Annotated in this window: 54 protein-coding genes; 26 read left to right on the forward strand and 28 right to left on the reverse strand. The window is 42.3% G+C overall.

Annotation, left to right across the window (positions count from 1 at the left end):
* From V7K62_RS18310 to V7K62_RS18325, 4 genes are all read left to right on the forward strand, one after another.
* Positions 1-482, forward strand: a 482-nt coding sequence (locus V7K62_RS18310; RefSeq protein ID WP_334866412.1) for a TPR end-of-group domain-containing protein, incomplete at its 5' end; no start/stop codon positions are given.
* 140 nt (positions 483-622) lie between these two features.
* On the forward strand, positions 623-961 hold the full coding sequence (locus V7K62_RS18315; protein ID WP_334866414.1) for a DUF2281 domain-containing protein: 339 nt from the start codon (positions 623-625) through the stop codon (positions 959-961).
* 191 nt (positions 962-1,152) lie between these two features.
* Positions 1,153-1,374, forward strand: a complete 222-nt coding sequence (locus V7K62_RS18320; protein WP_334866416.1) for a hypothetical protein — start codon at positions 1,153-1,155, stop codon at positions 1,372-1,374.
* Positions 1,352-1,681 (forward strand): type II toxin-antitoxin system PemK/MazF family toxin, encoded by a 330-nt coding sequence (locus V7K62_RS18325; protein WP_334866418.1) that lies wholly within the window; start codon positions 1,352-1,354, stop codon positions 1,679-1,681. Before V7K62_RS18320 ends, V7K62_RS18325 begins: the two co-directional genes overlap by 23 nt.
* Before the next feature lie 41 nt (positions 1,682-1,722).
* On the opposite strand, the gene V7K62_RS18330 is transcribed toward V7K62_RS18325, so the two are convergent.
* Positions 1,723-2,352, reverse strand: coding sequence for a Uma2 family endonuclease (locus V7K62_RS18330; RefSeq protein WP_334866420.1), 630 nt, complete (start codon positions 2,350-2,352; stop codon positions 1,723-1,725).
* A gap of 162 nt (positions 2,353-2,514) precedes the next feature.
* Here V7K62_RS18330 and hflX point away from each other — a divergent pair, with 162 nt between their 5' ends.
* From hflX to gshB, 3 genes are all read left to right on the forward strand, one after another.
* Positions 2,515-4,284, forward strand: a complete 1,770-nt coding sequence (hflX, locus tag V7K62_RS18335; RefSeq protein ID WP_334866619.1) for a GTPase HflX — start codon at positions 2,515-2,517, stop codon at positions 4,282-4,284.
* Positions 4,285-4,979: 695 nt separating this feature from the next.
* A complete protein-coding gene (grxC, locus tag V7K62_RS18340; RefSeq protein ID WP_334866422.1) occupies positions 4,980-5,252 on the forward strand; it encodes a glutaredoxin 3 in 273 nt (90 codons plus the stop codon).
* A gap of 239 nt (positions 5,253-5,491) precedes the next feature.
* Positions 5,492-6,466 carry a glutathione synthase gene (gshB, locus tag V7K62_RS18345; RefSeq protein ID WP_334866423.1) on the forward strand — a complete coding sequence of 325 codons (975 nt, stop codon included), beginning with the start codon at positions 5,492-5,494 and terminating at the stop codon, positions 6,464-6,466.
* Positions 6,467-6,968: 502 nt separating this feature from the next.
* Here the strand turns inward: gshB and ftsZ are convergent.
* The 3 genes from ftsZ to V7K62_RS18360 all read right to left on the reverse strand — a co-directional run bounded on the left by ftsZ (position 6,969) and on the right by V7K62_RS18360 (position 10,193).
* Entirely contained in the window at positions 6,969-8,285 is a 1,317-nt protein-coding gene (gene ftsZ, locus V7K62_RS18350; protein ID WP_334866425.1) for a cell division protein FtsZ, read from the reverse strand.
* A gap of 60 nt (positions 8,286-8,345) precedes the next feature.
* Complete coding sequence (locus V7K62_RS18355) at positions 8,346-8,633, reverse strand: hypothetical protein (protein ID WP_334866427.1); 288 nt, start codon at positions 8,631-8,633, stop codon at positions 8,346-8,348.
* 726 nt (positions 8,634-9,359) lie between these two features.
* A complete protein-coding gene (locus V7K62_RS18360; protein ID WP_334866429.1) occupies positions 9,360-10,193 on the reverse strand; it encodes a cell division protein FtsQ/DivIB in 834 nt (277 codons plus the stop codon).
* A 677-nt stretch (positions 10,194-10,870) separates the two neighbouring features.
* On the opposite strand from V7K62_RS18360, the gene V7K62_RS18365 reads away from it, so the two are divergent.
* On the forward strand, positions 10,871-12,202 hold the full coding sequence (locus V7K62_RS18365; RefSeq protein WP_334866431.1) for a P-loop NTPase fold protein: 1,332 nt from the start codon (positions 10,871-10,873) through the stop codon (positions 12,200-12,202).
* Positions 12,203-12,320: 118 nt separating this feature from the next.
* The gene (locus V7K62_RS18370) at positions 12,321-17,369 is read left to right on the forward strand and encodes an nSTAND1 domain-containing NTPase (RefSeq protein WP_334866433.1); all 5,049 of its coding nucleotides are present in this window, start codon (positions 12,321-12,323) and stop codon (positions 17,367-17,369) included.
* A gap of 166 nt (positions 17,370-17,535) precedes the next feature.
* On the opposite strand, the gene V7K62_RS18375 is transcribed toward V7K62_RS18370, so the two are convergent.
* Entirely contained in the window at positions 17,536-17,883 is a 348-nt protein-coding gene (locus V7K62_RS18375) for a hypothetical protein (protein ID WP_334866435.1), read from the reverse strand.
* A gap of 865 nt (positions 17,884-18,748) precedes the next feature.
* On the opposite strand from V7K62_RS18375, the gene V7K62_RS18380 reads away from it, so the two are divergent.
* From V7K62_RS18380 to V7K62_RS18395, 4 genes are all read left to right on the forward strand, one after another.
* Complete coding sequence (locus V7K62_RS18380) at positions 18,749-19,585, forward strand: photosystem II manganese-stabilizing polypeptide (RefSeq protein WP_334866437.1); 837 nt, start codon at positions 18,749-18,751, stop codon at positions 19,583-19,585.
* A gap of 761 nt (positions 19,586-20,346) precedes the next feature.
* Entirely contained in the window at positions 20,347-21,123 is a 777-nt protein-coding gene (locus V7K62_RS18385; RefSeq protein ID WP_334866439.1) for an RNA polymerase sigma factor SigF, read from the forward strand.
* Between the two features lie 159 nt (positions 21,124-21,282).
* Positions 21,283-22,146: a hypothetical protein gene (locus V7K62_RS18390; protein WP_334866441.1), complete on the forward strand. Its 864-nt coding sequence runs from the start codon at positions 21,283-21,285 to the stop codon at positions 22,144-22,146.
* 2 nt (positions 22,147-22,148) lie between these two features.
* Entirely contained in the window at positions 22,149-22,400 is a 252-nt protein-coding gene (locus V7K62_RS18395) for a hypothetical protein (RefSeq protein WP_334866443.1), read from the forward strand.
* Positions 22,401-22,443: 43 nt separating this feature from the next.
* On the opposite strand, the gene V7K62_RS18400 is transcribed toward V7K62_RS18395, so the two are convergent.
* Positions 22,444-22,605, reverse strand: coding sequence for a hypothetical protein (locus V7K62_RS18400; RefSeq protein WP_334866444.1), 162 nt, complete (start codon positions 22,603-22,605; stop codon positions 22,444-22,446).
* A 267-nt stretch (positions 22,606-22,872) separates the two neighbouring features.
* On the opposite strand from V7K62_RS18400, the gene glyA reads away from it, so the two are divergent.
* Entirely contained in the window at positions 22,873-24,156 is a 1,284-nt protein-coding gene (glyA, locus tag V7K62_RS18405) for a serine hydroxymethyltransferase (RefSeq protein WP_334866446.1), read from the forward strand.
* Positions 24,157-24,283: 127 nt separating this feature from the next.
* Complete coding sequence (locus tag V7K62_RS18410; protein ID WP_334866448.1) at positions 24,284-25,534, forward strand: competence/damage-inducible protein A; 1,251 nt, start codon at positions 24,284-24,286, stop codon at positions 25,532-25,534.
* Between the two features lie 64 nt (positions 25,535-25,598).
* On the opposite strand, the gene V7K62_RS18415 is transcribed toward V7K62_RS18410, so the two are convergent.
* The gene (locus V7K62_RS18415; protein WP_334866450.1) at positions 25,599-25,898 is read right to left on the reverse strand and encodes a hypothetical protein; all 300 of its coding nucleotides are present in this window, start codon (positions 25,896-25,898) and stop codon (positions 25,599-25,601) included.
* A 136-nt stretch (positions 25,899-26,034) separates the two neighbouring features.
* Between V7K62_RS18415 and V7K62_RS18420 the strand changes: the two genes are divergently transcribed.
* The 5 genes from V7K62_RS18420 to V7K62_RS18440 all read left to right on the forward strand — a co-directional run bounded on the left by V7K62_RS18420 (position 26,035) and on the right by V7K62_RS18440 (position 28,441).
* Positions 26,035-26,649: a hypothetical protein gene (locus V7K62_RS18420; RefSeq protein ID WP_334866452.1), complete on the forward strand. Its 615-nt coding sequence runs from the start codon at positions 26,035-26,037 to the stop codon at positions 26,647-26,649.
* Between the two features lie 43 nt (positions 26,650-26,692).
* Complete coding sequence (locus V7K62_RS18425; protein WP_334866454.1) at positions 26,693-26,950, forward strand: type II toxin-antitoxin system HicA family toxin; 258 nt, start codon at positions 26,693-26,695, stop codon at positions 26,948-26,950.
* Complete coding sequence (locus V7K62_RS18430; RefSeq protein ID WP_334866456.1) at positions 26,947-27,168, forward strand: type II toxin-antitoxin system HicB family antitoxin; 222 nt, start codon at positions 26,947-26,949, stop codon at positions 27,166-27,168. Before V7K62_RS18425 ends, V7K62_RS18430 begins: the two co-directional genes overlap by 4 nt.
* Before the next feature lie 325 nt (positions 27,169-27,493).
* The gene (locus V7K62_RS18435; RefSeq protein ID WP_334866458.1) at positions 27,494-27,820 is read left to right on the forward strand and encodes a hypothetical protein; all 327 of its coding nucleotides are present in this window, start codon (positions 27,494-27,496) and stop codon (positions 27,818-27,820) included.
* Between the two features lie 12 nt (positions 27,821-27,832).
* Positions 27,833-28,441, forward strand: coding sequence for a hypothetical protein (locus V7K62_RS18440; protein ID WP_334866460.1), 609 nt, complete (start codon positions 27,833-27,835; stop codon positions 28,439-28,441).
* 291 nt (positions 28,442-28,732) lie between these two features.
* On the opposite strand, the gene V7K62_RS18445 is transcribed toward V7K62_RS18440, so the two are convergent.
* Together V7K62_RS18445 and V7K62_RS18450 are read right to left on the reverse strand one after the other, a co-directional pair.
* Positions 28,733-29,107: a hypothetical protein gene (locus V7K62_RS18445; protein ID WP_334866463.1), complete on the reverse strand. Its 375-nt coding sequence runs from the start codon at positions 29,105-29,107 to the stop codon at positions 28,733-28,735.
* Entirely contained in the window at positions 29,091-29,381 is a 291-nt protein-coding gene (locus V7K62_RS18450) for a type II toxin-antitoxin system prevent-host-death family antitoxin (RefSeq protein WP_334866465.1), read from the reverse strand. Before V7K62_RS18450 ends, V7K62_RS18445 begins: the two co-directional genes overlap by 17 nt.
* A 204-nt stretch (positions 29,382-29,585) precedes the next feature.
* Between V7K62_RS18450 and V7K62_RS18455 the strand changes: the two genes are divergently transcribed.
* Positions 29,586-30,380, forward strand: a complete 795-nt coding sequence (locus V7K62_RS18455) for an LmeA family phospholipid-binding protein (RefSeq protein ID WP_334866467.1) — start codon at positions 29,586-29,588, stop codon at positions 30,378-30,380.
* Between the two features lie 190 nt (positions 30,381-30,570).
* On the opposite strand, the gene V7K62_RS18460 is transcribed toward V7K62_RS18455, so the two are convergent.
* The 8 genes from V7K62_RS18460 to V7K62_RS18495 all read right to left on the reverse strand — a co-directional run bounded on the left by V7K62_RS18460 (position 30,571) and on the right by V7K62_RS18495 (position 40,293).
* Entirely contained in the window at positions 30,571-31,962 is a 1,392-nt protein-coding gene (locus V7K62_RS18460) for a UDP-glucose dehydrogenase family protein (protein ID WP_334866469.1), read from the reverse strand.
* 149 nt (positions 31,963-32,111) lie between these two features.
* The gene (locus V7K62_RS18465) at positions 32,112-33,062 is read right to left on the reverse strand and encodes a UDP-glucuronic acid decarboxylase family protein (protein ID WP_334866471.1); all 951 of its coding nucleotides are present in this window, start codon (positions 33,060-33,062) and stop codon (positions 32,112-32,114) included.
* Between the two features lie 478 nt (positions 33,063-33,540).
* Entirely contained in the window at positions 33,541-35,676 is a 2,136-nt protein-coding gene (locus V7K62_RS18470) for a cation:proton antiporter domain-containing protein (protein WP_334866472.1), read from the reverse strand.
* Between the two features lie 146 nt (positions 35,677-35,822).
* Complete coding sequence (locus V7K62_RS18475; protein WP_334866474.1) at positions 35,823-36,479, reverse strand: HAS-barrel domain-containing protein; 657 nt, start codon at positions 36,477-36,479, stop codon at positions 35,823-35,825.
* Positions 36,480-36,559: 80 nt separating this feature from the next.
* Positions 36,560-36,757, reverse strand: coding sequence for an NAD(P)H dehydrogenase subunit NdhS (locus V7K62_RS18480; RefSeq protein ID WP_099099801.1), 198 nt, complete (start codon positions 36,755-36,757; stop codon positions 36,560-36,562).
* Positions 36,758-36,976: 219 nt separating this feature from the next.
* On the reverse strand, positions 36,977-38,290 hold the full coding sequence (gene rodA / locus V7K62_RS18485; protein WP_334866476.1) for a rod shape-determining protein RodA: 1,314 nt from the start codon (positions 38,288-38,290) through the stop codon (positions 36,977-36,979).
* Positions 38,291-38,472: 182 nt separating this feature from the next.
* A complete protein-coding gene (locus V7K62_RS18490; protein WP_334866478.1) occupies positions 38,473-39,543 on the reverse strand; it encodes an Mrp/NBP35 family ATP-binding protein in 1,071 nt (356 codons plus the stop codon).
* Positions 39,544-39,768: 225 nt separating this feature from the next.
* Positions 39,769-40,293, reverse strand: coding sequence for an SRPBCC family protein (locus tag V7K62_RS18495; RefSeq protein ID WP_334866480.1), 525 nt, complete (start codon positions 40,291-40,293; stop codon positions 39,769-39,771).
* Between the two features lie 449 nt (positions 40,294-40,742).
* Between V7K62_RS18495 and hemF the strand changes: the two genes are divergently transcribed.
* Together hemF and V7K62_RS18505 are read left to right on the forward strand one after the other, a co-directional pair.
* Entirely contained in the window at positions 40,743-41,783 is a 1,041-nt protein-coding gene (gene hemF / locus V7K62_RS18500; RefSeq protein ID WP_334866482.1) for an oxygen-dependent coproporphyrinogen oxidase, read from the forward strand.
* 255 nt (positions 41,784-42,038) lie between these two features.
* On the forward strand, positions 42,039-42,407 hold the full coding sequence (locus tag V7K62_RS18505) for an STAS domain-containing protein (protein ID WP_094328250.1): 369 nt from the start codon (positions 42,039-42,041) through the stop codon (positions 42,405-42,407).
* Positions 42,408-42,499: 92 nt separating this feature from the next.
* Here V7K62_RS18505 and V7K62_RS18510 read toward each other — a convergent pair whose 3' ends face one another.
* Complete coding sequence (locus V7K62_RS18510) at positions 42,500-43,096, reverse strand: chromophore lyase CpcT/CpeT (RefSeq protein ID WP_334866484.1); 597 nt, start codon at positions 43,094-43,096, stop codon at positions 42,500-42,502.
* Between the two features lie 208 nt (positions 43,097-43,304).
* On the opposite strand from V7K62_RS18510, the gene psb29 reads away from it, so the two are divergent.
* Entirely contained in the window at positions 43,305-44,012 is a 708-nt protein-coding gene (gene psb29, locus V7K62_RS18515; RefSeq protein ID WP_334866486.1) for a photosystem II biogenesis protein Psp29, read from the forward strand.
* Positions 44,013-44,144: 132 nt separating this feature from the next.
* On the opposite strand, the gene V7K62_RS18520 is transcribed toward psb29, so the two are convergent.
* The 3 genes from V7K62_RS18520 to V7K62_RS18530 all read right to left on the reverse strand — a co-directional run bounded on the left by V7K62_RS18520 (position 44,145) and on the right by V7K62_RS18530 (position 46,494).
* Positions 44,145-44,507, reverse strand: a complete 363-nt coding sequence (locus V7K62_RS18520) for a phage holin family protein (protein ID WP_334866488.1) — start codon at positions 44,505-44,507, stop codon at positions 44,145-44,147.
* Positions 44,508-45,030: 523 nt separating this feature from the next.
* Complete coding sequence (locus V7K62_RS18525) at positions 45,031-45,723, reverse strand: ExbD/TolR family protein (protein ID WP_334866490.1); 693 nt, start codon at positions 45,721-45,723, stop codon at positions 45,031-45,033.
* 42 nt (positions 45,724-45,765) lie between these two features.
* The gene (locus V7K62_RS18530; protein ID WP_334866492.1) at positions 45,766-46,494 is read right to left on the reverse strand and encodes a MotA/TolQ/ExbB proton channel family protein; all 729 of its coding nucleotides are present in this window, start codon (positions 46,492-46,494) and stop codon (positions 45,766-45,768) included.
* A 273-nt stretch (positions 46,495-46,767) separates the two neighbouring features.
* On the opposite strand from V7K62_RS18530, the gene trmB reads away from it, so the two are divergent.
* Positions 46,768-47,415 carry a tRNA (guanosine(46)-N7)-methyltransferase TrmB gene (trmB, locus tag V7K62_RS18535; protein ID WP_334866494.1) on the forward strand — a complete coding sequence of 216 codons (648 nt, stop codon included), beginning with the start codon at positions 46,768-46,770 and terminating at the stop codon, positions 47,413-47,415.
* A gap of 322 nt (positions 47,416-47,737) precedes the next feature.
* Here trmB and V7K62_RS18540 read toward each other — a convergent pair whose 3' ends face one another.
* From V7K62_RS18540 to ppsA, 7 genes are all read right to left on the reverse strand, one after another.
* On the reverse strand, positions 47,738-48,901 hold the full coding sequence (locus V7K62_RS18540; RefSeq protein ID WP_334866496.1) for a hybrid sensor histidine kinase/response regulator: 1,164 nt from the start codon (positions 48,899-48,901) through the stop codon (positions 47,738-47,740).
* 12 nt (positions 48,902-48,913) lie between these two features.
* The gene (locus tag V7K62_RS18545; protein ID WP_334866498.1) at positions 48,914-49,360 is read right to left on the reverse strand and encodes a response regulator; all 447 of its coding nucleotides are present in this window, start codon (positions 49,358-49,360) and stop codon (positions 48,914-48,916) included.
* Positions 49,305-51,611 (reverse strand): ATP-binding protein, encoded by a 2,307-nt coding sequence (locus V7K62_RS18550; protein WP_334866500.1) that lies wholly within the window; start codon positions 51,609-51,611, stop codon positions 49,305-49,307. Before V7K62_RS18550 ends, V7K62_RS18545 begins: the two co-directional genes overlap by 56 nt.
* A 346-nt stretch (positions 51,612-51,957) precedes the next feature.
* Positions 51,958-53,466, reverse strand: coding sequence for a dolichyl-phosphate-mannose--protein mannosyltransferase (locus V7K62_RS18555; protein ID WP_334866502.1), 1,509 nt, complete (start codon positions 53,464-53,466; stop codon positions 51,958-51,960).
* 184 nt (positions 53,467-53,650) lie between these two features.
* A complete protein-coding gene (locus tag V7K62_RS18560) occupies positions 53,651-54,010 on the reverse strand; it encodes a XisI protein (protein WP_334866505.1) in 360 nt (119 codons plus the stop codon).
* Positions 53,980-54,414, reverse strand: coding sequence for an element excision factor XisH family protein (locus tag V7K62_RS18565; RefSeq protein ID WP_334866507.1), 435 nt, complete (start codon positions 54,412-54,414; stop codon positions 53,980-53,982). The genes V7K62_RS18560 and V7K62_RS18565 overlap by 31 nt, the downstream gene beginning before the upstream one ends.
* A gap of 39 nt (positions 54,415-54,453) precedes the next feature.
* Positions 54,454-56,934, reverse strand: coding sequence for a phosphoenolpyruvate synthase (gene ppsA, locus V7K62_RS18570; protein ID WP_334866509.1), 2,481 nt, complete (start codon positions 56,932-56,934; stop codon positions 54,454-54,456).
* A 192-nt stretch (positions 56,935-57,126) separates the two neighbouring features.
* On the opposite strand from ppsA, the gene V7K62_RS18575 reads away from it, so the two are divergent.
* Positions 57,127-57,531 (forward strand): hypothetical protein, encoded by a 405-nt coding sequence (locus V7K62_RS18575; protein WP_334866511.1) that lies wholly within the window; start codon positions 57,127-57,129, stop codon positions 57,529-57,531.
* Positions 57,532-57,671: the final 140 nt, after the last annotated feature.

Raw genomic sequence — 57,671 nt, forward strand, 5'->3', positions numbered from 1 at the left:
AAGCTTGGTACAATCGGGGCTATGCGCTAGGCAATTTAGGACGGAATGAAGAAGCGATCGCATCCTACGACCAAGCACTGAAATTTAAACCAGATGACCACCAAGCTTGGTACGCTCGCGGCTATACGCTAGACAATTTAGTCCGCAATGAAGAAGCGATCGCATCCTACGACCAAGCACTGAAATTTCAACCAGATGACCACCAAGCTTGGTACAATCGGGGCTATGCGCTACGCAAATTAGGACGCAATGAAGAAGCGATCGCATCCTACGACCAAGCACTGAAATTTAAACCTGATAAACACCTAGCTTGGTACAACAAAGCTTGCTGTTATGCACTTCAAGGTAATATTGAGCAGGCACTAGAAAATCTGCAAAAAGCAATTAATTTAAGTCCTGATCAATGCCGTGAATTGGCAAAAACCGACTCAGACTTTGATGGTATTCGGGAAGATGAACGCTTTCAAGCTTTAATTCAATAACCACTAGAAATACTAAACTAATGTAAGGATTAATGTAGCGATCGCCTTCCCGCTTCCACTGAAAATCTTAACTGAAATTAAAAGCGATGCCTATAAATAACAAATTAAAAAGTTAACCTATATTGAAGAACAGAAACAAAATGTCAGAAACAATCAATATTGAGCAAGCGGTATTAGATAATCTGCGAATTCTCTCGAATGACAAGCAACAAGAAGTCCTAGATTTTGTTGAGTTTCTTGTTCAAAAAACAGGAAATCACCAACAGTTAGACACTGAAGATTCAAATTCTAGTATCTCATCAAATCTCCAACAGCAACAACAGCTATCTATCCGAGAAATTGCCCGACTACCTGTAGCAGAACGTCACAAAATACTAGAACCTTTTATCGCCGCTACAGCCGAAGATTTTTTGAATGACCCAGAATTAACAGAGTTTGCCGTTCTGGATGGTGAAGACTGGGAAATTGAAAATGACTAATCCCAAATAGTTTAATTATCTGTATTGATTATGCTGCTGAAACCAACGACTGAAAAAGAGCATCTTTGAGAAAAATACAATTCAGATGCAGCGATCGCCTTCCCACTTTCACTTAAAATATTAACTAAAATTACAAGCGATCGCCCCTAAATATAATTACAATAACATTATGAAAATCTTAACCAACAGTTATGCAAAATGAATTGACTACTCTGACTTATGAAATTGAACTAAAACCAGGAGAGAAATTGAATCTCCCAGAATCAATACTGAAAAATATAACTACAGGACGCTGGGTAATCACCATCCAACAAAAAGCAGAAGAACCCAAAAGCAGCCGCAACCATGATGCTTTTTTGAACGGCTACGCACCAGAAGACGAAGGACTTTATGACGACTATCCAAGCAGGTGAGTTTTGGGTAACAAATATTCAATTTACTAGCGGTGGCGGTTCCAAAAAGCGCCCCGTACTTGTGTTGTGGATAGATGCAAATGATGTTGTAGTAGCAGTAGTCACATCTGCAAAACCACGCACACAAACTGATGTACCTCTCAATGATTGGGCTGAAAGTGGTTTGCGTGTTGCTTCAACCGTCCGTCTGTCTCGATTGCATTCCTTAGAACAGTTTTTGTTGCTGGCTAAAATAGGGCAAATTTCCGAATCAGATGCAAAGCATTTAAAAGAAGTATGGGATTTGCATATCAAGCCTCAATTTTAAGCAACTTCAATTAAATGCGATGCCGATACATTACTAAATACTTAAATTTGTTCCTTCACCCACTCCCGAAAATTCCGCGTCATTTTCATCACGCCGACTCTTTGACTTTCTTCTAAAAATCGAGCAATTTCCATTAAAGGCAATTGTGCAAAACTTGGCGAACTATCACACTCTATATATTGCCCTTCTTGCAGTTGATAAATATACAGCACACCTTCCTCATAACGCCAAAGTTCCACAACACCTAAAGACGCATAAATATCAAATTTATTCAGCGAAGAACTCGTTAAATCTATTTCTACTACTAAATCCGGTGCTGGGTCACGGTTCAAATCAATTTCTGATTTGTTCCTCACCAAGACTTCATTGCGAATATAGTAACTGCTATCAGGTTCGGCACCACGCCGCAAATCTTCCCGTTTCAAAGTCGTTGAACCTGTAGGAAAAATCTCTAAATTCAACTCTTCACCCAAAACGAAAATGAGCATTTTCAACAAGCAATTCCAATGTTCATGCGGCATCAGTGGGGTCATAACTTCCAGCATTCCTTGGTCATAGGTGATTCGAGAGGCTCTATCCTCTCCCATCTCAGCTAGCATGGTTTCAAAAGTCTGCCAACTGATATTTCTCAATACAGCCCTTTGTTCTGAGGCGGCGCGTGTTGTTACCATTGCTCGATTTGTGGGTTATTACCACCAAAATAGCGTTAAATCAATATCCCCAGCGAACTAACTCACAACGCATCCCTCAAAGGAGAGAGATAGGAGCCTAAACCCTGTTGTAAAATAGACATATAAGGATTCGGGGGGCCATTTAACTGGTCAAAAACGCCTATAGAAACTATTTTTGGAAATCTCCAAGGTCTGAAGTCCAGCCAGCTGAAGCAACTACAGCGGCTGTATCACCAGCGCATACCAGGCGATCGCATCACCACGCCTGAGTTTTCCCAGCGTCTGGCAGCAATTAGCACAGAAGTCAATCAGCCTGTGTGTGCCTACATTAACCGTCGCGGACAAGTGATTCGCGTCGGGGTAGGCACACCGCGTCAAACGCAAATACCACCCCTGGAATTGCCCCGTTACGGTGCAGAACGACTCAGCGGTATTCGTTGTATTGCCACCCATCTCAAGCCAGAACCGCCCAATGAAGCGGCGCTCACGGCTATGGCACTACAACGCTTAGATGCCCTAGTTGTTCTAAATATTACCGGAACCGGATTTACACGGCGGGGAGGCGGTGCCACTGGGTATGTCAAAGAAGCTTATCTAGCTCATCTGACACCCCAAGACTCTCGCACCCTGATTCCTAGTCCTGCTGCTGTCAAAGTAGAGGAAAGCCAATTCGGCTTCGCTCACTCTAAACAAATCCAATCCCCAAGTTGGAATATATCGCCACCTCTGGACTTGGACGATCTGGCAGACCAGGATTTAGTAGACTTGGTAGAAAATCTGGAAGCGGAATTCCAGCGCGAATTTATCGCCCAGGAAGTAGATGCTGACCACGATCGCGTGCTGATTGTTGGGGTGATGACCAGTGAGATGACTCCCCTACAATTCCAGGACAATCTAGTGGAATTGGCCCGTTTAGTTGATACCGCTGGGGGAGATGTATTACAGACAATACAACAAAAGCGATCGCGCGTTCATCCCCAGACGGTAGTTGGCGAAGGTAAGGTGCAAGAAATTGCCCTAACTGCCCAAACACTAGGAGTCAATCTCGTTGTTTTTGACCGCGACCTCTCACCCTCCCAAGTCCGCAACTTAGAAATGCAAATTGGTATCCGGGTGGTTGACCGCACCGAAGTGATTTTGGATATCTTTGCCCAACGCGCTCAGTCCCGTGCCGGTAAATTGCAAGTAGAACTAGCACAACTAGAATATATGCAACCGCGACTGGCTGGTAGAGGTCGCACCATGTCCCGATTAGGTGGTGGTATTGGGACTCGTGGCCCTGGTGAAACGAAATTGGAAACTGAACGCCGTGCAATTGGGCAGCGTATTTCCCGACTGCAAAAAGAAGTAGATCAGTTGCAAGCACATCGTTCGCGGTTACGGCAGCGACGGCAGCATCAGGAAGTTCCCTCAGTGGCTTTGGTTGGATATACCAACGCTGGGAAGTCTACTTTGCTGAATGCTCTTACGAATGCAGAAGTTTATACAGCCGACCAGTTATTTGCTACTCTCGATCCCACCACCCGCCGCCTGGTAATTCCTCATGGCGAAACAGATGAACATCAGGAAATTCTCATTACAGATACAGTAGGGTTTATACACGAACTGCCTGCATCCTTAATGGATGCCTTCCGCGCCACCTTGGAGGAAGTCACAGAAGCCGATGCTCTACTACATTTGGTAGATTTGTCTCACCCCGCTTGGTTGCGTCATATTCGCTCAGTCAGAGAAATTTTGGCACAAATGCCAATAACTCCTGGCCCGGCGCTAGTGATTTTTAACAAGATTGATCAAGCCAATAGTGAGACACTGGCTCTAGCTAGGGAAGAATTTCCCCTCGCGGTGTTTATTTCTGCGAGTCAGCGCTTGGGATTAGAAACCCTACGTCAACGCCTTGCCAAGCTAATTGAATATGCAGTTGACTGTGGGTAAATACTGAAATTAAAGTTTTGTATTTCAGTTAAAAATGCCGTAGTTCTATTGACTACGGCATTTGCTATTACAGATAAAGAATATTTCTACTCCACTAAGCTGAAGTTGCCCAGACAAATATATTGAAAAAGCTTTTGCCGTAATAGTTTGAGCGATTGTGATCAAAACTGTATAGCTCTGTAGACTGCTTCTGTGTGCTTGCGATCGCACTCCTGCGCCACCACAGAGTATGAAATAAATTCAATTATATTTTATTAAAGATATTTCTAAATTAGGAAATAGTTCATTTCATCCTCCAGTTTTTTACTGGAATATTCCAAATCTAGTTACTTCGTCTAATTACTGTCTCGTATATATATAGCGACAGTGGTGAAGAAAAAGTCTTTAGTGACAGCTTAAATGATACTCCCATAGAGGCGTAAATAGACTAATATACTCCTACTTTCAGAAAGCTATACAATCGCTAAAAAGCCTATAAAACAAGCTTTTTAGCTATTTTGATTTTTGAACTCCGCGTACTCCTGCAAAGAAACAAGCTATGCGTAGTATGTCTCGAAGGGACTCATCTGTATTAGTAACTTGATGTGGCAAATTTAGTTAGCCACTTCTGAGGATAAAGTCAAAACGAGATAGGACAGCTACAGCCAGTGGCAAAGTTCTAAAATTAAGAAGTATGAAATCAATTTGAGGACATTATGGCTGCAAAAGTAGAAATTTACACTTGGAGAACTTGCCCGTTTTGTATCCGTGCCAAAAGTTTGCTGAAGAACAAGGGTGTTGAATTTATCGAATACAGTATTGATGGAGATGAAGCAGCCAGAGGTAAAATGGCTCAAAGGGCAAATGGACGGCGCTCTTTACCACAGATTTTCATCAACGATGATCATATTGGTGGTTGTGATGATATCCACGCTTTAGATAGTCAAGGCAAGCTGGATGAGCTACTAACTTCTAGCAATAGCGTATAGGTTCAGAAAGTATTGCGCTAGCGACAAGCCGCTGCAAATTACACGGCAGTCGCTACAACTCTAGAAAAACAACGCGCTATCTCTTGTCTACGGGCTTTTTCCCCACAAAACCGATATCTGTCCACAAGACTTTATCCTCCAGGTTCTACTCAGCAGTACAGATGTACGTCAATTGCTAAGATCATCAAGAGATAATAATTGAATAACCATTTAATTTCTTGGTGATTGAGGTATAAAGGGTGAAACTGGCTTTTATCATTGATTCCATCCATCTACTTGACCCGTGTCATGACACCAGTGTTGCCCTGATCGAAGCAGCGCAAATCTTGGGACACGAAGTTTGGGTGACTCAGGCACATCTGCTGAGTGTGGTGGAGGGCAAAGCTTGGGCTGTCCTACAGCGAGTCGAACTTGTACCAGTGCAGTTGGTGAACAAACGGTGGATCGCGGCGAATCCCTGGTATAAGTTGAGCGATTCCTCCTTAACTTCTTTAGAGACAATGGACGCCGTATTTATGCGGACAGATCCACCTGTCAATGATTCCTACCTATATGCCACCTATATTCTCGATTACATTGACCAAAATAAAACCCTGATGATTAATAGTCCCAGTGGTATCCGAGGGGCAAATGAAAAAATGTACGCCCTCCAGTTTACCAAAGCGATTCCAGAAACGATTGTCAGTGCTGATAAGCAGTTTATCCGGCAATTTGTGGAAGCAAAGGGGGCAGGGGTTCTTAAACCACTGGGTAACAAAGCTGGGGAAGGAATTTTGTTTTTGCAATCAAGCGATCGCAATTTTAACTCCATTGTCGAACTCAGTACCCTGCAAGGTAAAGTGCCAGTAATGGTACAAACCTATTTACCAGAGGCAAAAGAGGGAGATAAGCGAATTATCTTACTCAATGGCGAACCAATTGGTGCGCTCAATCGCCTCTCTAGTGGAACTGATTTTCGCAATAATATGGCAACTGGTGGTACAGTCGCTCAAACCGAAATTACCCCAAGAGAATATGAAATCTGTACCCAACTAGCCGAACGCTTACGCCAAGACGGCTTAATTTTTGTGGGTATTGACGTTATCGGTGGCTACCTAACTGAAGTTAACGTCACTAGTCCTACCGGAATTCGTGAGATTGATCGCCTAGATGGTACTAACCTTGGTCATCAGGTTATTCAATGGATTGAACAGGCAATAAAAAGCAAAAAATAATTTAAATTTATTTTTTACTTCATATCCTATTCTCCAGGAAATAGACTTCTTTCGGAGGCTTGCGTGGGTAACTCGCCCACGCAACTTACTTTAAGTAAATATATTTACTTGTACTGAATATGAGTTTACTGGAGCGCGGGAGTAGATGTAGCCATGTCTACGATAGGCTACGCCTAGACATTCGTAGTCGGGCAGGTCTTCGGTTTTTTTTGTTCCAAAAGCACAGCTAGACATGTGAGCCAGCAGACTCCTGCCCAAGTTCATTCTATAAGTAGCGTTAACGAATTTATTTACCAATGGGCAAAATTAGGGATGGCAATGGATTGCTTACCCCTGCCTTTGGTAAAACCCTGAAACTAGCAGATTTTATACAGCACTCAGCCTAACCTGAGACTGCTAATTTAATCTAAAATCATTCGACTGACTTGTACTGAGCCATGTCGTTGGCGCAGCCTCTCGTAGAGAAGTAGCGTTCACAACAAAGTCTCAAATCCAAAATCTTTTAATTTCGTGGTGTACGTCGGTTTTTCAGAAAATCAGGTATATCTAATCCAATTTTTTCTTTTGGTTCTGGAGTTGGAGTTGGAGTTGGAGTTGAACTTGGAGTTGAGGTTGGGGGATTAACTGCGGGTTGCTGTGTTGTTGGACGCTTCGAGGTATTAGGTGCGACTCGAACGTTAGCTACGCTTTGTTGTACCGCAGCTTGCACTTCACCCGTAAATCCTGTGGCAATTACAGTAATTCTTACCTCACCTTGGAGCCGGTCATCAATGACAGCCCCAAAAATAATATTGGCGTTGGGATCAACTACCTCATAGATTGCTTCTGCGGCTGCATTCACTTCATGCAAAGTCAGGTCAGTTCCACCTGTAATATTAAATACAACTCCTCTAGCGCCTTCAATAGAACACTCTAGTAATGGTGAAGAAATAGCTGCGATCGCAGCTTCTCTAGCTCTAGATTTTCCAGAGCTAACGCCGATTCCCATCAATGCCGATCCCGCATCTGCCATTACAGCCCGAACATCAGCAAAGTCAACGTTGACCAAGCCGGGGATCGTGATGATATCAGAAATACCTTGCACCCCTTGACGCAGCACATCATCTGCATAGCGAAAAGCTTCTTGCACAGGCGTTTGTTCGGGGATCACTTCCAGCAGTTTGTTGTTGGGGATAATGATCAGTGTATCTACTCTACTTTTTAGTCCTTGAATACCTTCTTCCGCTTGGCTAGTGCGGCGGCGTCCCTCAAAGACAAATGGACGTGTGACTACACCAACAGTGAGAGCGCCCATTTCTTTGGCCACTTCTGCCACGATTGGTGCTGCACCCGTCCCAGTGCCACCCCCCATACCAGCGGTGATAAATACTAGGTCTGCACCCTCTAAAGCTGTAGCAATTTCGTCTCGTGATTCCTCAGCTGCTTTTTGCCCGATTGCAGGATTACCACCTGCTCCTAAACCTCGCGTTAGCTTCTGTCCAATTTGCAATCGACTTGGAGCGCCAGCTAAGGTAAGAGCTTGAGCATCAGTGTTAATTGACCAAAACTCTACCCCAGAGACATCAGATTCAATCATGCGGTTAACAGCATTGCCACCACCACCACCGACACCAATGACTTTGATGTTGGCGACCCGACCAGGAACAATCTCACCAATTCGGCTATTTTCCGCAGAAATCTTTTTATTTTCGTGATTTTGACCGAAGTTCAGCCCAGAGTTATTAAAGGGGTTGGTCGAGTTAACTGCCAGAGAGAACCCCGGCTGTCCCGTAGATTGGGAATTTTTATAGTTAAGTCCTTGGTTATTATCAAGTGTCATTGGATTTGTGAAAGGGTAGATAAACGACTTTTTCAGGTGTTATTCACCTAAGAGTCAACTTTAGTTTGACAGTGCCACAATACTATGGCATTGTTCTTTATTGTTTTCACTACTGCCAAGCCTAACAGAATTGGCAGTACGAAAATTTGCTATGGGATTAGCTTTTAATGCAGCCGATCGCACAGCCAATTCTAGAGAAGTATACCTATATTTATCTAAAACTGACCTGTATAACTTCAACCAGACATTAATCTCTTGATTATTCTCAGCAGAGGGCATAACTTCTAAAGACACACTAAAGCGTATCTTCTCTGCCTCAATAATAATATTGTTAATAGGTTTCACCATTGGGGATGATTGCAACTTTAGACACAAAATTTACCTTCTACTTACTTATCCTTAAGGTTAAACTAAGCAAGAATTTACTTGTCAGACTATACCTGATTGACTTGTTGTTTGGGGGGTCTTAATGGACACTTTGTTGAAGCAATAGTCTATTTTACGAGAACCCTCACCAGTGCAGTCAACAAATCAAGATTTCCTCAGAGGTTTCGTCACCCAATAAAAATTACGGTACAGAGTAGTCCAAACTTATTGCCCAGAAGAAATGCTTACGCAACTTTAGGCGGCATTTTCTGTTACAGATTGAAACTTCGGTAAACTGTCTTTGGAAGTGTCCTCAACAGACCAAAGCCAGAGCGTTTTTGGCTCTGCACCTCGATGGCGGCATAAACCGTTCTCATCAGTGCCCTCTGCTCACAAGTCTGAGTCTGAATGAAAAGCTCAAGCAATTTTCTCTTTTTTGCGGTTTAGTCAAAGAATCTATGAGTAGAAGGCGTTTTGCACGCCATAGATCATCATTAGATTGTCCGACATCCTGCACCCTACTATTAGATGTTAAGGTAACAATTGAGGGTGTGTTACTCGCAATGGAGATTTTATGATTGATCTTCTCATTTTAATTAGAAGTTAATGCCGATTTTCGTGCGATTTGCTGGAAAACTGAAAATAATAAATATATTTATCAGCATAAAGCTTCTTAATTTACTAGGAGCTATCAATACAATAAACACGCTAGATGTTTTTAGGGATTTTGGGAGTTAATTTTTGATCTTTTTGGTTCATTTGTACTAATGGAGATTCGGGATTTTTCAGATCAATATACTCTATTTGACCGGAATTGAATTTTGTTGCTAAATGGCGCATTTGGGCGAGTACCTTAATTTGTTCAGACAACTGGGGGCCTGGAACACCGAGATGCACATTTCCTAGTTCAGTTTTCAAAATTAAATTTGTTGGATTTTGGCAATCAATTTCCATCACTTTTACGGGACTTTGGCTCACAGCTTCATGGAGTTGAGTCCAGTAGAGGCAGTATTGTTTTGGCGAACCAATTACTCTGAGATTGGGTAATTTCTTAGTGGGATTCAGTGATGTGTATTTTTCTAAGGGTATCCAGGCCCCACTTGCATCTAGTAAGCCGATTGTTACTTTTTTGTTGCCACGTGTTTGAGTCACGGCTACAGGCACTCGTTCTTGGATTTCAATAGTTAATCCAGGAGGAAAGAGGCGGCGTCTGACGATCGCTTGGGCAATAGTTGGTTGTTTCTTCAAAGAGTTAGCGATCGCCGACGGTTCAATCCGCCACAAAGACTGAGGGTAAGACAGCACCAACAATGACTGAGTTGTTTGATCCGACAGTAATTTATTGCCTGATTTCATCACTATTTGTTTGGGAGCTTTTAGCATCCACACCGGTTGGACTGCTACCCACAGCAATCCACCCGCCAAACCAGTAATGGCAAAGGTTCGCCAAATAGCTTGAATAATTCTCATCTGCCGCTGCCGACGCAATTTCTGACGACGCTGGGCTAGATGCGTGCGGGAAACTGATATTATGCCAGCCATTCACACCCCTTTTTGGTTGCAATCTAAATTCCTTGACACGCTCGGATCATTATTAATTTCAGTAAACACTGTTGGCATCTTTTAGCCGCTCTCCTCAAGACTTTTTTTATTTTTAGTAACACTTTACAGTAACTACACAAGGATTATGGCGCTAGTCATCGCTCCTTTAAAATTTCCGGTGTCCATTTTTAACTGACTGTAGTCTTTTTGACAAGTTATTTTTGAAGATTTTTTCCTAAAGATTACAAAATATTAATTGAGATGTTTAGGATTTTGTTTTCTTGACAAATAGAATGTGAAATGATAAACAAGTATTCCTGAATCTCTGTGTACCTTGCTATAATTCATACCAGCCAGACTCATCGGCTATCCAAACTAAGAACCATGAACTTTTGTAGCTTTTTTGACACAGTTACTAAACCATATAATTTTGTGGCAGGTGAAATAAAAGCGAGAGATTGTCAAAACCTCAATAGCATGTGTAAAAAGGACAGATATGCTTAAGCCTATTAGGATCAATTAAATCTCTACCATACTACTGACAGTAATCCTGCAACAAGTGCTGTCCTTTGCAAGACACTACCACCTTGCGAGTCAATTCTGTGCCTAGATCCCAGATCGGGATTAATTGTATAAAAAATCTCAACTAAACTGCATCTACATACACCTCTACATACATGAAAACGACATTAAATTTGTCACGTTTTTATAAAGCATGTAACCCCAGCTACACGCTAAATATAAGTAACGTCCTAGATCGGCAGTATTACATAGATTTTGCTGATGTACGTGGTTGCAAGATTGTCGAAGAATTGCAACGGACTATCATTCGGATTTCTCCTGATGAGCCAACCTGTCAGTTATTTACGGGTCACATTGGCTGCGGTAAGTCAACGGAATTGCAGCGCCTGAAGACAGAACTAGAATTGGCGGGATTTCATGTGGTTTATTTTGAGTCCAGTCAAGACTTAGATATGGCGGATATTGATGTCAGCGATATTCTGCTGAGTGTAGCCCGTCAAGTCAGTGCCAGTTTAGAAGGCATTGCCATCAAACTCAAACCTGGTTATTTTACCAATTTGTTTAAAGAAGTAGGCGATTTTTTGCAAAGCCCCATAGAGCTTTCTGGACAAGCAGAGTTGTCCTTGGGTATTGCCAAAATTACCGCCAAAACCAAAGATAGCACCCAGATGCGGAATCAATTAAGGCAATATCTGGAACCACGAACCAATAGTATTTTGCAAGCGATTAACGAAGAAATTTTAGAAAAGGCTATTGAACAGCTCAAGCTAAGGGGTCAAAAAGGATTGGTAGTGATTGTAGATAATTTGGATCGAGTGGATATGCGTCCCTTAGCATCGGGGCGATCGCAACCAGAATATCTCTTCATCGACCGAGGCGAACAGTTACGCCGACTTAAATGCCACCTAGTTTATACAATTCCCCTAACGTTAATTTTCTCCAATGAGTATGAGACACTAAAAAATCGCCTGGGGGGAGGGATTGCACCAAAAGTACTGCCGATGGTATTAGTGCGACAAAGAGATGGCAGTGACTACGAACCTGGGATGTCACTAGTGCGCCAGTTAGTTCTAGCTAGAGCTTTTCCAGAAGTTCCTTTGAATAGCAGACTTTTATTAATTACAGAATTATTCGATCACTCCCAAACCTTGGATCGTCTATGTCGGGTTAGTGGTGGTCACATTCGTAACTTATTGGGCTTACTTTATAGCTGCCTGCAACGACAAGATCCGCCTTTTTCTAGGGACTGCTTAGAAGCAGTGATTAAGGACTACCGCGACGATCTCCTATTAGCTATTGATGAATCCCAGTGGGAATTATTGTTTGAAGTAGTGCAGCAGCAGAGAGTTAAAGGTGAGTCTGACTATCAGAGCTTATTAAGAAGCATGTATCTGTTTGAATATCGCGATCCTATGGGGCGCTGGTTTGGCATCAGTCCAGCCTTGGCAGAAACAGAGAAAGTTTTGGCTTGGCAACAAAACAAGTAAAACAGTGCTGGGTAAGTTAATCGTCATTACTCACTTGTCCTTTGTCATTTGTCATTGGACTAATAACTAATGACCAATGCCCAATGCCCAATGCCCAATAACCAATGCCCCATGCCCAATGACTAATGACAAACAGCTACGCATCTACACCAAAGAAAATCAGCATACTTTGCAAAGACTGATTAGAGCGATCGCACTTTCCGAAGGTCAATTTGCTCTGATTTTAGTTCGATGTAACTATGGGCGATTGCGTGAGCAAATGTTAGAGAATATTCGCTCGCTCACCAAAGACATCTATATCAGAGAAATCGTTCTCAATCCTTCAACTACTTCCTTACACAGCACAATAATCTCAGAACTATCTTTAGATAATCCTGCCGTACTTACAGACTCTTTGCCATCTGCTGTGATGGTTTTCGGTATTGAGTCAACTACCGACCTGGAAAACTTACTTACAGGCATCAACCAAGCACGAGATATCTATGCTGCGACTTTTCCATTTCCAGTGGTGTTGTGGCTACAAGATGAAGTAGCATCATTGCTTTCCAGATTAGCGCCTGATTTCAAAAGCTGGGCTGCAACCACTATTAAATTTGAAATGGCTAAAGCAGATTTAATTGCTTTGATCTCTCAAGAGGAAGAATCTCTATTTGCCAAAGTTTTAGAAGCAGGTGCTGAAACGTTTTTATCTAATGCCTTCTTAGATTTAGATCCTAAGTCGCAACACCGCCACGAAATAGAATCAGCCCGTAATGATTTGCTGCGCCTGTATGGTGTTCAATTAACACCAGGATTAGAAGCTAGTTTAGAATTTGTGTTGGGGCGAGATAAATACGCCAACGATCAAATTAATGGTGCTTTAGCCAATTATCAAAGAAGCCTAGCATTATGGCAGCAGGAAGCGAGGAGAGTAGCAGAGTGGGAGAGTAATTCTTCTTTGCCCCTCTCATGTCCTCACCCTATGCCCCCCTCATCTTTACTTAAGCAAGCAATAGTACTATTCCACCTGGGGCTTTGTTATCACCGAATGGCAGACTTATACCAGAATACTAGTAGCTATTGCGAACATGCTCTGTCGTGGTTTAAACAATGCTTAGAGCTATTGGAGCAGGTACAAAGAGAAGACTTAGTTGCTAAATTCATTTTGCCTGCTTGTGAAATGCTGCAACGCTTACAAGCCTGGGATGACTTAAAAGAATTAGCTCAAAAGTCATTAAATCTACATAAAACTTATGGAACTGCCGCACAAGTTGCTCAAAATTATGGCTTTTTGGCAAACGTGGCGGCTTCTGAATCGAATTGGGCACTGGCTCATGAATTAGCGAATACAGCACTTTCTATCTCCGAAGAAGTAACACAAGTTTCTCTGCGAGATGCTTTGCGAAGACGACAACAAGAAAGTTGGTATCTTCTCTTGCTAGCACGTACACAACGGCATCTGGGTGAGTCGGAGGAAGCTATCAATAACTTGGAATGGGCGAGGGTAGTTTGTGAGCTACAACATCAGCCATTACTTTACTTAGAGATTTTAGAGGAACTGCGATCGCTTTACTTTTTTGAGCGTCATGATTATACAGAAGCCTTTAAGCTGAAGCAAGAAAAAATTAAAATAGAACATCAGTATGGCTTTCGTGCCTTCATTGGGGCAAGTCAATTACAGCCACAACGCCCCAGAATTAACCCAGTACTAGAGTCTCACAAAATACCATTTATTCCTGAAGAAATTGCTCAAGAAATATCTGCTTCTGGACGGCAACAAGATGTCAATCGCTTAATTGAAAGAATTACCCGCGCTGACTACAAACTCACAGTAATTTATGGGCCATCAGGTGTAGGGAAAAGTTCCATTCTCAAAGCTGGTTTAGTCCCAGCACTCAAGGGAAAAGTTATCGGTGAACGCATTCCTATCCCGATTGTTTTGTCTGTTTACACTGATTGGATGACAATCTTGATCGGCAGTATTAACCAAGCGCTAGCAGCCACAGGAATATCTCTTAATCTTGACTCTACACCCACTATAATACTAGAAAAAATTCGGTTAGCATCTGAGCGCAATTATACTATAGTTATCATATTAGACCAGTTTGAAGAATTTTTCTTTGTAAGTAATCCTCCCACACAAAGAATAGAGTTTTATAAATTTTTTAGTGAATGTTTAAACATTTCTTATGTAAAAACTATTATTTCATTACGAGAGGATTACTTACATCATTTATTAGAGTTTGAACGTTTGAGCCAGAAAACTAGTAGTGGATTATATGACTTAGGCGTAATTAATAAAAATATTCTCGATAAGGACATTCGCTACTATTTAGGAAAATTCTCTAGCCAAGATGCCAAAGCCATAATTCACAGTCTTACTCAACGTTCACATTATGAACTGAGTGAAGAATTAATTAACCGATTAGTGCAGGATTTAACAGGAGAACTAGACGAAGTACATCCAATTGAATTACAAATAGTTGGCGCTCAATTACAAATAGAAAACATTACCACACTCGGACAATACAAGCTTTGCGGTGGCTCGACAAAATTGGTGGAACGCTGGCTTGGGGAAGTTATCAAAGACTGCGGTCAGGAAAACGAAGAGTTAAGTTGGAAATTATTATTTGAGTTAACTGATGAAAAGGGGACACGACCATTAAAAACTAAAGCTGATTTAGCGGCTGCATTAGTTAATAATCATGATATAGATACAATATCAAGCTTTGACAATGTTGGGGAACTGATTTTAGAAATATTGGTGGGTTCAGGGCTGATGTTGCGAGTCAGAGAAGAGTTAGGCGATCGCTACCAGCTAGTTCACGATTATTTAGTTGAACCAATTCGCCAAAAGAATAATTATGGTATGCTCGCCGAATTAGAAAAAATCAAACTTGAAAAAACTAGAGCGGAAGTAGCCCAACAACTGAGTCAAAAACAACTCAATTTGATATTGCAACGGCGACTGCGGGAAGCACGGATAGCAGGCGCAGTCTTAGCAATCATGGGGGGAACAATAGCAGGACTATGGTGGCAAGCCGACTTACAGAAAAGAGCAGCAGTCCGCGAAACTCTACGAGCTGAACGCAGTGAAACCAACTTGAACATTAGTGCGATCACTGCTGCTAGCGAAGCTCTGTTTGCCTCTAATAAAGAGTTTGATGCCCTATTAGAAAGTTTGCGGGCTTGGAGAGGACTTAAACAGGCAGATGAAGTGCAGCCAGATACCCGAATGCGAGTGGTGACAGCCCTGCAACAGGCAGTTTATGGAGTAACGGAGGTTAACCGTCTGGAAGGGCACACTGATATTGTCTGGGGAGTAACTTTCAGCCCAGATGGTAAGTTGCTAGCATCAGGTAGCCGAGATCAGACAGTGAAAGTTTGGCGTCCTGACGGTACTTTACTCCAAACCCTCAAAGGTCACACTGATGCTGTTACTTGTGTAAGTTTTAGCCCAGATGGTCAAACTCTAGCATCTGCCAGCCTCGACAAAACAGTGCAAATCTGGCACAAAAACCCAGTTACAGGTAAATTTGACCCCAAGCCATATAAAACCCTAAAAGGACATGGAGATTGGGTTTATAGCGTTAATTTCAGTCCAGATGGCGAATTGTTAGCTACTGGCAGTAAGGATAAAACTGTAAAACTCTGGCGCAAAGACGGTAGCTTAGTAAAAATACTGAGGGGACATCAGGGGTGGGTTAACTGGGTAAACTTCAGTCCCGATGGTCAATTCATCGCCTCGGCCAGCGACGACAAGACAGTGAAAATCTGGCGACGGGACGGTAGCCTCGTTACAACTTTGCAGGGACATCAGAAGGGTGTGATTGTAGCTGTTTTCAGCCCAGACGGTAAATTGTTGGCGTCAACAGGTAGAGATAAGACAGTGAAACTTTGGCTCAGGAAAAGTAACAGCACTAAAGACGGTTTTGACTTTCGTCTTTACAAAACTTTACGGCAGCATAGCAGTACAGTGTGGAGTTTGAGCTTTAGTTCCGATAGTAAAAAGTTAGCTTCCGCAGGTGAAGACAATACCATAAACCTCTGGAGTACCACTGGTACCTTACTCAAAACCTTCAAAGGACACAGCGATGCTGTTGTCAGCATCGCTTTCAGTCCTAATAACAAATTACTGGCTTCAGGAAGTTTTGACAAAAGCGTGAAACTATGGAGTTTAGATGCCCCAACACCGTCTATTCTTCAAGGGCATCAGGATCGAGTTTTGAGCGTGACTTGGAGTCCCGACGGTCAGATGCTAGCTTCTGGTAGTAGCGATCGCACTGTCAAACTTTGGCAACGATACACCAGTAATGGCGAGGTCAAAACCCGATTTTACAAAACTTTGGTAGGACATACAAATAAAGTTCCTAGTGTCAGTTTTGACCCAAAAGGTGAAATGCTGGCTTCAGGAAGTTATGACAAAACTGTAAAACTTTGGCGACTTGACGGTACTTTAATCATGACTCTCTACGGACATACTGATAGTGTGATGAGCGTGAGTTTCAGCCCTGATGGTCAGTTTTTGGCATCAGCTAGCAAAGATAAAACAGTGAAACTTTGGAACCGTGAGGGCAAGTTGCTCAAAACCTTATTGGGACATCAGGGTTGGGTAAATAGCGTAAATTTCAGCCCTGATAGTCAGGTTCTAGCCTCTGCCAGTGATGATCAAACTGTGAAAATTTGGCTCAGGGATGGTACTTTGCTTAAAACTTTCTCGCCCCATGACAGCTGGGTGTTGGGTGTCAGCTTTAGTCCCACTGACGAGTTACTGGCTTCTGCTAGCTGGGATAACACCGTGAAACTGTGGCGACGGGACGGCACGTTGTTAAAAACGTTATTAAAGGGGTACAGCGATAGCGTCAATGCCGTAACTTTCAGTCCCAATGGTGAATTACTCGCCGCCGCCAGTTGGGACAGTACAGTGAAACTCTGGAGCCGTGATGGCAAATTAATTAAAAGTCTCAATGGGCATCGCGCTCCGGTATTAAGTGTTAGCTTTAGCCCAGATGGTCAAACACTAGCATCAGCTAGTGATGACAACACGATAATTTTATGGAATTTACACCTTGATGATCTGCTTGTTCGTGGTTGCAACTGGGTGGGTGATTACCTCAAGCACAACCGCAATCTTGAGGAGCGCGATCGCCTTCTTTGTGATGGCATAACCAGTACAAACCCTTTTTAATTAAGAATTACGTTAGCGAGTCATCGTTCGCTTTTAGCGTCTCGTAGAGAGCGTCATTACGAATTACGAATCACATTGAAGCCTCGATGAGCAACCGCTCTTGGTTTAGCGGTTGATGAGGCGATCGGAGTTGTTAATTCAGAGCTAGAAATAAATTTCGGGCTAATCAGCCAAAAGAGCGATCGCTATCCAAAACTTCATGGCTATTTTCTTCGGGAGCCTCTGGTGGCAAATTCGCTAAAAAGGCTTGTAGTCTCATCCGCTCAATGTAAGGCCAGCCTCCCTCAGACTCAATATCTTTCAGTAGTGAGTAGAGTTGCCGACGATTAACAGGTAAACTCTCTTGAAAAACCCCATCCCGGATCTCTCGGTGTAACTGCTCCAATTGCCGCAACAAAGCCAAAAGAGCTACAGTATCGTCTTCACAAGCTGTTACGGCATCATACACCACAGTTGCGATCGCTTGGAGTTTATAAGACAACTTCTCCGATTCAATATTTTTGTTATTGTTCATGCCACCCTTTTCGTATAAATGAGGCCAACTCAAATTTACCGGAGATTTTTAATTTTCCCTAGTTTGCCGGACTAGATTCATTAGCTGTGACTCTAGACAAGCAGTAAATGAGATGTACCTTCTATTAAGAGCTTCTAGATGGTTTTTTCTGAACTCCCCTTGTCCCCTGTCCCCTGACTTGCCCTATTCAGGGGTGAATATAACTAGATTTGTATCTTTATCAAAAGCAATTGCGATCGCTCCTAAAAGAGCGTAGTAACGTTTAGCATAGCCTTTACAGCAGCTAGATGCGATCAAGACGAGACTTTATTGATTAAGAGTACTTTGATTTTGAGTTAAAAAAAATCGTATGATCTGGCTGATTTACCCATCAAACAATGGGCTGTATGTAGTGGCGTCACATACATGATACAAAAAGACTTGGGCGACGCCGCTTTTGCTATATGCAAGAGCAAAGTGCGAAGCAGACACCCCTGTTCGCGCTCTTTGAGGCAAGCATTGATGCTGCTTTGTGTGGGGCTTACTCAGCCACCCGCCCAACTCTAACAAATGCCACCAACAGTAAAACTGCTGGTTTTTTGCTCCCCTAGTAACACACATCCAAAATGGATGCAGTGTGCTACTTAGTCTGGGGTTTACACCCCAAGCTCAAGAGAGCGACACGTTTAACTACGTTTAGCAACAGAAAAGTTTGAGCAGCAGCTAACAACCTAGACACCCGAACACTTGCTTCAACTCTCTTAATCAGAGCAAAGCCGTGTCCGATCAAAGGTAGCTTTTCGCAAAGTAGCAGCTTCTCATCAGAGATCAAAGCTTCGATGCAGTTTTACAACTTAGATATTAATTTTTGAGATTGAGGTTGACCATGAGGTATCGCGCTTTAATTGTTGCATTCTTGGCTTTGTGCCTGGGGCTAATAACCGCTTGTAGTGATGCTCCTACTAGTAGTAGTGGTAGAGATGTACTCACTTACGATCAAATTCGCGGCACTGGCTTGGCTAACAAATGCCCCCAACTAGCAGAAACAAGCCGTGGTTCCATTCCCATTGATTCTAGCCAGTCTTATGCCATCAAAGAACTTTGCTTGGAACCGACTAGCTTCTTCATCAAAGAAGAACCTGCTAATAAACGGCAAGAAGCAGAATTTGTGGCTGGCAAATTGTTGACCAGATACACTTCCACCATTGACCAGGTGCAAGGTAATCTAAAAATCAACGCAGATAATAGCCTGACCTTTACTGAAACTGATGGTCTTGACTTCCAAGCCATCACTGTGCAACTTCCTGGTGGTGAGCGAGTACCTTTCCTCTTCACCATCAAAAACTTGGTTGCTCAAAGCCAACCCAGTTTGACCAGTATTAACACCTCTACGGACTTTGAAGGCAGCTTCAAAGTTCCTTCCTATCGTGGTGCTGCCTTCCTAGATCCCAAAGGTCGTGGTGTCGTCAGTGGCTACGATAATGCTGTGGCTCTTCCCGCCCAAGCAGATGATGAAGAACTTACCCGCACTAACGTCAAGCGTGCTGAAAATCTCAATGGCAAGATTTCTCTGCAAATCGCTAAAATAGACAGTTCTAGCGGTGAAATTGCTGGTACTTTCGAGAGCGAACAGCCATCTGATACAGATTTAGGTGCTGGCGAACCTAAAGAAGTCAAGATTCGCGGTCTATTTTATGGACGGGTTGAACCGACTCGTGGCTAAATCTTCGCAAGTAAGGCAACTGACTGGCACTCAGAACGACAATTCTGTAAGTATTCAGACTTGATCACAAAAGTTAACCTATCTACCCTCTTTTTTCAAGAGGGTAGATAGGTTTTTGACAAACATGGGGAAAAGTAAAAGTTAAAACCGAGCAAAATTGTGGGCGAAATAGCCTTGGCAATTGGGAAAATTTTGATCCCTCAGTCTTGCTTGTGGGTCACTTGATTCATCCCTTTAACTTTTTCCCTTTCATTAAAAGAAATAGACTTAAGTAAAAAAAAGGGTGATATGCCCTTTTTTTTTATTAGCTTGCGTAAATATACATAATATTTTTTTAAAATTATTAGTAATTTTTAATTATTGGATAAATCCCAGTTTAATGGGCACGTAATTTTACTGTAAATCCAACTTTTGCTTATCAAACAAAAGCTCGACTACTATTTTTTCTCTCTAAATTAACTTCATCATTAATTAATTCAAGTTAAGTAAAATCTCGGTTTGATATTTAGTGATTAATTTTATATTTTATTCCTATGTGGTTCTAAAAAAGCTACAGGTCATACCAAAGATAAATAACCAACTAAATAGTGATTTCGCCGATTTAAATTTTGCTCGATTGTCAAGTAACCTATGGAATTTTGATAGAAAGTCTTTATTATTTACCATAGTATTTGCTAGGAAAAATAGCACGATATCGTGCGATCGCAGCTTAATTTAAAAGCGAATAATTGATTCTTTATTTGCTCAATAAACCCGGTGCTATGCCTACCACAGTCACCAACGAACTAAAGCACGAAATTTGGCAGTTGTTGCGAGAATATCAGCAATCTCCGTCAGAAAATATCCGCAATCAACTGGTAAAACTCAATTTTGGACTTGTGAGAAAAGAAGCTCACTACTGGACGAATCAATGTCATGAAACCTACGATGATTTGCTCCAGGTTGGATGTTTGGGTTTAATCAGGGCTATTGAAAGATTTGAACTTTCTAAGGGACATGCCTTCAGTTCCTACGCTCTTCCCTATATTCGGGGTGAAATTCAACACTATCTCCGAGATAAAGGTGTCACCGTGCGAATTCCTCGGAGATGGTTAGCGCTCCAACAGCAAGCAATAGGAGTTTCACGTTCTTGGCGTGAAAAACACAATCGTCAACCAACCGACTCGGAATTAGCAGCAGCACTGGAAATTTCTCCAAATGAATGGCAAGAAATTAAATTAGCATGGGTCAATCGCGCTCCCTTGAGTCTCGATGTGCCAATCCAAGATGGAGAAGAAGGTTCTACCTGCTTAGGAGAATTGGTTCCAGATCCTCACTATCGCAGCTTTCAACTGGCACAAGAAGACCAACTTCGCTTACAACAAGCATTGGTTCAGCTAGAAAAACGCACCCGCGACGTGTTGGAATGTGTGTTTTTGCAAGATTTGACACAAAAACAAGTTGCAGAACATCTGGGCATCAGTGTAGTAACAGTTTCCCGTAGAGTCAAGAAAGGACTGGATTTGATGAAAGAGCTTATGGGTGTGGCAGACGATTGACTGCAAACAAATGCCAACCCGCAGTTATACTGGGTAGCTAGTGCTAAAAATAACCCTTGAAATGTAAAAAATTAGGTTATAAAGGGAACATACTTTGCCTTTGATACAAATTTTAGGCATATTAATTTACATTTTTCCAATGGCTTTTGAGAAAGGCTCATGGGCATAACTTCAAAAATTACAATTGCAGCTATTCTAACTTTGGCGATCGCTGGATGTGCTTCTGAAGATACACAACAAGCCACCAATCCTGCGCCAATTCCCAAAATAGCAGCAAAGTCGCCACCAGCGGCTCAATCCTTTAAGAATCCAGTGATACCAGCCAAACAGGTTTCACAAGTTAATTCTTCATCTGTTAACTTGATTCAATCCACTAATGCTACAGAGCGGGTACGGTTAGTTGAGGTATCAAAAGATCGAAGTGACCCGTTTGCACAAGTTTTCGGGCAGATTTTCGGGCAGACGGTTCCCGGAATGCCTAAAACAATTGGAAGACCAGTTCCTGTGTTGCCTAAGCTACCTACTCCATCAGCAGTAAAACCAAAACCTCCAACACGCAGCATAGCTTTAAATCCAAAGAAAAATAACGTTTCTTCTCTACCAAAAAAAGTCAATCCTACCTTGACTTCAGTTTTACCCAAGGTTTTACCTCAAGTTGTCCCCAATCCTACTTTAGTCTCTGTATTGCCACCGCCAGCACAACCTGAGTTAGCAAGGGCAGTGATTGTGACTGGTGTAGTTCTAATTAGTAAGGAACCACAGGCAATTATCAAAGTACCGGATGAGCCAACAAGTCGCTATGTTCAGGCGGGACAGCGATTAGCAAATGGCGTACTGATTAAACGTATTGAAATGAATCAGGGCTACAACCCCATCGTCATTTTGGAACAATATGGTATAGAAGTTGCCAAAATGGTAGGGGAAGGGGCTGTCAACTCAACGCCGTCAGCTGCATCTGCTACCGGCAATCCTATTTCAGCGACAACGCCCCCCCAAAATACCTCTAATGTGGGAGCTTCATAAAGATGGAGACTAAGGAAAAAATTGAATTCGCTGGTTTGCCTTTAGCTGTCTATAGAGAAATAGCAGGGCATTTACGTCAAGTCGAAGGGGTGGAAGTGGATTTAATTCCCCAGTCATCCCAAGAGTTTGATTACAATCAAAGTCAAATTGGTGGCTTGAGCCTCTCGTGGACAGCAAACTCTAGCTTAGAAAGTCGGCAACGAGTTAACCAGATTTTGGCTTACTATCAAAATCGCTATATGAATCCTATTTGATTTTTTGATTTGTGAGAATTGCAACCCGTAGATCCCCGACTTCTTAGAGAAGTCGGGGATCTTGTTGTTCACGAATGATTAAGTAGGGCAATGGTGTCTGACCAATATCAAATTCGTCTCCATCCCCTTTAGGGGAAGTAGTCAGGCTGAAGCGATCGCCTTTCTCTCGCTCTTTGTTCCATAGAGCAGCGATCGCACTAAGCATTATTTAACACAGGTTCATAAAGAATACTGTCTAACGACCTCACAACACGCAGCAAGGTGAGGATTTCAAAAAGCAACGTTATGATAATTAATGCATTAATCGAGCTTGGGTCTAATAATAAATAAGTTGGCACAAATAAACCTCAATAGTACGGAGACGATTAATCGCCTCTGTACAGCAGTCAAAAACCATTCTTCTTGACTGTTATTTAGGTGCTGCCTCCAACCAAAATCAGCCGTTGTACAAATTTCTATAAGGATAATTGAAGTGACTAGGACTAATTCAGACTTTCTTTCCTCCAGTGATCCGGCGATCGCGGAGTTAATCAACGACGAACTACAGCGTCAGCGAGATCATTTGGAGTTGATTGCTAGCGAAAACTTTACCTCCGCAGCTGTACTGGCGGCTCAAGGTTCGGTACTGACAAATAAATATGCCGAGGGATTACCTGGTAAACGCTACTATGGCGGTTGTGAGTTTATCGACAAAATAGAGCAACTAGCGATCAATCGTGCTAAACAGATATTTGGTGCTGCTCATGCAAATGTGCAACCTCATTCTGGCGCACAAGCCAATTTTGCCGTGTTCCTGTCGCTGCTGCAACCAGGGGACAAAATTATGGGAATGGATTTGTCTCATGGGGGACATCTCACCCACGGTTCACCTGTAAATGTCTCAGGTAAGTGGTTTCAAGTTAGCCACTACGGTGTCAGCCAAAAAACAGAACAACTTGACTATGACCAAATTCGGGAGCTGGCGCTGAGGGAGCGTCCTAAGCTGCTGATTTGTGGTTATTCGGCTTATTCCCGGATAATTGACTTTGAAAAGTTCCGTAGCATTGCTGATGAAATCGGCGCTTACTTACTTGGCGATATTGCTCATATCGCTGGTTTAGTTGCTAGTGGTCTTCATCCCGATCCCATTCCTCATTGTCATGTAGTAACAACAACTACACATAAGACTTTACGCGGGCCTAGAGGTGGTTTAATCTTGACCAGCGACGCAGAACTAGGTAAAAAGCTAGATAAAGCTGTTTTTCCTGGCAACCAAGGCGGGCCATTGGAACACGTCATTGCGGGTAAGGCAGTAGCTTTTGGAGAAGCTCTGAAGCCTGAGTTTAAAACCTATTCTGCCCAAGTGATTGAAAATGCTCGTGCTTTGGCCGAACAACTACAAAATCGGGGTTTAAAGCTAGTGTCAAATGGTACTGACAACCATTTAATGCTCGTGGATTTACGTTCTGTCAGTCTAACTGGTAAGCAAGCGGATCAGCTAGTCAGTACTGTGAATATTACTGCTAACAAAAATACTATTCCCTTTGATCCGCAATCGCCATTTGTTACCAGTGGTCTAAGGTTAGGTTCGCCGGCAATGACCACGCGAGGTTTAGGAGTAGCAGAATTTACCGAGATTGGAAATATTATTAGCGATCGCCTGCTTTCTCCAGATTCCGACGTAGTTACTCAAGATTGTCGGCAACGGGTAGCGGCATTGTGCGATCGCTTCCCCTTATATCCTCACCTGGAAATTCCTGTACCAGCACTAGCATAATTGGGCAATTCAATTTTGGATTTTGGATTTTAAATTTTGGATTAAATTTCAATCTAAAATCCAAAATCTCAAATCTAAAATTCTTGCTCCCCCCACTCCCCACTCCCTACTCCCCTTCCCCAATCTAATGAGTGCAGAAATTATTTGTGTTGGTACAGAACTGCTGCTAGGAGATATCCTCAACGGCAATGCTCAATATCTCGCCCAACAATTAGCGCAGCTAGGTATCCCCCATTACTATCAAACAGTGGTTGGGGATAATCCAGAACGGTTGAAGCAAGTTATAGAAATTGCTATTTCCAGAGCGCAAATTCTCATTTTCACTGGTGGACTCGGCCCGACACCAGATGACCTCACCTGCGAAACCATCGCCGATTTTTTTAAAGTCCCGTTGGTAGAACGTTCTGACATCATCGAAGATATAACCCAAAAATTCGCCCAACGTGGTCGGGTGATGTCACCAAGTAATCGCAAGCAAGCTTTGATTCCCCAAGGTGCAGAAATTCTGCCCAACCCCAGCGGAACAGCACCCGGTATCATTTGGCAACCCCGCCCTGAAATTACGATTTTTACCTTTCCCGGTGTTCCTAGTGAAATGCATCTGATGTGGGAAGAAACAGCCGTGCCATTTCTCAAAAGTCAAGGTTGGGGTAAAGAAATTATTTACAGCCGGAGTTTAAAGTTTTGGGGTATTGGTGAATCTGCTTTGGCGGAGAAAGTTGCCTCCTATTTGAAGTTGCCAAATCCCACAGTAGCCCCTTATGCAGGTAAAGGGGAAGTCAGATTGCGAGTTTCTGCTAAAGCAACTTCAGAAGCAGCAGCAGAAGCCCTAATTGCGCCCATTGAGAAACAACTTAAAGAAATTGCCGGACTGGATTTTTACGGTGTCAATAATGATACCCTTGCTTCCGTGGTCGGTCAGTTGTTGCGAGCATCAAAAGAAACGCTTTCGGTGGCAGAATCTTGCACTGGTGGCGGTTTAGGGCAAATGTTGACTGACATTTCTGGGAGTTCTGATTACTTTTGGGGTGGAGTAATTTCTTATGATAATTCGGTGAAGGTTGGGCTGCTGGGGGTTAACCGAGAAGATTTAGATAAATTTGGGGCGGTAAGCGCTACCGTTGCAGAGCAAATGGCAATTGGGGTAAAAACTCGCCTTGCAACAACTTGGGGATTGAGTATCACTGGTATTGCTGGCCCAACTGGAGGGACAGATACTAAGCCAGTGGGTTTAGTTTACGTTGGTTTAGCTGGGCCAAAGGATGAAGTGGCAAGTTTTGAGTATCAGTTTGGTGCGGCGCGAGGTCGAGCTTTAATTCGTCATGTGAGTGCGAATGCAGCGTTGGATAATCTGCGGCGGAAGTTGTTAACGAGGTAGGTAATTTAAGAGCGCGGTATCCGCGTCTCTATCATCCTACACATTGCCTAATGAGATTTTGCTATTACTGAGTAACAACATTCAGTGGTTGCGAGACCGTATTCACAAGTACGAATTGGTCAGAAGTAAGAATGACATTTACGTATTCATAGCTTCCAATTAACTTTTGATTGGGGATGGCAATATCTACTGCATAACCTTCGGGATTTTCGTAGCATTCTACAATTGTTCCCAGAGTATTTTTAGGAATCATCTGGTCGGCAAAGTCTGGTTGCACTTCTACCAATGTTTTTATTTGATCGTAAAGTTTAGCGGCATCCTCTGCCTTTGGCAATGGATCGCACGGTTTCCAATCCTGATTCATTTACTACACCACACGCATATCAAATATTTTAAAAGCGATCGCACCCTCCATATTTAGTCCAAAGTAACTTGTTTGCAGGATTTAGGTGAGGATTAGTAAGTAGAGAAGTAATGCAGAATGGTTTAATCATACAGCTATGAGCAAAATTCCCATCCTTCAACCAAATAACTCGTACACTTTCAGAAGCTATTTTGAGATGGCATTCGAGCCAGAAGATATACTGGCTGAATTTGGCTATTCTTTAAAACGTTCTTCTCTCAATCTACAAAAGTCCAGCATTGAATTAGACAGACTCACAAATCTCAAATCTCGGATTGAGGAGAGTTTGCCATATATTAGTTTGACTAGTGAGGCAGCCCGCAGAGAGTTACTAATTGCCCCAATTTTATTGGATGTTGTTCATTACACCCACGCCCAACTTAGAATCGAATATCCTTTAATTGTTACAGAACAGTTAAAAGGTTCCCTTGACTATTATCTTCATGCAGACCATAAACTCTTAGTTGTAGAAGCTAAAAATGCTGATTTGGCAAGGGGCTTTACCCAACTTGCTGTAGAACTGATTGCTATTGATGCGTGGACTGATTCTCAAGAGGCAAATTTACAGGGGGCTGTTTCTACAGGGGATATTTGGCAATTTGGTTTATTGAATCGAGAAAGTAAACAAATAACTCAAGACCTCAATTTATATCGTGTTCCTGCTGATATAGAAGACTTGCTGCGTATTTTGGTGGCGATACTGAGTTGCTGATAAAGATGGCAATGTCTTCTTAAAAAAGGGATAGGATGTAGAAATGTCGAAAAAGCGTAAATTGCTAGAGAAAGTCCTTTCTGGTTCCAGAAATATTCAATTTCATGAACTGGTTACTTTGGTTGAGGCGTTTGGATTTTCTCTATCACGGATTAATGGCAGTCACCACATTTTTACTCATCCAGATATTCATGAGCTGATTAACCTGCAAAATCGAAAGGGCAAAGCTGTTCCTTATCAAGTCCGTCAATTTTTGATTTTGGTTGAAGAATATACACTCACTTTGGAGGATGAAGAATGAAAAACTATCATATTAATATCTTTTACAGTGAAGAAGATGAGGGCTACATTGCTGATATTCCTGATTTGAAATACTGTTCAGCATTTGGTTCAACTGAAGAGGAAGCGCTTCGTGAAGTTTTGCAAGCAAAAGCAGCATGGTTAGATGCTGCCAAAATGGAGGGCAAACCAATTCCTGAACCGAGATATCGACCTGCAATTTACCAGATAGCCTCATGATTAATGGATATGGTGCGATGTCTGACGACAAGCCGCTCCGCATCTACGCATTTTTGTGTAGAGATTGCGATCGCCCTCCTGTTTTTGGAAAGGCTGTTTCTTCACATATCCCTTATTTCATCAAACTCATTCTCGATTACGCGAACGGTGAGCTATAACTAGATGAAATGAAGGAGTGTGAGGGGTAGAGAGTAGATTAATGCTGGCATATTCGATGGCGCTAGCCACAGAAGACTAGTTGAGGTTATTCATTCTTGATTTATTATCTAATTGGTAAACGCGTAATATTTCTATCTGCTAAAGCGGTTCTGGAGCTACAAATAAAATGACTTTTTTATTAATTGCCATCCTGTTGACAATTAACTTAGGTGCTGGATGTTATTTGACTCTAGCTAATCCTCTAAAAATCTCAGAGCAAACATCAACTAAACTTATTTTTATTATTCGACCAAAAGTATTTTTAGGTGTGGGAATATTTTTTAGTCAATTATTTGTTCTATTTTTATTTGCGACTATTGTATTTACACCTATTACACAACTTGTCTGCAATCGTTATCCAAACAATATATCTACTTCAAATATTGATTTGAGTGCGGGACAAAATACTCTAAGAGGAATGTGTAAGTTAACAGAAAACTATTGGTTTGGTTAAGAAAAAAGTGAAGTGCTAGTTTCTGAGTTACTAGAGGCTAAATTGGAAACAGAGATGCAAACCGATAGTCAAGTTAAGCCTAGATACTCATATAAAATTTTACTATTAACTGATAAAGATAGCTTTCCTTTTACAGATAGAACATACCCAAAATTTAAACTTGAAGAATTACAATCAATAGTATTAAGAATTAACAAATTTTTGAAAAACCCTACAGATAACAATTTAGCGGTTATACTTGATGACACTTTTATGGGTTACATTGTTGTCAGGTTTACTGTATTCTGTGGAATATTAGCGTTGCTAATAGCGTCACCAGGTTTATTTATCATTTGTAACCTTGATAAGGAAACAAATACTGTAAAAATTAGCCGTTACAGGTGGTTTGGAACGTTAGGAAAAACAGTTTTTCAATATTCTTTGAACGAAATTACTGATGTTAAGCTTGAACGGATTGATACTAGTATAGATGAATACTTTTTTCGCGTTATTTTAGTACTAGAATCGGGTGATAATCTACCATTAACGCCCAATTATACTTCAAATTATATAAATGGAGATTCTATAGTTAGAGTAACTAAAGATTTTCTGGAACTCAAACATAAAGATAGTGCTAGATAAAAGCGTGAGATTGGTAAACTCAGAAAAATATGAGTTATGAAACCGGCTATGTCTCACATAAGCTTTTTAATAAAATTTGTACCCTCTGTAATTTAATTATTTCACCTTGAAACTTATATATTTCAACAGCTTTATAACAATCTTTTAATGCTGCTTGTATGTCTCCTAAATAAAAATGGAAAGCTCCTCATGCGTAATTATTGATAACGCTATAACTCTTCCTCATCAATTTCATCAGCTGTGAGGAGTGCTTGTGAGCTATGACGCACATAAAGTACATAAACAGTATCTTCACGAATTGTAAACAAAATACTTCTTGCATAAATCAAAAATTAAGAACCCCACCCCGCATTTGCTTACGCAAACGCTCCCCTCCCGAAGAGCGGGGAGGGGTTGGGGGTGGGGTGTTTGGGACTTTTGCAAGAGGTCTAAAATACGGTAGATATTTTTTGACTTGGCATAGAAAAGTTGACGCACTTCCTCAGAAAATACCTCATGTTCTAGAGCTAAGGCACACCGACGAGGTTTTTCTTGAAGAGATGCAATAGTATCCATCAACCCTCTAAACCACTGATCTGCATAGTCTGGGTTGTACTCTCTGAGCCACAGGTATGCTGCCTCAATTTGAGCGTCTGCTGTCTTGGCTGTCCTAACTTGAAATGCCATATTTCTGCTGCATTTCTTGCTCAAATTCCTTAACAGGTCTTGTCCTACCTGCGTCTACATCCTCCAGTCCTTTGCTGATTCCCGCAATTGTTTCTAACTGTTCCAAAAGCTCTAGAAGTTTCTGGTAAGACTCAGCATCTTGCACAACTAATTCTGCTTTGCCATTCACGGTTAACACCACCGGTTGTCCAGTTTCCTTCATTAGCTGAATAAATTTAGAAGTATTGCGCTTGAAGCTTGAGAGGGAGTGAATATCTCGAACGATGTTCAGCATGACTTTGATTATGCATTAAATTTGCACTAAATATAATGCTAGCATTCAGATTATTTCATCAGATTAGTAATATTTGACACATTGAACCTTTAACCATCAGCGATCCTATACCTACGCATCAGCACAATTAATCTGGGGATCGCTTGCTGTATTCTTGACAATTTGTTACAAAAGTACAAAGAACTTCTAGAGACCCAAAACCACATGTTCGGCGGACTTACTGGTTTACAAGATCCTAAAGGCACTGATTGGGGAGAGCGAATGCTCAACACCGTCGCCAGCCAAACGATTCGCCACCTGTTTACCCAAAGCGAGTCAGTAGAAGTCTTTGTGCGCTGCTACCCCTCCAGCAAGCTCTTGCAAGGCAGCATTGACAGCTTTAAAATGAGCGGTCGTGGCTTGGTGATTCGGAAAGATTTCGCGGTAGAGGAGATGTCTTTTGAAACCGATGCGGTTGCCATTGACTTCGGCTCAGTTTTAAGTGGCAAACTCAGCCTTAAGCAACCCACTCAAGCGATCGCTCAAGTAATCTTATCAGAAGCAGGCATCAACCAAGCCTTTAGTGCGGAACTGGTGAAAAAGCGCCTGCTGAACCTCACCGTACCATCCCTGACAGAATTATCTGGCGGAGAACCAGTCTCCTTTACGGAAGTTCAGGTACAGCTATTGCCTGAAAATCGCTTACATCTTGTAGCAAAAGCAGATTTAAACAATGGCGAACTTGTACCCCTGAGCATGATTCTAACTATAGGCATTGAAAGGCGGCGGCGAGTTTCTTTCAAAGATCCGAAAATTGAACTTGACCAAGTGCCAGAAGCACAACGGGAAATTTCGCAAACCTTGAGCGTGGCGCTGGTAGAAATTTTAGATAATATGGTCGATTTGGATCGTTTTGACCTTGATGGAGTGAAAATGCGACTCAACCGACTAGAAACTGAAGGTCAAAAACTTATTTTCAGTGGATATGCTGAAATTGAGCGTATTCCACATAGCGCTTGATATGATACTTTTACGTAAAAACGCCAAGTAAAGTGAAGCTTTAAACAAATAAAATACCGCCTAGATGATTCTAGGCGGTATTTTAAATCTTTAGGTTTTGAACGGAGTTAGGAGTTATTGTTTACAGATTGTAATTAATTTTCATTTATCACTCCTAACTCCTAACTCCTAACTCCTAACTCCTAACTATCTATCTTCCCACGCCTACATATTGGAATCCAGCGCGTACCATTGTTTCCGGGTCGAGGAAGTTACGACCATCGATGATAACGGGATGGGCCATCAGTTTCGCCATCTTCACATAGTCGAGAGTGCTGAACTGCTGCCATTCGGTGACGAGTACTAAAGCATCGCAGCCGTCAGCGAGTCTTTCGGCATCGGTTTCTACTAATACCCCAGAAAGACCATGACGCATACCTGTTTGGGAAATAATCGGGTCGTAAGCTTTGACTTTGGCTCCCAGTCGGTTTAGCTGCTCAATTAGGATGAGGGCTGGGGCATCTCGCAAGTCGTCGGTATCGGGCTTGAAGGTCAGTCCGAGTAGTCCGACTGTTTTGCCTTTGAGAATTTTCAGAACTTGTTGGAGTTTTTCCAAAGCAATCAATCGCTGGCGTTCGTTGACACTGACAGCGGATTTTAGTAGCTGGGCTTCATAACCATAGTCATCAGCAGTGTGAATCAGGGCGGAGACATCTTTGGGGAAACAAGAACCACCCCAACCAATACCAGCTTGTAAAAACTTGTTACCAATGCGAGAATCTAGACCGATACCTTTGGCTACTTGGGTAACATCAGCACCGACGCGATCGCAAATATTAGCAACTTCGTTAATAAAACTAATCTTAGTGGCTAAAAAGGCATTAGCGGCGTATTTGATCATCTCCGCCGAACTCAGGTCTGTTGCCAGAATTGGCACAGGGGGTAAAGATTGATCCTCAGCGTACTTGCGTTCCACAATTGGGGCATACAGTTGTTTCATTAAGGCAACTGCTCTTTGACTATTGCCTCCTAGTACAATGCGATCGGGGTTGAAGGTGTCGTGAACTGCCGAACCTTCGCGCAAAAACTCTGGATTGCTGACGACATCAAATTCGGCTGCTAACTCAGGTAATTTCTCATCACTCGATACCCCACCTGCGGTTACGAGTGTTTTCTGCTGTTCAGTAACACCATCTAGAACAAGCATCCGCACCCAGTCACCTGAGCCAATGGGTACTGTCGATTTATTCACGATCACCTTATAGCCACCGTTGAGATTTTCTCCAATCCCACGGGCTACAGCTTCGACGTAACGAGTATCACTTTCACCAGTGGGTAAAGGTGGCGTTCCTACAGCAATAAACAGAATTTCTCCGTGGGTAACTCCAGCAGCAAGATCACTAGTAAAATGAATCTTCTCTGTTTGAATAGCAGACTGCATAATTTCTGAGAGTCCTGGCTCAAAAATTGGGGACTGCCCAGACTTCATTAACTTAACTTTTTCTTCGTTGTTATCTACGCAAATTACATCATGCCCAATATGAGCCAAGCAAGCACCTGTAACTAAACCAACGTAACCAGTACCAATAACGCAAACACGCATTTTTTAACTCCTCACTTTTTTGGGCTTAGTTTTCAAAAAGAAGTTCTCAATTTTACACTTACACATTGGCAGTAAACTCAGCCACTAAGCATATTAGTTATCGAGGTTGAGCCTGCATGAAATTCCGAGCGACGCTAGACGCCCGCCACTCAGGTGGTTGAATTATTGGCATCGCTTTGAATGCGATCGCGAAAGTCTTCTATTGTCAGTTTTAACCCGTCTTGCAGAGGAATGGTAGGTTCCCAATTTAACCAAGTTTTTGCCTTTGTGATATCAGGCTGCCGACGCCGGGGATCGTCCGAAGGTAGTGCCTCGAATTTAATCTCCGCGTCTGGATTGATCATATTTTGCACAGTTTGTGCCAATTGTAAAATCGTGTATTCACCAGGATTGCCCAGGTTGACTGGGCCAATGTAGTCGCTATTCATTAAGCGGATGAATCCTTCTACCAAGTCGGAAACATAGCAGAAACTACGAGTTTGCGAACCATCACCGTACACGGTTAAAGGATTACCCCGCAAGGCTTGAACTATAAAGTTGCTCACCACCCGACCATCGTTTTCTAACATTCTCGGCCCGTAGGTGTTGAATATCCGAACAACTCGAATATCAACTTTATTTTGCCTGTAGTAATCAAATGCTAGAGTCTCAGCAATTCTTTTACCTTCGTCGTAGCATGAACGTATCCCAATGGGATTGACGCTACCTCTATACTCTTCAGTTTGGGGATGAACTTCTGGATCTCCGTATACTTCACTAGTGGAAGCTAAGAAAAACCTCGCTTTCACACGTTTAGCCAGCCCCAACATATTCAGTGTTCCCATCACGTTAGTTTTAACGGTTTTAACTGGGTTGTACTGGTAATGTACCGGTGAAGCAGGACAAGCTAAATGATAAATTTGATCCACTTCTAACCGAATTGGTTCAGTTATGTCGTGGCGGATTAGTTCAAAGTACGGATTACCTAACCATTTAAGGATGTTCCGTTTATGACCAGTGTAAAAATTATCCAAGCATATTAATTCATGCCCAGCACCCATTAGTCGGTCGATGAGATGGGAACCAATAAACCCAGCACCGCCCGTCACCAAAATTCTCATAGTTTCCCAGTTACTTACAAATATTTTCAGTAGCTATTGCACTTACTTTTAGATTACCCAGCTTGGAGACAAAAATACAGAGCTAAAAATGAATAAGGCTTAATCAATAAAGTATTTTTGAATTTACCTATTTATTTACAGGTGTAGTTTTGTTATGTTTTTACCTGCTTTGTTAATAATTTCACTAGTAAAATAACAAACATTGTCTAAAAATTGTGGTTTTTTTACTCAAAGTTCATCAAATCTTCAACAAGATAAAGTGTTTTGAGGTCACTCAGTACTGATGTACTTGCTAAAAGTCCTGCACGGCAGTTGATGCCACTTGGGGAGACCCCAGACGATGTTTATAAGACACTCTTGCTATGGTTGTTCCCCGTAGGAGTAGCGGACTCGCTAATGCCCTTGGGGAAGACTGCGCTGCCTTTTCTTGTGGGCAGAATTCTTTTGCCAGGAGTAAGTCGGCTAAACCTGGCTTATATTATACAGCGGATGTAATGCTAGGAACTGCATTAGAAGTAATTACATTAGTTTGAGTGCGTTGCGGTTCTCCAAGCATAATTATGGAGCAGGTAAGTTGTCTGGCTAACTGGGTTGTGACATCGCTAATGGCTAACCCGCCAGGACTGGTACGATTACGTATAAAAGGTAAAACCACTAAATCATATAATCGTGCTGCCTGCAAAATTGCTTGGGCAACATTTTCGTGAGCGATGATTTGAATTTCTGGGGCATTGGCCAAAGCCAATTTAGATACCAATAGGGAAAGATGCGATCGCCTCCAAGCAATTTTACTAGAACTAGTGCGGCGATCGCACACATTTAGTACAGTAATGTGGCTCTGATTTGCCTCTGCCAACATCTGGGCAAATTGTACAGGCTGTAATGTCGGCGCTGTTAAGTTTTCTACTGGTACTAAGATGCGCTGAATTTTTTTCGGTGATTCTACTAAACGTGTCACCGCTACTGGACAGTGGGATGCCCAAAGCACACCATCAATCACATTCCCAAATAAACGCGCTCGTAACCCAGTACGTTTACCCCAACCCATAACAATTAAATTAGCTTTTTGTTCACGAGCTGCTCTGCTAATTCCTTGAGCAAAGGCATCATCAATTCGCAATACTGGTTCGGCGGCTACGCCCAAGGCTCGACTTTGTGCCGTCGCTTTAGTCAATAACCACTCACTCCGTTGTAGAGAGGCTTCTAACTGGGGTGCGTCCATCTGAGCAGCAGCAGTAGCGATCGCCAGTGGTATAATTTTCCCCTGAGACTGACGCGCTAATAACGCCGCCATTTCAATCAAATACTGCTGGGTCTGAGGATTATACACAGGCACGACTATAGTAAAAGCACTGTCTGTTTCTGATGCATTCTCGTCAGGTAGGGATGGTGCTGGATCTTCGGCTGGTGAGGAATTCAAACCAACAGCTATTCGACTGGTCATCAACGGCCCCAAGGTTGATGTGACAAGCATTAAGACAATTACACTGTGTAATACTTCTAGTGGCAGCAACCCAGCCCGATATCCCACTAACGTTGCTGCTAACGTTGTACCAACCTGAGGAAGTGACAGCGACCACATCGTTAGCATTTCTTGCCAGTTATAGCGGTAAACCAGTTTTGTCAACAAAGCTGCGATCAATTTACTGACAATCAACCCAACTACGATCAACAGCGTTAACTTGAGCGTGTTCGGATTGTTCACAAAGGCGGATAGATTGATCAGTAAGCCAAGGTCAACAAAGAAAATGGGAATGAACAGCACACTGCCAATAAATACCACCTTTTCTTTGACTGGGCCTTCACCCACAGCTTCATTCACCGCTAAACCCGCTAAAAAGGCACCAACAATTTTTTCTACCCCAATCAATTGAGCGCCTACAGCCGCCAGAAACACAGAAAGCAACACAAACAAAAACTTGTTTCCTTCATCGTCTCCAGACCGCTTGAAAAATTCTTTGCCTGCCCAATCAAAGCCTGTAACAACGGCAACAGAGTAAATAGTTAACCAACCCGACAAGGTGAGTAGTTTAGCAAAGCTGAATTCTCCAGCATGAGCGACAGCTACACAAACGGCTAATATCAGTACTACGCCAATGTTTGTAAAAATCGTAGCTCCAATGGTGACAGTAACAGCTTCGTTGTTTACGACTCCCAAACGGCTGATTATGGGATATGCCAAAAGGGTATAGGAAGCCAATAAAGAGCCAATTAAGATTGAAGTATTCCAGCCATAGCCTAAAATTAGCCCTACTAAGGTTCCCATCACCAGGGGTACACTGAAAGTCAAACTAGCAAACCCAAAGGCACGACTTTTTCTTTGGCGGAACTTTTCTATATCAATTTCTAACCCGGCGACAAACAACAAATAAATTAACCCAATGTCTGATAATAGGTTAATCATTGATGAGTCAGACTGAAATAGATTCCAGCCTGAGGGCCCAAGTACTAGCCCTGAGAAAACCAAACCCACTAATCCTGGTAATCTTAGCCGGTCAAACATGATGGGTATAACTAAGATGACCACCAGCAAAATAGCAAAGGGAACAATTGGTTCCTTGCCAAGAACTTGGGAAGTTGGTTCCAGAACAAGAACTTGTGATATGAGTTCCATGATGTAGGAATTGAAGGGGCTATGGTAAAATAGCGATTCCGTTGGGGGCGATCGCTTGATCAATATGAATAGATAGAGAAGCCACCTGACGAAAAATCAAAAATCTTAACTTACACTAACTAGGCAATTCTTTAAGAATTAACTACCTACGGGTGGATTTGACTCAAAATGAACCGTAAGCGATCGTAGTCGTCTTTAAGTAGCACACTTAAGCTACGTCCAGCTTTAATTAGCCATTCTCGGTCAGCTTTGCGTAACTGGTATATATCTCGAATCGCCGCTGCGGTTAAAGACTCTATTGGCGCACCATTTATATAAAGCAGTGTCCGTAAAAAATCTAGTTCTTCAGTAAATTTAATGATAGCTTCTGGTTCACATCGATAAACAGCTTGATGAATTTGCGGGGGACGGGGTGGAAGATACTGATATACTCTTTGGTTATAACTTTGATTTTGCGAAGATAGTTCAAATCCGACGATCGCAGCCCGGAATTCTGTGCGGAGCATGGCAAATATCTGGGGTTGTTCCTCCCGTAAGTCTTGCAAGGACAACCCCAATGCTCTAGCCCGGTGTACGGAATCTATGGGCATAGTTGTGGCATAATACACTACAGCATAAATCTGATTTCCAGATTCTTCATCTACAGAACACACCCAACTACCAAAGGGTGGCATGGAGGGAAAGCTTAAATCTTCCGGTTCCAAACACTGAGCTAAAAATTCAGTACTAGTAGTTTCAATCACCTCCGCAATGTGGTTGGGATGGCGATCGCCAGTGGCAAACTGTGGTAGGGGAAGGCGCATAGTAATTTAGTCATTAGTCATTGGTCATTAGTCATCAGTTTTTGCCAAATGACAAAGAACAAATGACTAATGACTAATCGTTATTTGGCTTTTTTACGTCCGGCGGTGGTCTCTACGAGTTCTAACTCGCTCAGACGGAAGGTAACTAATTTATCCCAGTTCCCACCTTCAAATAATACGGCTACTTTGCCATCACTCAGCCGTTGCACGAGTCCTTCGTAGCGATAATAGGTATCTGCGGGATTCTTGACGCGAACAGTTGCTCCAGGCAGGATCATGTTTTTAGCCTCGCTTGTTTCCTTCTAATAGCTTAATACTTGTCATTAGTCATTAGTCATTAGTCCTTGATTCTTACAAATGATAAATGACCCTTCGGGTGACGCTCCTACGTCGCTACCGCTTCGCTAACGCCAGTTACTCATGGGGGAAACCCCCATCGCTTTTAGCGTCTCCCCTTGGGAGAAGACCGCACTGGCTCACCAATGAAAAATGACGAATCAATAATACTTCTGCTTTTGTCGAAAATTTGCCACCGATTCTACTATTCCCAAGGAAATGAAGTTAGTCAGCATAGCAGAACGCCCATAACTCATCCAAGGTAGGGGAATTCCTGCTACAGGCGCTAAACCTACAGTCATGCCAACGTTGACAATCACCTGAAACACGATCATAGACAAAACGCCAATAGCCAACAACGAACCAAAGTTATCTTTGGCGGTTTGGGCAACATGCAATAGGCGCAAGCAAATTAAGCAGAAAACAAATAGCACTAGCAAACAACCAATAAAACCGAATTCTTCGCCCACTGCGGAGAAAATAAAGTCTGTATGCTGTTCAGGCACGAAATTTAGTTGCGTCATTGGCCCCTTGAACAGACCCCATCCCCAAACTTCACCAGCACCAATAGCAATGCGAGATTGAATTAGGTGATACCCAGCACCGAGGGGATCGTGATCGGGATCCATGAATACGGTTAGCCGATTTTTTTGATACGGTTTCAAAATATGATTCCAGGCGAAAACTCCTAATTCGCCACCCAGTATATTGAGACTCCACGCACTGATAGCGCCAAAACCAAATCGACGCCAGGGAAGAGTTTGCCAGCCCAAAATAGCCATCGCAACAGACCAAATTAGCCCTAATGGGCCAAAAGATAGTTCTTTGAGTAAAACTATCGGCTCTGCTAATGGCCAAGATATACTAAATAAAATGGCGGCAACCACCGGAGAAATCATCAGAATTAACCAGCCTGGGTTAGCATTTGCCCAATAAAGCATTCCTAAGACGATCGCACCAAATACCATTGATGTTGCTAAATCGGGCTGTAAAAATACCAATCCCCAAGGTATAGCAGTGATTGCCAGAACCCGGAAAACACCTTCGAGGTTAGAAGCAGTCTGCCTATGTAGCAAAGCTGCTAAGGTGATGATCATACCGACTTTGGCAAATTCTGAGGGTTGCACGTTAAAGCCAGCGATACTAATCCACCGCTGCGCCCCTTTGGCGCTAGTACCAGCAATCATCACGGCGATTAAACTGAAGTTCGTTAGTGAGTATGTCACCCAGTGCCACTGCATCAAGAGTTCGTAACGGATGCGAGATAACAACAGAGCTATAAGCACACCGATACCCGCTACCATCCAGTGCCACCACCAGTCAGTTACCGGCTGCTTCAGTTCCGTACTGAGAATCATGATTCCGCCAAAGATACTGATAGCTATCGGCAAACAAAATAGTAGCCAATCTACACCCTGCCAGGGTTTAACCCAAGACTTCCAGCGAATTTTGGGGAGCGATCGTTTTAACAACATTGTGCCAGTTTAGACTTTAGCTTTAATTGTTGGGAATTGGGAATTGGGAATTGGGAATTGGGCATTGGTTATTAGTTATTCTCCCTTGTTCCTCTGCTCCCCTGCTTCCCGACTTCCTAATACCCAGTCCCTAGTATTCCCAAGCTATAGCCCAGGAAGTAGATAGAAATTAAAATTTATAATTATGTCAGGGCAGCAACTGATACTTTACCAGCAATGGTAAGAGCGATCGCTGTTAATGCTTTTGCCGAAGCCGAATCTGGCTCACCAACAACTATTGGCACACCGCTGTCACCACCAACTCGCGTGGAAATCTCTAGCGGTACGCACCCCAACAGTGGCACTCCCAATTCAGCAGCGGTTTTTGAGCCACCACCAGAACCAAAGATGTCATATTGCTTATCTGGTTGATCGGGGGGGATAAAATAGCTCATATTTTCTACGATCCCCAATACCGGAACATTCATCTGCTGGAACATCCGCAATCCCTTGCGAGAATCTAACAGAGCTACAGTTTGCGGTGTGGTGACAATTACTGCCCCTGCCATCGGCACTGCTTGGGTTAAAGTTAACTGAGCATCTCCGGTTCCTGGTGGCATATCTACAATCAAATAATCCAGTTCTCCCCATTCAACTTGATAGAGAAACTGACGAATTACACCATTGAGCATAGGCCCCCGCCAAATTACTGGTTGATCTCGGTCAATCAAAAAGCCCATTGAAACTAATTTGACGCCGTGATTAAAAGCAGGTTCCAGGATGTCACCTGTTTCAGTAGAACGCACAGTAATTTGAGCATCAGCCAAACCCAGCATGGTGGGGTCATTGGGGCCGTAAATATCAGCATCTAGCAAGCCGACTTTCGCCCCAGTTTGGGCTAGAGCCACTGCTACATTCACCGCCACCGTACTTTTACCAACGCCACCTTTGCCGCTGGAAACAGCAATGATATTTTTCACCCCAGAAATGCCAGTGCGGTCAGGTAAACTTTTTTGTTGCGGTGTTTCTGCCGTCACTTCTATGCTGACATCTGTAACGCCTGGGAGTTTTTTGACAGCTTTCTGACAGTCTTCGACAATAAATTCACGTAAAGGGCAGGCAGGAGTGGTTAACACTAAAGTAAAGCTAACCTTACCACCATCAATTGTGACGTTGCGAATCATATTCAGTTCTACCAGACTTTTGCGGAGTTCTGGGTCTTCCACTGGTCGCAAAACTTCTAAAACAGAGCGAGAATCGAGGACATCGTACATAAAAATTCAAAATTCAAAATGAATAAATACACTTATGGGGAACATCTTAGCTATTAACTGGATGCTTTCTTAAGTAAGGTCAGCTTAGTGTTATCACTGTCACCGCCGTAATAAAACTTAGCAAATTGCATTATTACCTAATTGAATCTTAACTTTCTTTGGGCATTGGGCATGGCTTATTCTCGTTGTCCCCAATCCCCAATGCCAATTCCCAATCCCCAATACCTAAAAATCAAAACAACTGTCATTAAGGGATTTTTTCTTCCCAGATACCGCTGGTAATGCCGTCTTTTCTACTGCCTCGACTAAAGACCGTGCTACGCGGTTTGCATAAGGACGGGATAAAGACCAAATCAAGGGCGATAACCAACCCCGTAGCGTTACAGAATAAGACAAACAAGTACCACAAACTGTTGACTCTACTTGGTAAGTTAACCGTTCCTCTATTCCAGGAATCGCCATCACTCTGATACTCAGCATCTCTCTGGGATTGACGCGTTCCACAAAAATTCTGATGGGAATCGGTGAAAAGCGTGTTACAGCTTGAAAAATTAATCCTGGTTTGGGTACTAATCCGCGGGGAACATTAGTACTCTTAAGTTGTGGATGCCAAGAAACATCTGTCAAGTCAACCACTTTTTGCCACAGTTCATCTACAGAAGCAGAACTAATCTCTCGATACGTCCACACCAGAGAAGCGCAAAACCAACGACGTTTGCGGTGGATGAATTTGGATAACCAACCTTGCATTTTCCTAATCCTTCTCCCTAGACACTTTCTGGTAACTCTGGTATGGTGTGCAACTACGCTGAACCCTTAAATTAAAACTTTCTCAAAAATGTCCTAAACATAGCAAGCCTCGATTCGGTACAGACCCTAACAGCCGACATCAGCAATATGACAAAAAAGTTCTGAGTAGGACAGTCAAATCCTAGATACCTCAAGCTTAAGACTAAAATTTAGTTTTTATACCAGAATATTCCAATTAAGAATTTCAAAAAAAACTAATTCAATATACAAGCCTATACGCATTTGAGGGAAAATAACTCTAGTGATGCCCATCAATCGTATAAATGCTTAACCAGTAAGAAAAAAGCGGGTTGGGCAAATAGAGCGAGATTGTTGGCGCGTGTTTCCCGCAAATTTTAAAATGAAAAATTTGTGGTTTTCTGGAAATTGTAATTTAGGTTCGGGAATCTATGTTGACCAACTCGCAAATACCAACCGTAGCAGCAGAATCATCCAAGTCCTTGCCTGCACCTGATGCTCAGACTAGGGTCAGTCAGTTTATGAAACAACTGCAAGACGAAATTACCGAATCATTGGCAAAACTAGATGGTGTGGCTAAATTTAATGAAGATAGTTGGGAACGCCCAGAAGGAGGGGGAGGGCGATCGCGCGTGCTGCGAGATGGTGCAATATTTGAACAAGCAGGTGTAAACTTTTCTGAAGTTCAGGGTTCCCATTTGCCACCCTCAATTTTAGCCCAACGCCCGGAAGCAGAAGGGCATGGATTTTATGCCACAGGCACTTCAATGGTATTACATCCTCACAATCCTTATGTGCCCACAGTTCATCTCAATTATCGCTACTTTGAAGCAGGGCCAGTGTGGTGGTTTGGTGGCGGTCTTGACTTGACACCTTATTATCCCTTTGCTGAAGATGCGGCACATTTACACAAAACATTAAAACAGGCTTGCGACCAACACCACCCAGAGTATTACCCAGTATTTAAGCAGTGGTGTGATGAATATTTCTACCTCAAGCATCGTGATGAGACACGGGGTGTCGGTGGTCTGTTTTTTGATTACCAAGATGGACAGGGTGCTTTATATCGCGGGCCAAATCCCAATGGGGAAGCGGCTATTTATAGCAACCAGGTGGGAACACCAGCAACCCGCAATTGGGAAGATTTGTTTGGCTTTGTACAAGACTGTGGCAGAGCATTTTTACCAGCCTACGTACCAATTGTAGAACGGCGACATGGGATAGAGTATGGCGATCGCCAACGGAATTTTCAACTCTATCGCCGGGGACGGTATGTAGAATTTAACTTGGTTTATGACCGAGGCACCATTTTTGGTCTGCAAACTAACGGACGTACCGAATCAATTCTCATGTCTCTACCTCCCTTAGTGCGCTGGGAATACGGCTATCAACCGGAACCCAATTCCCCCGAAGCCGAGTTGTATGAAACCTTCCTTAAGCCTCAAGATTGGATCAACTGGACACCCAAATAGTGCTGTTAGCGATAGCTATGGTTTAGCCCGTGCTGAGTTAGGAGTTAGGAGTCAGGAGTTATGATAATTATCCTGATCTTCCCCTACTCCCTCATTTCCCCCACTCACTACTATTTTGCGGAGTTTAACTACTAAAATTAAGCACTTAGCAGAAAAAGGTGACAATTTTAGCTATAGCTTGTTAATCTCAAGTGGCAGCATTACAAAATTCTGTAACTAGTTAATCTTACGAGAAATGCCACGGGGAGGGCTTTAGTGATTCAGATAGACCAAAAAACTTATACAACCCAAGACGGAAACACCGTTATTGTCCTGACACCAGCAGGCCGCTTGGATATCACCACTGCTTGGCAATTTCGCCTGAAGTTACAGGAGTGTATTTCCAAACTCAGTCGCCATGTAGTTGTAAATCTGGCTCAGGTAAATTTTATTGATAGTTCTGGTCTCACGTCTTTGGTTGCTGGAATGCGTGATGCTGATAAAGTCAAGGGCAGTTTCCGCATCTGTAATGTACACCCAGAAGCCAAACTCGTGTTTGAAGTGACGATGATGGATACTGTTTTTGAAATCTTTGAAACAGAAGAGGAAGCTTTAGAAGGTGTACCTCGTAGCATTGCCAGCTAAAAGAGTGCTGAGTCCTGAGTTTAAGAAAGGGATAAAAGGAAAGAGGGAGTGGGGGAGAAAAAATTTAAAATTCCAAGATCATAACTCAGCACTCAATACTGATTTCGCTTGGTATAGCGATAAGGCCCCATAATTGCTCCCCAAGTTGCTTTTCCAGTTGCTGGGTCAATTCCTTTGTCGTAGCTGTGAAATTCTGTTGGTGTAGCTGCAAAACCCAAGGAAACATAGATGCTATTGCCAAGATAAGTAAAGCTGCAACGAGTCTCTGGTGGTGGGGTAGCGGTAAACTTATAGCGATCGCCAGCTAGTTTCTCTTGAGTAACTGTTAGGATACAACCTGGCAGTAAATCTAATTTTTCGGGTGTGAGTGTGTTTAGTAGAGCAGGGTTATCACCTGCGCCTTTTAATGCACCCGGATCTTGAGGCATATAATATTGTACTTCCACGGTTGCGTCAGAGTCGCTCCCCTGACGCAACCGGATAATTCGCTGGCGGTAAGGTTGATCTAGGGTAATAACGTTAGCTTGTTCGGCAAATAAGGTGATGCTATCTTCTGTGAACAGATTAACTGGTCTTTGCCACAGGCAGAGTTGAACATACCACACTGGTTCTGCTATGGCTTGTTCCCGATTATCAAATTCACCAGCGAGGTATTCACCTAAAGCAATTAACTGTGGCGAGAAGTTCATGAATACAATAAATAAATCATTAAGGATAATAATTTTTGGCTAGTTTTTTAGGAGAAAAGTCTTATCTCCTGTGCCTACCAGCTTATAAAATACTTCTGATGTGTATATATTGTAAATGAAACCGTCACTCGCTAAAAGCTCAACTTGGCAAAGTAGCCTTTAAGCGACAAAATAAAGATACGTCGCCCTTAACATTCTCTTTTTCTTTGTGAATAACGTCCGTACAGTCTCTGATACAAAGCGAACTTTCTACAATCTTCACACCCGTCCGATCAACACTATTTATCGTCGGGTAGTAGAAGAATTGATGGTGGAAATGCATCTGCTGTCAGTAAATATCGATTTTAGCTACAATCCAATTTATGCCTTGGGCGTCGTCACTACTTTTGACCGCTTCATGGAAGGCTATCTACCAGAACGAGATCAAGAATCAATTTTTAACGCCCTATGTCGGGCTATAGAAAAAGATCCGCAACACTATCGACAGGATGCCCAGAGATTGCAAGCTGTAGCTAAAGGTTTGCCAGTTAAAGATTTAATTGGGTGGCTGGGCCAAACTACTTTCTTAGATCGAGATGCTGACTTGCAAGCACACCTGCAAGCGATCGCCAACAATCCTAACTTTAAATACAACCGTTTGTTCGCAATTGGTGTATTTTCGTTATTAGAACAATCAGATCCCGAATTAGTCAAAGACGAAAAGCAACTCACTGAGGCGCTGAAAGCGATCGCTGCTGGCTTGCACCTCTCCGATGACAAACTCAATAAGGATTTGGAGTTATACCGTTCTAACCTAGACAAAATGGCGCAAGCGCTAGTGGTGATGGCAGATATACTTTCAGCGGATCGCAAAAAACGTGAGCAACGTAAACAACAATCAACTACTCCAGTTGCTCCCCCAAGTTCCAACGAATAGTTAGGAGTTAGGAGATGGGAATTATTCAATTTTAGATTTTAGATTTTTACTTCAATCCAAAATTCAAAATTTCAAATTGCCAGAGTTTTAAGTTACTGATAACTCATCACTCCTAACTCCTAACTCTTAGCTTTAGACGCCCAATAATTTGTAGATTAAGCTGTTAATTATAGTCAGCGTAAATGCCCCAATAACAGCACTCCAAATCCCGTAACGCAACCGAAAGCCTTCTACTAACCAAGCCGCAATACTAAAACAAACCACGGCAATCATAAATGTGAAAATGCTGGATAATAAGTCCAATGTGAGTAGATTTGGTACTGCAAAAATGAGGCTTAAAATCGGTCTGACTATTGCCGTCACGATACCAAGCACTGCGGCAGAAAGGAACGCTTTACCAGGAGTATCAATTTCAACTCCCAGAGGCAATTTGCTAATTATCAACAGGCTGATAGCTGTTACTACCCAAACAATTAAAAGCGTCACAATATTCATACCACAACCCCTGATACTAATTAGTAATTCGTAATGACGCTCCTGCGTCGCTAAGAGGATGTTTGAAAAGTCTACGCTTGTATCTAGATCCCCCCTAGCCCCCCTTAAAAAGGGGGGAATAAGGTTCTCAAAGTCCTCCAATTTATCGGAGGATTTAGGAGGATCTAAAGTTTTGGATACCTCAGTCACCACTTTTCAAACAACCTCTAACGCTGCGCTAACGGATTTCGTAATTTGGACACACTGAAAGATGCTTGATACAAGCGCTTTTCAATCTGTTAACCTATTTGGTGAAACAAGATATACTTTCCCAGTTTGATATGAAATGTGGATGGCAATTGGTGATAAATTGCTCAGTCTATCGGTGGAAAAATCTTTAAAGCTCAACCAATTATTTGTAAATTAGCAGTTTTTTTTTCTCTAGCCGAGATTTATTCTAGATATCTTTAGGTTTGGGAAAAGACTTGAAGGGGGACAAGGGGACAAGGGGAATAACCCATACCCAATGCCCAATGCCCCTATCTCATCTTTTAAGAGTAGGTTGGGTTTGTTTGGGTGCTACAGGCACTTGAGGCGCTGGTGAGTTAGGAACCACGGGAGAAATACCAGGATTGATCGGATTGATGCCTTGCCCAGTTGGAGGCTGACTTACCCTAGGAAAGGGTACAGAATTAGGTGCTAAAGGGAATTTAGGGGTGATATTGCCTTCGGGATTGATGCCTGGAAGTGGTGCAGCACCAGGATTGATTGGGAAAGAGGGGACAGTCGGCTGGTTAAGTGAGTTTGTGGGTGGTTGAGATGGGCCAGGAATAATTCCCAAAGAAACGCGATCGCCTCCTACTTGTCGTAGCAAGTCCAATGTCTCAATCACATCATTGTAAGTTGCTGTCCGCGAAGCATTCAGCACAATAACAGCATTGGGATTTTGTTGGAGATACTGTTTTAACCTCTGTCTCAAATCTTCCTGTTTTACAGGCTGTTTTTCTATGTAAGTATTGCCAACGGCATCGATAGTCACAATCACACTTCCACTCTGTGATGTGATTCCAGAGACTGTACTGGGGCTGGCTTTAGGTAAATCAACATTTATTGCCTGTTGCCGTGTAAATTGTAAAGCCGCTAATAAAAAAAATGTCAGGATACAAAAAACGACATCAATTAAAGGGATGATTTGAATTTGGACTTCTTCAATTGGAGTATGTAGATTAACTTTCATGTCTCACTCTCAAACCTGGTTTGGGGGTTGAATTATTGACTATTAATTAGGTGTATTCGGGGGTTCAGGAGGTGTAGAAAGCCTAGTTTTTCCGGGCTTGCGGGGTGGAGTGATATTTTCTGGCACAATTGCTGATGTACTATTGCTAAAGTCAGGAGGAGACTGGCGATAGAGCAATTCCATCTCATTCCCTGCCTTCCGAAAAACTTTGACTTGGTTGACTACAAAACTTTGAAATAGGCGGTAAAATACCAAACTAATAATGGCAACTATTAGCCCAGTTGCCGTAGCAATCAGGGATTCACCAATACCAGTAGTCACGCCAGCGGTAGATTCAGTTCCCAAATCGCCAATCCGAATTGCTCGCAAAGCTTTGATCAAACCCAAAACCGTACCCAACAATCCCAGCAGTGGCGCTAGGGCAATCACGGCTTCTAAAAGTTTTTCGCCCCGCCGCATTCCAGCCAATTCATCTTCTGCCGTAGCCTCTAGTGCTAGTCTAAAGGTTTCCGCATCACTTTTCGTAAAGCGTAGAGGGGCGTAGAGAAAACGTCCGACAGGCTGATCGCTGGCTTGTCTTGCAATGTCCGCAGCTACTTCCCAATTATCTTGGGCAGCATCCAGGATGCGATTGACTATTTGCTTTTCCTGAGTCAAAATTCGCAACCAGAACCACAAACGCTCGAAAATCACACTCAAAGCCAGAATCGACAGAATAAGCAGAGGCCACATCGCTGGCCCGCCTTTATAAAACAAATCTAAAATATCCACTGTTTAAGCTTCCTCCCTCCATGATTAGAGCAAATGTGCTAAGGCATTTTAATTCTAGAGATTAATGCAAAATGAGGGACTTCCAAAATATAAATTTCTCGAAAACCTCAAAAAACAGTGCAAGTATGGCGTATTTAACTGAGACTGCTATACAAAGTTGGTGCTGGGTAGGCAATTGAATGATAGACCGATAATTTTTGGCATACTTTTGCTAGACTTCCTTGTAACCTGGAGTTTCACCACAGGATATTTTCACGTAAAGGAGAACAAATTTTGGCAGCAGTCCGAGTCCGCCAGCATGTTAATCCACTTGGTAAAAAGTATCAAACGCCAGCGAGTCCCCAAGATTGGGAAAAAATTTATGCAAAGCCAAATCAACCACTACATTTAGATATTGGCTGCGCGAAGGGACTCTTTTTGTTGAATATGTCCAAGATAGAACCTAACTGGAATTTTCTCGGCTTGGAAATTCGGGAACCGCTGGTGGTGGAGGCGAATAAGTTACGTTCGGAATTAGGTTTAACAAACCTGCACTATTTATTTTGCAATGTGAATAACTCACTGCACTCACTTTTATCTTCCGTCCCTCCAGGACGTTTACAACGCGTTACAATTCAATTCCCCGATCCTTGGTTTAAAACCCGCCACGCTAAACGTCGTGTAGTCCAACCCGAACTAGTGGCAGACTTAGCTAATTATCTTGCGATTGGGGGGTTGGTATTTCTGCAATCAGATATGGAATTTGTGGCTGTGGAAATGCGCGATCGCTTTGCTGAAAATCCAGCTTTTGAGAAAATTGGTACAGGAGAATGGTTGGCCCAAAACCCCCTACTAATACCCACAGAAAGGGAAATAGGCACGCAAAAAAAGGGTGAACCTGTTTATCGGGCTTTGTTTGAAAGGGTGAAGGGTAAAGAGTAAATACGCACCAAGGTATTTGTAATTATTCCATAAAAAGATTTTTGGGACATAAAGATTTTACTGATGGTGGACTTACGCATTGACAATAAATACCAAATATGCATAAGTTTAAAAACCACATCTTTCGTAAGGGGACAGCATTGCTGTGCCCCTACATTCTGGTCTATTGACGATCGCAGGATAATTAAGAAAAGCCTGAAACAACCGGGAGCATCGTTAATTCAGATCGCGAGGCATTTGTACAGTGCGTAAGTCCGATGATGGTGGAAAATCTGTGAAAAATCAAGAGTCAGAATATTTCTGTATTCCGAATAATACTTGCTTAAACTCTGAGTAAAGGGAGGGTGACGGTGAAGGTTGTACTTACTCCAACTTGACTATTAATTACAATCTCGCCTCCATGTGCATCGACACACTTTTTAGCGATCGCTAGCCCCAAGCCGGTACCAGGAATGGTTCCAACATTGTCCGCACGTTGAAAAGGCTGAAACAGTCGCTTTTGGTCTTCTTTAGGAATGCCAATTCCCCAATCTTGAATTCGCAAAATTACTGTTTTTTCCTGACCAATTAGTTCAAAGTTGACTATGCCGCCCGGTAGTGAATACTTAATCGCATTGGTAAGTAAATTGCCCAAAATGTGCCGCAGCAAGCTTTTATCCCATAGTGCTTCGCCTAATTCCCCAAAACTGGTGAATATCAAAGTCAGATGTTTTTCACCTGCGGTTAATTCAACTTCTTCGACTAGTTGGCGGCAAAAAGCTTCTAAATCTAAGCAGATGAGTTCACAGCGCAGTCTACCAGAATCAGCTTTACCGATGAATGAAACTTCATCTAATAGCTGTCCCATGTTTTTGATCGCCGAGCTAATCATTTGCAAATGATTCAGTTTTTTCTCTTTGGTCAATTTTTCGTCGTAGTTTTCTAGCAATCCAGCAGCCAAGAGAATAGTATTTAGAGGATTGCGGATGTCATGGGAGAGCATTGAGACAAGTTCAGATTTTAATTGGTTGATTTCATTGGCTTTCACCAGTTCAGCAGTTCGTTCTTCAACCCGAATTTGTAACGTTTCATTGTCCGTGCGTAATGATTCTAAAACCTGCTTGCGCTCGATCGCATAACGCAAAGAGCGAACCAATACATCTGAATTTACCTGGCGCTTGATTAGATAATCTTGTGCCCCCTGCCGCACTGCCTCAATTGCCAATTCTTCGTCATTTGTATTGGTTAAGACAACAATCGGGATGTTTGGGACTTGAGCAATCAGAGGAGGCAGAGATGACAATCCTTGGCTGTCAGGTAGAGATAAATCTAACAAAATAACATCATAATTACACTGAGTTAGTTCCTGAAGTGCTTCCCCCAATCGCTTCACATGAACCAGAGTAAACTCTTGGGACTGAGCTTGCATCAGAAACTTTTGTAACAACCTAGCGTAAGGTAGGTTATCCTCAACTAACAAGATTTTTGCTGAGTAGCTCACAACCATAATTTTCGGGTTTCACTCTAATGGCAGCGTCACAGTAGAGAGCCAAAAATCTTCAATACTCTTGACGATTTCGAATAGCTGGTTAATGTTGCGGGATTTAGTAATATAGCAATTCACATGCAAATTGTAGCTCTCAATAATGTCATCCTCATTTTTTGAGGTTGTTAAGACAACGACTGGAATACGTTTTAGTACTGGGTCAGTTTTAATTTCCGCCAGCACTTCTCTACCATCTTTCTTGGGCAAATTCAAATCGAGGAGGATGAGGTCAGGGCGCCGTGCATTAGCATATTCACCTTCTCGGCGTAAATAAGCCATAGCATCTATGCCATCCCTGGATGTGACCACCTGATGTGGCACTGAACTATTTTTCAACGCTTCTTGGATTAAGCGAATGTCGGCTTTATTGTCCTCGACCAAAAAGATCATTTTTTGTTTTTCTCCCCTTTCTACGCTCAAGTTCACGTCCTCCAACTGGAATTGTAAAGTAGAAGGTTGCGCCTTCACCCAGTTTTGACTCTATCCAGATCCGCCCCCGGTGGCATTCGACAATCTTCTTACATATAGCTAAACCCATACCTGTACCGATATATTCATCTCGTGTATGTAGGCGCTGAAAGATAACGAAAATGCGATCGCTAAATTGTGGATCAATGCCAATACCATTATCCCGAACTGAGAACAGCCATGCATCTTCTATCCTTTCTGCTCCCAGATGGATTTGTGGCGGTTGGTGACTGTGGAACTTAAGGGCGTTACCAATGAGGTTTTGAAATAGCTGCATCAGTTGGGTGCTGTCAGCCATCACGGTTGGTAAGGGATCGTGGGTGATAGTAGCCCCAGTTTCATGAATGCGTTGACGCAAGTTGCTCAAGGCCCGATTTAAGGCTGTCTCTACCTCGGTCATTTGAAATGCGATCGCTTGCATATCCACTTTCGAGTATGCCAGCACATCATCAATCAAAGTCTGCATCAAGCTAACTCCCTGCACAGCGTAGCTGATAAACTCGTGCGCTTCTTCGTCGAGTTTTTGGCCATAGCGCATCTCCAACAGCTGCACGTAATTCACAACTTGATTAAGAGGTTCTTGCAAGTCATGGGAGGCGATGTAGGCAAACTTTTTCAGGTCGGCGTTAGAACGTTCTAAATCCTGGGCTAACTGGGCAAGTTCATCGGCTTGACGCAGCACAATATTGACAATTGCTTTTCGCAGTTCCAATGCTGCTTTAACTTCTATATCTTTCCAAGGTAAAGATGTTAAGCGGACGGTTTCTTTCCACAGTTCAAATGATTTGCGTGGACATAAACGGACATTTCCTTCTGACTGGCTAACTTCAAAAGCTTGATTAGGATCGCCACCCCAATTTACAGTTTGAATTACTTCTGGTCGAAACCACAAAACATAATTTCGTTTGGCGATGGGAATAGCTAATAAACCGCTAGCGATGTTTTTAAAACTTTCGGCATCTGAATAAATCTGCGGCAAAGAATCTGTATAGAATACTTCTTCCTCAACGTTATTCTTGAGCCATTGGACTAAAAAATTCAGGTCTTCTTCTTTTGGCGTTTCACCAATTACCCGACAATTTCCCCCAGAACACACGGCTGCGCCTTGAGCGCTAGCCAAATCTAAAAGATGCTGCGGGTTTTTAACTAAACCATCAATAAAGGTTTCGTCTTCAGACATATATTCAATCAAGACTGATTGAATACGTGTCAGATTTATCTGGCGATCGTGGTCTTCTGTCTCTTCTCTCGCTGAGATTTCGGCAAATATTAATCGCCCCAAAAATTCGCAAGCTTTACGTAATTCGTAGGAAATATATTTAGAGGACTGATGATGACAAGCAATTAGTCCCCAGAGTTTTTGGTCTTTAATTAAAGATATAGTCAGCGTTGCACCAACACCCATATTATGCAAGTACTCCAGATGACAGGGAGCAGGACTTCTGAGAATAGAGTTGGTTAAATCAATCGGGCGATCGCTAATTGGATTATTGACAGGAAAAATTTTTACTTGCTCACAAGAAGAATCCGGTATGATTCTGATCGAATTGACAGCGAATAATTTTTTCGCTGGTTTGGGAATATCTGACTCTGGGTAATGCAGTCCTAAGTATGGTTCTAGGCTTTCTAGTTTTTCTTCAGCCACAACAGAACCATGTCCATCATCATCAAATTTATATAGCATTACCCTGTCAAATTCCGTTATTTTCCCAACTTCTTGAACGATAACTTGACAAAACTCCCGGAGATTTGATGTTTTTTTTAGTTGATTTATGGAGGCTTGAGCTAAATGATAAAAGCTTAAAAATGGAATATTTTCCTGAGTAATAGCAGGTTCTAATTCCAAAATTAAAAATCCTTCTTCATTGCGGTGAAATACTGCATCAAATACTATGTATTCATCATCTTTTTTTCGTACCCAAACTCTGGTGGAATTGATGAAATCAAGATTTGCCCCGGATAGCCCTGTTTTAATTTTCTCTATTTGGAATGGGTCGAGTAAATCTTCTAGTTTTTTTTGTAACATATTTTCGGGAGTGATCCCGAAAATATTTAATGTATTAGTGCTAACTTGTAATATTTTTAGCTCAGGCTCCTCCAAGACTAACAGGATACCATGAGGCTGAATTTGACTAGAAAGATGAATCGATGCCTCTTTTAAGCTAATTAAATTAATATCTGGCAATTCTAAGTTCATTTTCATGACGATCCGCCTCTATTGTTCAGGATCATCAAAACTAGGTATCTATAATAACAATAACAGAGAATGATAAATGTAAAAAATTTTATAATTTCTCATTCATTATTTTTAGTTAATATCTAATTCACCATGCCCTGGTGTTGCGTTTTGCAGCTTTAATATTATCTGCTTACGCTTTGAACAGTCTAACAGTAATTAAAGCCACATAGTGATAAGAAATGTGAAACCGATGTATTAAGCAAATCTATATATATGTAGCTATGTTAAGTTGAGAAATTAGTTAGGGATTGGGGGTAAAAAGTTAGGAGTTAGGAGTTATTTTCATTCCCAATACCCAATGCCCCTTTAATCAAATCCAAGAGTTGAACCACATTCGCAGCTTATAACCTTCAGGCGAGAGGGGTAAACCCAAATAAATGGGCATCCAGAAAATAAAAGCAGCCAGAATGATAAAAGTAATGGTGACACCTAGCGCCCGGAGTGGTTGATAATAACTGCGAAGACACTGATCGACAAACCAAGCGATCGCTAAAAATACAAATACCACTGCACACATATAATGATAGATAAAAACGCACCTCGTTACCTCTACCCAAGGTAATAAGTTAGCAGCATAATTGCTCACTAAATACAAGGCAATCCAAGTATCAACACTAAGAGTTGCAGGCACAGAAAAACGCTTTTTTTTCAGCCAAGGAATTATGGCTTGTGACACCAGCATTCCTACCAAAAACAACATGGCAGCGACACCAAAGCACCACAAAAATGGGTTGCCCATTGCATGGACATCATAAATAACTTGTCCAGCACCGGCAGGCAAAGGCGGCCCCATTACAGGTAGAGGATCAGTGATACTTTTAGCCGTTTGATAATAATATGCCATTGGCCGAGTCATCAAAGGCCATTTGTACCAGGCAGCACAGTAAGGATGCACATTAGGACTATTGCCACCTAAATGTAAGTGAAACTTCAAAATTTGCTGATGTACTGCAATAAATCCATAAGTTTTATCTAGTTGAAGGTGAGGAATCCAGATGATGCTGTAGATAAAAGCTGGGATAATTCCTAGATAAAACAGCATCTGAAAAATATTTAGCTGAGTCAAGTTTTGTAGTGGTGTCTGAGATGAGGGAGAATAAGTACTAACTCCTGACTCCTGACTCCTGACTTCTGACTCCTTCAAGAAGGGGGATGTAAAAAAGAGTTTGGGGTTAGGAAAAGAATGTATTAAATGAATAACCCAAGCTGCTATCCAAGTGAGATAAGCACCTGATAGGAACCATAAACCATTCCACTTAGTACCAACTGATGCACCAAAAGCAATACCAGCAAAAACTAACCAAAAAGAACGCCGCCGATTTTGGTTATCTAATGCCAATAATAAAAACCAGTGCCCTAACAAACCAAAGATGACGATATAAATATTACTTAAAGCATAGCGAGACTCAACTAGGAAAATGCCATCACAAGCTGTGAAGAAACCTGCAAGTATTGCAAAGGTACGACGATAACTCAACTGATAAGCGATCGCAGCCACAACTAAAGGAATAAATGAGCCTGTGAGGGCATTTAACCACCGATAAGTCCAAGGCGATCGCATTGAACCTGTCAGCCCATTCACCGTATCGTGCCAAAAAGGAATGTGACTACCAATCCAAATGCCGATACCAATAATATATTGACTCAGCGGCGGATGAGCATTAAAAAATGGTGTACGCGTCAGATAATTATTACCGAATCTGGCAAAATAAACTTCATCAAATACCAGAGTGTTAAATCGCTCCAGTCCCCAAAACCGTAAGGCAAGTGAGAGAAGAAATACACTCACCATCCCAATTCGGAACCACTTTTTATTCATTAGTTATTTGTCATTTGTCATTTGTCATTGGGCATTGAGCATTGGGCATTGGTTATCGTCCCAAGTGATGTACAAGAACCCCCTCCCCGCTCTTCGAGAGGGGGCTATGATGTACTTTATATGATTAGGAAACGCTATATTTCTCCCTCATCTCCCTCATCCCCCTCATCTCCCCTACTCCCTACTATGCAACAGCAAATTCTGAATCTTTCCGCAGTTCCTCAGACCGAAATCCCAATACAATCCGATCCTTCGCCACACCAGCCCTAACTAGTTCCGTTGCAATCCCTTCTTCAGTACCATCACGTTGAATCCAAATTTTGTTATCAATAATATCAATGTGAATCATACAGCCATGAACGCGACGAGTCACAGTCAAAGACAAATCATAAGCTGGTTCTCTTCCCAAAATCATCAAGAGGTAGCGGTCTTGTTCGCCATCAAAAACTGTTTCAAATTGAATATTGCCAGCGCTGAAAGGGATTTTTGTATGTTCAATCAGAATATTCCGAATCAACTGCCTGTATTGCTCCAAGGTATCCATCTAAAAATAACCTCTTGCTCTAGCTGAAATAGAACAATATTAACTTTGTAATCTTCTACTAAAAGTTTAGCAATTGGCTCATCAAAGATATCGGCGTATACTTCGTCTTGAACGGCGAGATAGAGGACGCGATCGGGATTGGTTCTAGTCATCACAGAGCGGTATGCAAGGTACTGTCCCAATGCCTGTTCGAGAGCGGTCATCTCCGATACGCTGCGAAACGTTTTAATCTCAACGGCTATCTGCTGTCCTTCCTTTTCAGCAGCAATCAATTTCTCTGCACCCAAGTCAACATACATATCCCTTTTTCCCCACTTCAAATGAAAGGGATCGTCGGTAATCGTCCAGCCATCTTTGATTAGGGCATTTTTGACGTTCTCGTGGTAGCGATCTTTTGCTGGCATACATTACTCGAATATTTAACACACTAAAACCCTCTACAATTAAGACTCAGCACTCTCGACTTTTGCGACTTCTAGCATCGTCTTTAAAACCGAATCTGGATTTAGACTAATCGAGTCAATTCCTTGTTCAACCAAAAACTGGGCAAATTCTGGATAGTCACTGGGTGCTTGTCCACAAATGCCGATTTTGCGATCGCATTTTTTCGCCGCTTCTATGGCCATTTTCACCATTCGCTTCACACCTTCACTACGTTCATCAAATAACCGCGCCACTAAGGCCGAATCCCTATCTATACCTAGTGTCAACTGAGTTAAATCATTGGAACCAATGGAGAAACCATCAAATACCTCAGCAAACTCCTCAGCCATAATTACATTATTCGGTAACTCGCACATCACATAAACCTGCAAGTCGTTAACACCCTGCTTTAAACCATTTTTTGCCATCTCTGCCAAAACTAAACGTCCTTCATCGGGAGTGCGACAAAAGGGAATCATCGAGATCACATTCGTCAAACCCATTTCTTCCCTTACCCGCTTGATGGCATGACATTCTAGGGCAAAAGCTTCTCTGTAACCTTGATCATAGTAACGCGCCGCTCCTCGCCAACCCAGCATGGGGTTTTCTTCATGGGGTTCAAACTGTCGCCCACCTAACAAATTGGCATATTCATTACTTTTGAAATCTGACATTCTGACAATCACTGGTTTGGGATAAAATGCCGCCGCAATTCTACCTATGCCTTGGGCTAATTTATCGACAAAATATTGGGCTTTATCGTCGTAAAGTGCAGTAATCTCAGCAATTTTAGCTTTCACAAATTCATCTTTTAACAAGTCATAATGAATCAAGGCCATTGGATGAATTTTAATTTGGTTAGCGATGATAAATTCTGTCCGCGCTAAACCTACACCATCGTTGGGAATTGCTGATAAACTTAATGCTTCTTGAGGATTACCCACATTCATTAAAATTTGAGTGCGGGTGCGGGGTAAGTTCTCTAAAGGAACTTCTTGAACTTCAAAAGGTAATAAGCCTGGATAAACTTTTCCTTCTTCCCCTTCAGCGCAAGAAATTGTTACCTCTTGACCAGGTTTCAAAATTTCCGTAGCATTGCCACATCCCACGATCGCAGGTACACCTAATTCTCGCGCAATGATTGCGGCATGGCACGTCCTACCACCAGAGTTGGTAACAATTGCACTGGCGCGTTTCATAATTGGTTCCCAATCGGGGTCAGTTCTCTCTGTCACCAAAACTTCCCCGACTTGGAACTGTCCGAGTTTCTGAACATCTAAAATTAGACGTGCTTTTCCTTGACTAATTGCTTCTCCAATCGCACGCCCCGTAATTAGAGGGATTAGGGATTGGGAAGATTTTTCTCCAGTCCCTAGTCCCCAGTTTCCAGTTTCCAATAACAACCGATAACTCCGCAACACATTTCCCTTCTTCTGCGACTGGACGGTTTCGGGACGCGCTTGCACAATAAAAAGTTGGTTAGTAATTCCATCTTTTGCCCACTCGATATCCATTGGAGTAAGAATACCGTGAACTTGGGAATAATGGTCTTCAATTAAACATGCCCAACTTGCTAGTTGTAAAATCTCTTCATCACTCAGAGCGAATTTACCTCTTTCGCTGGCCGAAACCGAAACATTTTTCGTAAATTTGGAGCCGTCATCATAAATCATTTTCAGTTCTTTACTGCCCAATTTTTTATCGATAATCGGGCGGAAACCAGCTTTTAAAGTTGGCTTAAAAACATAATATTCATCGGGATTGACAGACCCCTGGACAACATTTTCACCTAAACCGTAGGCGGCTGTAATTAGTGCTGCATCCTTAAAGCCGGTTTCTGTATCAATGGAGAACATCACTCCAGAGGTTGCTAAGTCAGAGCGCACCATTTTTTGCACACCCACAGCCAGAGCAATGCTAAAGTGGTCAAATCCCTTGGTGTGGCGATAAGAAATAGCGCGATCGGTAAATAGAGAAGCAAAACATTTATGACAAGCTGCTAAAACTCCTTCGGCACCGACAACGTTGAGGTAAGTTTCCTGCTGTCCGGCAAAACTAGCATCGGGTAAGTCTTCAGCAGTGGCGCTAGAACGGACTGCCACATCTGTGTCTGCATGGTATTGTTCACAGAGATTATGGTAGGCTGCGGCGATCGCCTCCCGCAATTCTACAGAAAATGGTGTGTGGATTAATAGCGATCGCGCTTTTTTCCCCCGTTCTCGTAAGTTTTTGACATCCTCAACATCCAAGTCAGCAAAGAGTTTGCGTAGCTTTGCTTCTAACCCCGCAGATTCAATGAAATGACGATAAGCGTAAGCAGTAGTGGCGAATCCGGTGGGAACGTTAATCCCTTTGGGTGTTAGCTGTTGAATCATTTCCCCCAGTGAGGCGTTTTTACCACCAACTACAGGGATATCAGCAATACCAATTTCATCAAACCAGAGAATAAGCGATCGCTCTTGGGCAGATAGAGATAAAGTGCTTTTAGATACTGTAGTCATAAATATTACCTTTTAAGTTTATACTCAACTTGTAAGTGCATAACTGCTACTATATTTTTCCCATATTTAATTTTAGATTTTTTATTCTGTCGCCTGGTTTTAGATTTGGCGACGATATATAAGGCTATAGTCAATAAAAATTAACAATTATTCGGTTTAATGACTTTATCAAAATATCGAATTTAATACTCAATGGCGCAACTAGAACGACTACTGAAAATGGCAGAAGATGAGCTAACTGAATACAGCACTGATGCCCGCAAAATGGAAAAACTACGCCGTAAAATAGGTTTAACAGTGTCGGTAACAGAACAGCAGCAAGTCAAAGAGGCATTACTCGCTACGATGAAATCTAATATAATTACCCAAGCTGTGGAAGAACAAAGACAAGCAGTAGCCTTACCATTTTGGGGAATTGCTGGATTGGGTTTGTTATTGGGAATTTCTTTAAATCAACCTGTATGCTTGTTAGTGTCTGTAGTTGGGACTGTATTAGCTTACAGAATTCAGAAATGGGGTTGGAAATTGCAGGCAACTCGTTTATTGTTACAAACGTTGGAAGATATCGAAATGCGTATTGCCCAACCCAATAAGTAACAAAACAGATGCACTTTACAGATAAATACTTTTATATGTATTTTATTATACAAAAAATTTAATAATTAATTGATTTACAATCCTTGTTTTCAGCGATGAATTGCTCAAAACAAGGATTTTATTTTATATTTAATTATACC

This window comes from Nostoc sp., assembly GCF_036917935.1.
Taxonomy (GTDB): domain Bacteria; phylum Cyanobacteriota; class Cyanobacteriia; order Cyanobacteriales; family Nostocaceae; genus Nostoc.

Excerpts from the sequence above, each read along its gene's own strand:
- V7K62_RS18315 (WP_334866414.1), top strand. The coding sequence starts at position 623 with ATGTCAGAAACAATCAATATTGAGCAAGCGGTATTAGATAATCTGCGA.
- V7K62_RS18455 (WP_334866467.1), top strand. The coding sequence starts at position 29,586 with ATGTTCGGCGGACTTACTGGTTTACAAGATCCTAAAGGCACTGATTGG.
- V7K62_RS18360 (WP_334866429.1), bottom strand. The coding sequence starts at position 10,193 with ATGGCTGGCATAATATCAGTTTCCCGCACGCATCTAGCCCAGCGTCGT.
- V7K62_RS18385 (WP_334866439.1), top strand. The coding sequence starts at position 20,347 with ATGCCTACCACAGTCACCAACGAACTAAAGCACGAAATTTGGCAGTTG.
- V7K62_RS18355 (WP_334866427.1), bottom strand. The coding sequence starts at position 8,633 with ATGGTGAAACCTATTAACAATATTATTATTGAGGCAGAGAAGATACGC.
- V7K62_RS18325 (WP_334866418.1), top strand. The coding sequence starts at position 1,352 with ATGACGACTATCCAAGCAGGTGAGTTTTGGGTAACAAATATTCAATTT.
- V7K62_RS18525 (WP_334866490.1), bottom strand. The coding sequence starts at position 45,723 with ATGAAAGTTAATCTACATACTCCAATTGAAGAAGTCCAAATTCAAATC.
- V7K62_RS18445 (WP_334866463.1), bottom strand. The coding sequence starts at position 29,107 with ATGGCATTTCAAGTTAGGACAGCCAAGACAGCAGACGCTCAAATTGAG.
- V7K62_RS18380 (WP_334866437.1), top strand. The coding sequence starts at position 18,749 with ATGAGGTATCGCGCTTTAATTGTTGCATTCTTGGCTTTGTGCCTGGGG.
- V7K62_RS18575 (WP_334866511.1), top strand. The coding sequence starts at position 57,127 with ATGGCGCAACTAGAACGACTACTGAAAATGGCAGAAGATGAGCTAACT.
- V7K62_RS18435 (WP_334866458.1), top strand. The coding sequence starts at position 27,494 with ATGACTTTTTTATTAATTGCCATCCTGTTGACAATTAACTTAGGTGCT.
- V7K62_RS18495 (WP_334866480.1), bottom strand. The coding sequence starts at position 40,293 with ATGCAAGGTTGGTTATCCAAATTCATCCACCGCAAACGTCGTTGGTTT.
- V7K62_RS18410 (WP_334866448.1), top strand. The coding sequence starts at position 24,284 with ATGAGTGCAGAAATTATTTGTGTTGGTACAGAACTGCTGCTAGGAGAT.
- V7K62_RS18420 (WP_334866452.1), top strand. The coding sequence starts at position 26,035 with ATGAGCAAAATTCCCATCCTTCAACCAAATAACTCGTACACTTTCAGA.
- V7K62_RS18375 (WP_334866435.1), bottom strand. The coding sequence starts at position 17,883 with ATGAACAATAACAAAAATATTGAATCGGAGAAGTTGTCTTATAAACTC.
- V7K62_RS18330 (WP_334866420.1), bottom strand. The coding sequence starts at position 2,352 with ATGGTAACAACACGCGCCGCCTCAGAACAAAGGGCTGTATTGAGAAAT.
- rodA (WP_334866476.1), bottom strand. The coding sequence starts at position 38,290 with ATGTTGTTAAAACGATCGCTCCCCAAAATTCGCTGGAAGTCTTGGGTT.
- V7K62_RS18565 (WP_334866507.1), bottom strand. The coding sequence starts at position 54,414 with ATGCCAGCAAAAGATCGCTACCACGAGAACGTCAAAAATGCCCTAATC.
- V7K62_RS18395 (WP_334866443.1), top strand. The coding sequence starts at position 22,149 with ATGGAGACTAAGGAAAAAATTGAATTCGCTGGTTTGCCTTTAGCTGTC.
- V7K62_RS18415 (WP_334866450.1), bottom strand. The coding sequence starts at position 25,898 with ATGAATCAGGATTGGAAACCGTGCGATCCATTGCCAAAGGCAGAGGAT.
- V7K62_RS18465 (WP_334866471.1), bottom strand. The coding sequence starts at position 33,062 with ATGAGAATTTTGGTGACGGGCGGTGCTGGGTTTATTGGTTCCCATCTC.
- V7K62_RS18425 (WP_334866454.1), top strand. The coding sequence starts at position 26,693 with ATGTCGAAAAAGCGTAAATTGCTAGAGAAAGTCCTTTCTGGTTCCAGA.
- V7K62_RS18400 (WP_334866444.1), bottom strand. The coding sequence starts at position 22,605 with ATGCTTAGTGCGATCGCTGCTCTATGGAACAAAGAGCGAGAGAAAGGC.
- V7K62_RS18540 (WP_334866496.1), bottom strand. The coding sequence starts at position 48,901 with ATGGTTGTGAGCTACTCAGCAAAAATCTTGTTAGTTGAGGATAACCTA.
- V7K62_RS18460 (WP_334866469.1), bottom strand. The coding sequence starts at position 31,962 with ATGCGTGTTTGCGTTATTGGTACTGGTTACGTTGGTTTAGTTACAGGT.
- V7K62_RS18475 (WP_334866474.1), bottom strand. The coding sequence starts at position 36,479 with ATGCGCCTTCCCCTACCACAGTTTGCCACTGGCGATCGCCATCCCAAC.
- hemF (WP_334866482.1), top strand. The coding sequence starts at position 40,743 with ATGTTGACCAACTCGCAAATACCAACCGTAGCAGCAGAATCATCCAAG.
- V7K62_RS18555 (WP_334866502.1), bottom strand. The coding sequence starts at position 53,466 with ATGAATAAAAAGTGGTTCCGAATTGGGATGGTGAGTGTATTTCTTCTC.
- V7K62_RS18390 (WP_334866441.1), top strand. The coding sequence starts at position 21,283 with ATGGGCATAACTTCAAAAATTACAATTGCAGCTATTCTAACTTTGGCG.
- V7K62_RS18480 (WP_099099801.1), bottom strand. The coding sequence starts at position 36,757 with ATGATCCTGCCTGGAGCAACTGTTCGCGTCAAGAATCCCGCAGATACC.
- V7K62_RS18320 (WP_334866416.1), top strand. The coding sequence starts at position 1,153 with ATGCAAAATGAATTGACTACTCTGACTTATGAAATTGAACTAAAACCA.
- V7K62_RS18490 (WP_334866478.1), bottom strand. The coding sequence starts at position 39,543 with ATGTACGATGTCCTCGATTCTCGCTCTGTTTTAGAAGTTTTGCGACCA.
- V7K62_RS18510 (WP_334866484.1), bottom strand. The coding sequence starts at position 43,096 with ATGAACTTCTCGCCACAGTTAATTGCTTTAGGTGAATACCTCGCTGGT.
- ppsA (WP_334866509.1), bottom strand. The coding sequence starts at position 56,934 with ATGACTACAGTATCTAAAAGCACTTTATCTCTATCTGCCCAAGAGCGA.
- ftsZ (WP_334866425.1), bottom strand. The coding sequence starts at position 8,285 with ATGACACTTGATAATAACCAAGGACTTAACTATAAAAATTCCCAATCT.
- V7K62_RS18550 (WP_334866500.1), bottom strand. The coding sequence starts at position 51,611 with ATGAAAATGAACTTAGAATTGCCAGATATTAATTTAATTAGCTTAAAA.
- V7K62_RS18560 (WP_334866505.1), bottom strand. The coding sequence starts at position 54,010 with ATGGATACCTTGGAGCAATACAGGCAGTTGATTCGGAATATTCTGATT.
- V7K62_RS18450 (WP_334866465.1), bottom strand. The coding sequence starts at position 29,381 with ATGCTGAACATCGTTCGAGATATTCACTCCCTCTCAAGCTTCAAGCGC.
- V7K62_RS18370 (WP_334866433.1), top strand. The coding sequence starts at position 12,321 with ATGACTAATGACAAACAGCTACGCATCTACACCAAAGAAAATCAGCAT.
- V7K62_RS18365 (WP_334866431.1), top strand. The coding sequence starts at position 10,871 with ATGAAAACGACATTAAATTTGTCACGTTTTTATAAAGCATGTAACCCC.
- grxC (WP_334866422.1), top strand. The coding sequence starts at position 4,980 with ATGGCTGCAAAAGTAGAAATTTACACTTGGAGAACTTGCCCGTTTTGT.
- V7K62_RS18430 (WP_334866456.1), top strand. The coding sequence starts at position 26,947 with ATGAAAAACTATCATATTAATATCTTTTACAGTGAAGAAGATGAGGGC.
- V7K62_RS18470 (WP_334866472.1), bottom strand. The coding sequence starts at position 35,676 with ATGGAACTCATATCACAAGTTCTTGTTCTGGAACCAACTTCCCAAGTT.
- V7K62_RS18520 (WP_334866488.1), bottom strand. The coding sequence starts at position 44,507 with ATGAATATTGTGACGCTTTTAATTGTTTGGGTAGTAACAGCTATCAGC.